Annotated in this window: 47 protein-coding genes and 1 riboswitch (2 of these 48 only partly in view); of the genes, 23 read left to right on the top strand and 24 right to left on the bottom strand. The window is 65.7% G+C overall.

The genetic code is table 11. The annotated features are described in order from the left end of the window. Together LR961_RS05835 and LR961_RS05840 are read right to left on the bottom strand one after the other, a co-directional pair. A protein-coding gene (locus LR961_RS05835) for an acyl-CoA dehydrogenase (protein ID WP_232147481.1) crosses the window boundary here: on the bottom strand, window positions 1–103 show its start. 2372 nt of this gene lie to the left of the window's left edge; only the first 103 of its 2475 coding nucleotides appear in the window; the start codon lies at window positions 101–103; its stop codon lies beyond the left edge, outside the window. Next, window positions 100–1008 (bottom strand): alpha/beta hydrolase, encoded by a 909-nt coding sequence (locus LR961_RS05840; protein WP_232147482.1) that lies wholly within the window; start codon window positions 1006–1008, stop codon window positions 100–102. Before LR961_RS05840 ends, LR961_RS05835 begins: the two co-directional genes overlap by 4 nt. 164 nt (window positions 1009–1172) lie before the next feature. On the opposite strand from LR961_RS05840, the gene LR961_RS05845 reads away from it, so the two are divergent. Next, the gene (locus LR961_RS05845; protein WP_232147483.1) at window positions 1173–1775 is read left to right on the top strand and encodes a TetR/AcrR family transcriptional regulator; all 603 of its coding nucleotides are present in this window, start codon (window positions 1173–1175) and stop codon (window positions 1773–1775) included. A gap of 128 nt (window positions 1776–1903) precedes the next feature. Here LR961_RS05845 and LR961_RS05850 read toward each other — a convergent pair whose 3' ends face one another. From LR961_RS05850 to LR961_RS05860, 3 genes are all read right to left on the bottom strand, one after another. Further along, on the bottom strand, window positions 1904–4657 hold the full coding sequence (locus LR961_RS05850; protein WP_232147484.1) for a TonB-dependent receptor: 2754 nt from the start codon (window positions 4655–4657) through the stop codon (window positions 1904–1906). Window positions 4658–4894: 237 nt separating this feature from the next. Continuing rightward, complete coding sequence (locus tag LR961_RS05855; protein ID WP_232149216.1) at window positions 4895–5719, bottom strand: hypothetical protein; 825 nt, start codon at window positions 5717–5719, stop codon at window positions 4895–4897. Between the two features lie 151 nt (window positions 5720–5870). Next, window positions 5871–6764: an Hsp33 family molecular chaperone HslO gene (locus LR961_RS05860; protein WP_232147485.1), complete on the bottom strand. Its 894-nt coding sequence runs from the start codon at window positions 6762–6764 to the stop codon at window positions 5871–5873. Between the two features lie 73 nt (window positions 6765–6837). On the opposite strand from LR961_RS05860, the gene mtgA reads away from it, so the two are divergent. From mtgA to LR961_RS05875, 3 genes are read left to right on the top strand one after another with little or no spacing between them, the layout of a single operon-like run. Further along, window positions 6838–7587: a monofunctional biosynthetic peptidoglycan transglycosylase gene (mtgA, locus tag LR961_RS05865; RefSeq protein WP_232147486.1), complete on the top strand. Its 750-nt coding sequence runs from the start codon at window positions 6838–6840 to the stop codon at window positions 7585–7587. A 28-nt stretch (window positions 7588–7615) separates the two neighbouring features. After that, a complete protein-coding gene (locus LR961_RS05870) occupies window positions 7616–8635 on the top strand; it encodes a glycosyltransferase family 2 protein (protein ID WP_232147487.1) in 1020 nt (339 codons plus the stop codon). After that, window positions 8595–9026, top strand: a complete 432-nt coding sequence (locus LR961_RS05875; protein WP_232147488.1) for a CBS domain-containing protein — start codon at window positions 8595–8597, stop codon at window positions 9024–9026. Before LR961_RS05870 ends, LR961_RS05875 begins: the two co-directional genes overlap by 41 nt. Before the next feature lie 17 nt (window positions 9027–9043). On the opposite strand, the gene LR961_RS05880 is transcribed toward LR961_RS05875, so the two are convergent. The 4 genes from LR961_RS05880 to LR961_RS05895 form a co-directional block, all read right to left on the bottom strand. Beyond that, window positions 9044–10933 carry an AsmA family protein gene (locus tag LR961_RS05880; protein ID WP_232147489.1) on the bottom strand — a complete coding sequence of 630 codons (1890 nt, stop codon included), beginning with the start codon at window positions 10931–10933 and terminating at the stop codon, window positions 9044–9046. Window positions 10934–11136: 203 nt separating this feature from the next. Beyond that, entirely contained in the window at window positions 11137–11769 is a 633-nt protein-coding gene (locus LR961_RS05885) for a hemolysin III family protein (RefSeq protein ID WP_232147490.1), read from the bottom strand. A 179-nt stretch (window positions 11770–11948) separates the two neighbouring features. After that, window positions 11949–13553 (bottom strand): peptide chain release factor 3, encoded by a 1605-nt coding sequence (locus LR961_RS05890; protein WP_232147491.1) that lies wholly within the window; start codon window positions 13551–13553, stop codon window positions 11949–11951. Window positions 13554–13710: 157 nt separating this feature from the next. After that, on the bottom strand, window positions 13711–14514 hold the full coding sequence (locus LR961_RS05895) for a M23 family metallopeptidase (RefSeq protein ID WP_232147492.1): 804 nt from the start codon (window positions 14512–14514) through the stop codon (window positions 13711–13713). Window positions 14515–14638: 124 nt separating this feature from the next. Next, window positions 14639–14758: riboswitch (SAM riboswitch) on the top strand. 69 nt (window positions 14759–14827) lie between these two features. Between LR961_RS05895 and LR961_RS05900 the strand changes: the two genes are divergently transcribed. The 4 genes from LR961_RS05900 (at window position 14828) to rarD (ending at window position 19388) form a co-directional block, all read left to right on the top strand. Beyond that, window positions 14828–15856: a homoserine O-succinyltransferase gene (locus LR961_RS05900; RefSeq protein WP_232147493.1), complete on the top strand. Its 1029-nt coding sequence runs from the start codon at window positions 14828–14830 to the stop codon at window positions 15854–15856. Further along, window positions 15853–17094 carry an O-succinylhomoserine (thiol)-lyase gene (locus LR961_RS05905; protein ID WP_232147494.1) on the top strand — a complete coding sequence of 414 codons (1242 nt, stop codon included), beginning with the start codon at window positions 15853–15855 and terminating at the stop codon, window positions 17092–17094. Before LR961_RS05900 ends, LR961_RS05905 begins: the two co-directional genes overlap by 4 nt. Then, window positions 17091–18158: a homoserine dehydrogenase gene (locus LR961_RS05910; RefSeq protein ID WP_232147495.1), complete on the top strand. Its 1068-nt coding sequence runs from the start codon at window positions 17091–17093 to the stop codon at window positions 18156–18158. The genes LR961_RS05905 and LR961_RS05910 overlap by 4 nt, the downstream gene beginning before the upstream one ends. Window positions 18159–18500: 342 nt before the next feature. Then, window positions 18501–19388 carry an EamA family transporter RarD gene (gene rarD, locus LR961_RS05915; RefSeq protein WP_232147496.1) on the top strand — a complete coding sequence of 296 codons (888 nt, stop codon included), beginning with the start codon at window positions 18501–18503 and terminating at the stop codon, window positions 19386–19388. 74 nt (window positions 19389–19462) lie between these two features. Here the strand turns inward: rarD and LR961_RS05920 are convergent, their stop codons facing one another. Both LR961_RS05920 and LR961_RS05925 read right to left on the bottom strand, forming a co-directional pair. Next, a complete protein-coding gene (locus LR961_RS05920) occupies window positions 19463–20332 on the bottom strand; it encodes a hypothetical protein (protein WP_232147497.1) in 870 nt (289 codons plus the stop codon). 171 nt (window positions 20333–20503) lie between these two features. After that, entirely contained in the window at window positions 20504–21886 is a 1383-nt protein-coding gene (locus tag LR961_RS05925; protein WP_232147498.1) for an L-serine ammonia-lyase, read from the bottom strand. A 98-nt stretch (window positions 21887–21984) separates the two neighbouring features. On the opposite strand from LR961_RS05925, the gene LR961_RS05930 reads away from it, so the two are divergent. Beyond that, complete coding sequence (locus LR961_RS05930; protein ID WP_232147499.1) at window positions 21985–22212, top strand: glutaredoxin family protein; 228 nt, start codon at window positions 21985–21987, stop codon at window positions 22210–22212. Between the two features lie 5 nt (window positions 22213–22217). Here the strand turns inward: LR961_RS05930 and LR961_RS05935 are convergent, their stop codons facing one another. Genes LR961_RS05935 through LR961_RS05950 form a run of 4 tightly spaced genes read right to left on the bottom strand, consistent with a single transcriptional unit; the run spans window position 22218 to window position 24749 of the window. Continuing rightward, entirely contained in the window at window positions 22218–22808 is a 591-nt protein-coding gene (locus LR961_RS05935; protein ID WP_232147500.1) for a DUF922 domain-containing protein, read from the bottom strand. Window positions 22809–22858: 50 nt separating this feature from the next. Further along, window positions 22859–23431 carry a YceI family protein gene (locus LR961_RS05940; RefSeq protein WP_232147501.1) on the bottom strand — a complete coding sequence of 191 codons (573 nt, stop codon included), beginning with the start codon at window positions 23429–23431 and terminating at the stop codon, window positions 22859–22861. Beyond that, complete coding sequence (locus LR961_RS05945) at window positions 23428–24006, bottom strand: cytochrome b (RefSeq protein WP_232147502.1); 579 nt, start codon at window positions 24004–24006, stop codon at window positions 23428–23430. The genes LR961_RS05940 and LR961_RS05945 overlap by 4 nt, the downstream gene beginning before the upstream one ends. After that, a complete protein-coding gene (locus LR961_RS05950) occupies window positions 24003–24749 on the bottom strand; it encodes a YceI family protein (protein WP_232147503.1) in 747 nt (248 codons plus the stop codon). Before LR961_RS05950 ends, LR961_RS05945 begins: the two co-directional genes overlap by 4 nt. Before the next feature lie 170 nt (window positions 24750–24919). Between LR961_RS05950 and LR961_RS05955 the strand changes: the two genes are divergently transcribed. Both LR961_RS05955 and LR961_RS05960 read left to right on the top strand, forming a co-directional pair. Next, on the top strand, window positions 24920–28498 hold the full coding sequence (locus tag LR961_RS05955) for an ATP-binding protein (RefSeq protein WP_332311017.1): 3579 nt from the start codon (window positions 24920–24922) through the stop codon (window positions 28496–28498). A 2-nt stretch (window positions 28499–28500) separates the two neighbouring features. After that, on the top strand, window positions 28501–32058 hold the full coding sequence (locus tag LR961_RS05960) for a hybrid sensor histidine kinase/response regulator (RefSeq protein ID WP_232149220.1): 3558 nt from the start codon (window positions 28501–28503) through the stop codon (window positions 32056–32058). A 164-nt stretch (window positions 32059–32222) separates the two neighbouring features. On the opposite strand, the gene mdtD is transcribed toward LR961_RS05960, so the two are convergent. The 5 genes from mdtD to LR961_RS05985 all read right to left on the bottom strand — a co-directional run bounded on the left by mdtD (window position 32223) and on the right by LR961_RS05985 (window position 37179). After that, window positions 32223–33641: a multidrug transporter subunit MdtD gene (gene mdtD / locus LR961_RS05965; RefSeq protein ID WP_232149222.1), complete on the bottom strand. Its 1419-nt coding sequence runs from the start codon at window positions 33639–33641 to the stop codon at window positions 32223–32225. Window positions 33642–33971: 330 nt separating this feature from the next. Beyond that, window positions 33972–35048 (bottom strand): uroporphyrinogen decarboxylase, encoded by a 1077-nt coding sequence (gene hemE / locus LR961_RS05970; protein WP_232147504.1) that lies wholly within the window; start codon window positions 35046–35048, stop codon window positions 33972–33974. Window positions 35049–35109: 61 nt separating this feature from the next. Further along, window positions 35110–35352, bottom strand: coding sequence for a WGR domain-containing protein (locus LR961_RS05975; protein WP_232147505.1), 243 nt, complete (start codon window positions 35350–35352; stop codon window positions 35110–35112). A gap of 178 nt (window positions 35353–35530) precedes the next feature. After that, the gene (gene aroB, locus LR961_RS05980; protein ID WP_232147506.1) at window positions 35531–36640 is read right to left on the bottom strand and encodes a 3-dehydroquinate synthase; all 1110 of its coding nucleotides are present in this window, start codon (window positions 36638–36640) and stop codon (window positions 35531–35533) included. Further along, window positions 36637–37179, bottom strand: a complete 543-nt coding sequence (locus LR961_RS05985) for a shikimate kinase (RefSeq protein WP_232147507.1) — start codon at window positions 37177–37179, stop codon at window positions 36637–36639. Before LR961_RS05985 ends, aroB begins: the two co-directional genes overlap by 4 nt. Before the next feature lie 101 nt (window positions 37180–37280). Here LR961_RS05985 and LR961_RS05990 point away from each other — a divergent pair, with 101 nt between their 5' ends. After that, the gene (locus tag LR961_RS05990) at window positions 37281–37484 is read left to right on the top strand and encodes a dodecin family protein (RefSeq protein ID WP_232147508.1); all 204 of its coding nucleotides are present in this window, start codon (window positions 37281–37283) and stop codon (window positions 37482–37484) included. Between the two features lie 136 nt (window positions 37485–37620). On the opposite strand, the gene LR961_RS05995 is transcribed toward LR961_RS05990, so the two are convergent. Then, complete coding sequence (locus tag LR961_RS05995) at window positions 37621–38445, bottom strand: kinase (protein ID WP_232147509.1); 825 nt, start codon at window positions 38443–38445, stop codon at window positions 37621–37623. A 42-nt stretch (window positions 38446–38487) separates the two neighbouring features. On the opposite strand from LR961_RS05995, the gene pdxH reads away from it, so the two are divergent. The 4 genes from pdxH to LR961_RS06015 are packed head-to-tail and all read left to right on the top strand — an operon-like array spanning window position 38488 to window position 40683. Next, the gene (pdxH, locus tag LR961_RS06000) at window positions 38488–39087 is read left to right on the top strand and encodes a pyridoxamine 5'-phosphate oxidase (RefSeq protein WP_232147510.1); all 600 of its coding nucleotides are present in this window, start codon (window positions 38488–38490) and stop codon (window positions 39085–39087) included. After that, complete coding sequence (aac(6'), locus tag LR961_RS06005) at window positions 39084–39548, top strand: aminoglycoside 6'-N-acetyltransferase (RefSeq protein ID WP_232147511.1); 465 nt, start codon at window positions 39084–39086, stop codon at window positions 39546–39548. Before pdxH ends, aac(6') begins: the two co-directional genes overlap by 4 nt. Beyond that, the gene (locus LR961_RS06010; RefSeq protein WP_232147512.1) at window positions 39545–39889 is read left to right on the top strand and encodes a hypothetical protein; all 345 of its coding nucleotides are present in this window, start codon (window positions 39545–39547) and stop codon (window positions 39887–39889) included. The genes aac(6') and LR961_RS06010 overlap by 4 nt, the downstream gene beginning before the upstream one ends. Next, window positions 39889–40683 (top strand): cobalamin-binding protein, encoded by a 795-nt coding sequence (locus LR961_RS06015; RefSeq protein ID WP_232149223.1) that lies wholly within the window; start codon window positions 39889–39891, stop codon window positions 40681–40683. Before LR961_RS06010 ends, LR961_RS06015 begins: the two co-directional genes overlap by 1 nt. Before the next feature lie 178 nt (window positions 40684–40861). Here the strand turns inward: LR961_RS06015 and LR961_RS06020 are convergent, their stop codons facing one another. Then, window positions 40862–42091, bottom strand: a complete 1230-nt coding sequence (locus LR961_RS06020; RefSeq protein ID WP_232147513.1) for a citrate synthase family protein — start codon at window positions 42089–42091, stop codon at window positions 40862–40864. Between the two features lie 114 nt (window positions 42092–42205). Between LR961_RS06020 and prpB the strand changes: the two genes are divergently transcribed. From prpB to pbpC, 7 genes are all read left to right on the top strand, one after another. Beyond that, on the top strand, window positions 42206–43090 hold the full coding sequence (prpB, locus tag LR961_RS06025) for a methylisocitrate lyase (RefSeq protein ID WP_232147514.1): 885 nt from the start codon (window positions 42206–42208) through the stop codon (window positions 43088–43090). Between the two features lie 142 nt (window positions 43091–43232). Beyond that, window positions 43233–44390, top strand: a complete 1158-nt coding sequence (gene prpC, locus LR961_RS06030; RefSeq protein WP_232147515.1) for a 2-methylcitrate synthase — start codon at window positions 43233–43235, stop codon at window positions 44388–44390. Window positions 44391–44639: 249 nt separating this feature from the next. Next, on the top strand, window positions 44640–47255 hold the full coding sequence (acnD, locus tag LR961_RS06035; RefSeq protein WP_232147516.1) for a Fe/S-dependent 2-methylisocitrate dehydratase AcnD: 2616 nt from the start codon (window positions 44640–44642) through the stop codon (window positions 47253–47255). Between the two features lie 227 nt (window positions 47256–47482). Continuing rightward, window positions 47483–47863 carry an endonuclease domain-containing protein gene (locus tag LR961_RS06040; protein WP_232147517.1) on the top strand — a complete coding sequence of 127 codons (381 nt, stop codon included), beginning with the start codon at window positions 47483–47485 and terminating at the stop codon, window positions 47861–47863. 121 nt (window positions 47864–47984) lie between these two features. After that, window positions 47985–49178, top strand: a complete 1194-nt coding sequence (gene prpF, locus LR961_RS06045; RefSeq protein ID WP_232147518.1) for a 2-methylaconitate cis-trans isomerase PrpF — start codon at window positions 47985–47987, stop codon at window positions 49176–49178. Between the two features lie 142 nt (window positions 49179–49320). Continuing rightward, the gene (locus LR961_RS06050; protein WP_232149225.1) at window positions 49321–54228 is read left to right on the top strand and encodes an alpha-2-macroglobulin; all 4908 of its coding nucleotides are present in this window, start codon (window positions 49321–49323) and stop codon (window positions 54226–54228) included. Between the two features lie 294 nt (window positions 54229–54522). Further along, on the top strand, window positions 54523–56865 hold the full coding sequence (gene pbpC, locus LR961_RS06055) for a penicillin-binding protein 1C (protein ID WP_232149231.1): 2343 nt from the start codon (window positions 54523–54525) through the stop codon (window positions 56863–56865). A gap of 116 nt (window positions 56866–56981) precedes the next feature. On the opposite strand, the gene LR961_RS06060 is transcribed toward pbpC, so the two are convergent. Both LR961_RS06060 and LR961_RS06065 read right to left on the bottom strand, forming a co-directional pair. After that, window positions 56982–57179, bottom strand: coding sequence for a hypothetical protein (locus LR961_RS06060; RefSeq protein WP_232147519.1), 198 nt, complete (start codon window positions 57177–57179; stop codon window positions 56982–56984). Window positions 57180–57208: 29 nt separating this feature from the next. Further along, window positions 57209–57671, bottom strand: the 3' portion of a protein-coding gene (locus LR961_RS06065; RefSeq protein WP_232147520.1) for a ferritin-like domain-containing protein. The gene runs 116 nt beyond the window's last position; 463 of the gene's 579 nt are visible here — the last part of the coding sequence; the start codon falls outside the window, past its right edge; it ends in the stop codon at window positions 57209–57211.

A 57671-nucleotide genomic window follows, 5' to 3' on the forward strand; every position in this document is an offset into this window, starting at 1 on the left:
GCAGCAGCACGCTGACCAGCGTCCAGACGACGAGCCGCATGCGGTGGTAGGCAACGAAAGCACCTACCAACAGCAGGGCCAGGAAGGGAACGACAATGCTCATTGACTTGCTCCGGTAACGTGCTCGGTTCGGGCGGACGCGGCGGCCGAAGGCAGGGCGTCCAGGTAGTTCAACACGGCGGTGGTAAACGCGTTGTTGTCATCGCCGGCCACCATGTGGGTGGCATCGGGCAGATGCACATGCTGCGCGTGCGGCACCAGCGTCATGAATTCTTCAACGGTCTGCGGCGAGACCAGGTCACTGCGACCGCCGCTGATCAGCAGCAACGGGCATTGCACACGCCGCGCCGCTTCGGCGATCGCGTCCTGGTGCTGTTCGCTGTCGCGGGCCAGTTCTTCGACCAGACGCGGGTCCCAATGCCAGTTCCAACGACCGTCCTGGGTGGGCCGCAGCAGCGCACGCAGCGAATCCTCGCTCTTGCGTGGGCGGTGCGGCATGTACGCGGCAATGCTGTCGGCGGCAGCTGCCAGCGAGGCAAAGCCCTCCGGATGCGCGCTCATGAAGGCCAGAATGCGCTCCACGCCGGCGGTTTCCCAGCGCGGAGTGATGTCCACCAGCACCATCGCCGAGAACAGGCCCGGCCAGCGGGCTTCGGCCATCAAGCCGAACAAGCCGCCCATCGAAGCGGCGACCAATACCGGCGGGCGGCTCAGTTCGCCGGCAACCACGATCAGGTCATCGGTGAACTGGTCGCCGTGATAGGGCTGGTCGGCCGGATTCCAGGCGGAGTCGCCATGGCCGCGTGCGTCATAGGCCAATGTGGCGTGGCCAGCGGTATTGAGCGCTTCAGCGGTGGTCAACCAGGCACCGCGGGTCTGTCCGAAGCCATGGGCGAACAACACCGGGGCGCGTTTCCCACCGGATCGGGTGGCCGCCAGGGCAGCGCCATGGGCACCTTCCAGCTGGGTGTTTTCACTGCGCATAGAGGAAGAAGGTGTTAATACCATACCCGATGGTATGGATTGCCGGTGAGTGCTGTCAATACTTCCCGGTATGGAAGTGCGGAAGTCCCGTCGCGCGGGCGGCTCGTCCGGTTCGGTGACAATCCCGTGGCAGGTTTTTTGCAGCTTGCATACTGCAACCAGTCCCCGCCGTATGGTTAAATCAGCGCATGAACGACACTTCAGCTTCTCCGGCAGAACCCCGCAGCGCACGACATAGCCGCCTCAGCGCCGATGACTGGGCGCAGGCAGCCTTGGATCTGGTGGCAGAGCAGGGCGTGGGCGCCGTGGCGGTCGAGCCGCTGGCCCGTCGCCTTGGCGTGACCAAGGGCAGTTTCTACTGGCATTTCCCCTCGCGCGATGCGTTGCTGCAGGCAGCACTGGAGCGCTGGGAGGTGGTCGAACAGCAACAGGTGTTCGGCAGCCTGGAGGAAGTGCCTGATCCGCGCACGCGCCTGCGCGCGCTGTTCCAGCTGGTAGCGCACGAAGTGACTCCGCACGTGATCTACAGCGAACTGCTCAAGGCGCTGGACAACCCGATGGTGCGCCCGGTCATCGATCGCGTTTCGCAGCGTCGCATGGAATACCTGATCGCCTCCTTCCGCCAGGCCGGGCTCAGTTCCACCGACGCACGCCACCGTGCGCGTCTGGCCTATGCCGCCTATGTCGGCTTCCTGCAGCTGTCACTGCAGTTGCAGCAGCCCAAGCAGGCACGCGAGGATTTTGAAGCCTATGTCGAGCATGTGATCGAGACGTTGATTCCAAACGGTTGAGATCTGCCGCAAACAGGACGTATCGAGTGAAGGCCGCCGCAAGGCGGTCTTTTTTTCTGTGCTCTTTACCTGCAAAAGACAACGGCCCCTTTCGGGGCCGTTGTTGAAGGACATGATCAGTGGATCGATCAGAACTTCTGCTTGTACTGCATGTACATGAAACGGCCCGGCAGGTCGTACTGCGGGTCGAACATGTTGTACGAGGTGCTGTAGGAAACCGGCGGGTCGCGATCGAACAGGTTGTTCGCACCGACCGACACGATGGCGTTCCACGGGGTGCTGTAGCGAACCTGCAGATCGTTGTAGACCGTGGTGCCCATGTGGTTGCGCAGACGAGCCGCATCCGAGCAGTAGGTGGTGTTCATGTCGTCATCACCGAAGTCGCACGACTCGGTCAGGCCGGACATGTAACGCATACCCCAGGTAGCGCCGAAGTTGCCGTACTCCCAGCCCAGGTACAGGTTGGCGCGGATACGCCAGTACGGGTCCTGATCCAGGTAACGGCCCTGCAGCTGCTCGAACTCGGATTCCTTGGTTGCCTGGCGCTCCCACTTCGACAGGTAGGTGCCGTCGAAGTTGATCGAGAACTGGCCAACCGAAGTTTCCGGCAGACGGTAGCTGGCCGACAGATCCCAGCCTTCCACCTTGTAGGCAGCCAGGTTCATCAGCTGCTGGCGAACGTTGGTGATGTAGTACGCCTGGTCGGCGTAGTTGGGATCACGCGTGATCAGGGAGCAGTAGGTTGCAGCTTCGGCATCCGAACCGGCGTAGCACTTGTCCAGGATGAACTGGGCTTCCGGACGGGTGATGGCATTGTCGATCTTGATCTGCCACCAATCCAGGCTGACGTTCAGGCCTTCGACAAAGCTCGGGCTGTACACGAAGCCCAAGGTCTTGCTCGTGGAGGTTTCCGGCTGCAGGTCCGGGTTCGAAGCCCAAGTCCACGGCTCCAGCGTCTGCTTGGTGCTGGTGCCAGCGCCCGGCTGCGTGAAGTCGGTCGGCACGCCCTGGTCGCCACAGCGCTTGGCAACGGTCGGGTTGCCAAGCTGCAGGGCGCAAGGATCGGCGTAGCTTTCGAACGAGTCACCATCACCGGCATACAAGTTGCTGATGCTCGGTGCGCGGAAGCCTTCGCTGTAATTGCCGCGGACCATCAAGTCATCAATCGGCTTCCAGCGGAAACCAAACTTGTTGTTGATGGTCTCGCCGAAGTTGCTGTAGTCAGACAGGCGGGTTGCCAGACTGAAATCCAGCAGCTTGGCGCCGGGCAGGTCAGCAAGGACCGGGATCGACAGTTCGACGAAGAACTCGTTCAGATCGTACGAGCCCTTGGTCGGCTTGGCGCCGTTGCCGGTGCTCAGGCCCGATGCGATGAAGGCGTCCGGGTCGAACTGGCCGCTCTCTTCGCGGTACTCATAACCGGCAGCGAAGGCCAGTGGGCCGGCCGGCAGCTTGACGATCTCGCCGCTGATGTTGGCGGTGTAACCCTTGGAGACGACCGACGCGGAGTCGTGCGCAGTGAAGGACGTGTAATCCAGTGCTTCCTGCGAGATCGATCCACGGTCACCCAGAGCGTTTACCGGCACGCAGCCCGGGATGACGTCTCCGCCCTTGGAGGTGACGCACACGGGCACGCCGTTGCGCATTTCCGACGGGCCGTAGGCATTCTCGAGGTTGGCGAGGTTGAACAGACCATACGTCAGGTCGTTCTGGTCGGTCTTGTCGTAGCGGTAGCCGGCATCCCAATCGAAGGTGCGGTCGGCAAATTCGAAGAAGCCTTCGAGGCCGCCAAAGAAGTGCCAGTTCTTGACATTCTGGTTGAAGGAACGGCCGCCGGTTTCGATGAAACGACGATTCACGCCGGTGAGATCAACACCGGTCGGGTTGTACATGCTGTCCTTGCTCAGGGCCATGCTGGTCACCGGCATGGCGGCCAGCAGCTGCTCGGACTTGCGCTCGTTGTACATGGCTTCCGTACGGAAGGTCACGTTGTCGGTGACGTTGTACGTGCCCTGTGCAAACAGCGACGTACGCTCGTTCGGAGTCAGCAGGTAGTTGTCCGGGGCGGTGTTGTAGCCGTGCGTGTTGGCAACGTACGGGGTTTCCACGCCGTTGATGATCACGTAGCGCTTGCCGCCACGGAGGTAGGAGCCCGGGAAACCGGTGCCGGACTGGCCGCTGAAGAACGGCGGGCCACCTGCCGAGATCTTGCGATCGCCGGCCATCACTTCCTTTTCGTTCACGTAGGACGCGCCGATGGTCACGCTGGCGCGGTCGGTCGTGGTGCCGATGGTGAAGTCGTAGGCCTGACGGTCGCCGTCGCCATCGGAGTACTGACCCACGTAGGCGTTGGCTTCAGCGCCTTCGAAGTTCTGCTTGGTGATGACGTTGACCACGCCAGCGATGGCATCCGAGCCGTAGATCGTCGAGGCGCCGTCCTTGAGGACTTCGATGCGTTCAACCATCGAAACCGGAATGGTGTTCAGATCGACGCTGCCGTCCAGACCGGTGGTCCAGCGACGGCCGTTGACCAGCACCAGGGTGCGTGAGCTGCCCAGGTTGCGCAGACTGATGCCGGCCGAGCCATCACCGCCGTTGTTGAAGGTGCGGTTGAGGGCGGCGCCATTGGCCGAGATGCGCTGCAGGATGTCGGCGATCGAGGTGACGCCCTGCTTTTCGATGTCCTGGCGCGACAGCGTCAGAACCGGCTGGGACGTTTCGACGTCGGCGCTCTTGATTCGGGAACCGGTGACCTCGATGCGGTCGAGATTGGTGGCGCCGGCTTTCTCGGCTTCCTGCGCAAAAGCGATGCCGCTGGTGCCGGCACTGGCGACGAGCGCCAGTACGACCGCGTCACGCAGTTTGGTGGTCTTGCAATTCATTGGGTCTCTCTCTCTGCCAAGTGGACTTGGGTGTTGCTTGGTGTGGCCCAGGGTGTGGTCGAAAGGCGACCCCAATCCCCCGGGCTGAGACCGATAGTACTTGCGCCTGCAAATAAATTAAAGATTGGTTAATGATTTGCGTGGTGGCCATGAAATTCGGCAAAGTGCTGATTTGACAGGCAGAAACGAAAAACGCCCCGGAAGGGGCGCTTTTGCTGACATATTTTGTAATTCTTATTACAGATCCTGCTCGTAACGGACGTACGGAATTGCCCCGTCGTCATTGCTCTCATTGCGGGGCGAGAATGGATTCTTGCCGCGGGTGATCACGTTTTCGGCGCCGACAGTGAGCTGGCCACTCCAAGGCGTGCGCCAGGTGATGCCCAAGCCCAGGCCTTCCCATTTGCCGCTCTGGCCAGGGGCGTCGACGACGCGGCCGATGACGTTGGCGCTGAACGGGCCGTAGCCGCCGCCCACGCTCAGGGTCTTGCTGTCCCACTGATCGACGACGGCCGGGGCGGCATCGCTGAGCGGTACCAGCCGTGCCTTGGCGTAGGTGCCGCCGATGGAGACAAAGCCTTCACGGCCGATGTTCTTCTGGCCGAATACGGTCAGGTCGTTCTGCTCCATCCGTGCAGAGCCGGCACGGTTGCCGCCCGCCAACCAGGCCGGCAGCGTATCGCGGCCGGTGCCAGCGGTGACGCCGATGCGGCCGCCGGGACGGTTGAAGGCGGTGGTGGCCGAGAGACGACGGCCATCATTGTCATCGTCGTCGTCACCCAGGCTGGCGAGCATGCAGTGGCTGGCCAGCCCGCCGATGCTGGTGCCGCGGCTGCTGTTGCACAGCAGGCCGAGCGAATCGCCCGAGGACAGGCCAAAGGCCGCATCAAGCGAGCTGCGGCCGAAATTCCAGCGTGCACCGGCCCGCTGTTCGCCGGTCGGTTCCAGATACAACAGGGCTTCGACCTTGCCGCTGCCCCGGTTCCAGACCGGAATGACGGTGTCCGTTGCCTTGGGCGTGCTCTGGGCATGCGCACCCGTGACCGCGCCCAGGGCGATCATCAAGGCTAGTGGCAGGCGCAGGAAAGCGTTCATGGACTCAGTCGGACCCGGAAAGCACCGGGAAGTTCCCAGTGCGTGAGCGCTCGATCCTATGTCGTTTATGGTTTCTTAACAAGTCTCCGCCCTCCCCAGAACGCAACTCGCTAGACCGTTACTGCAGCCGCTCAGGAGCCGGCTGGTTGACGGGTGTGGACCTGAACAATACGCCGAATTCGGTCAAAGGGAAGTGATATTCCTGGCCGCAGAACTCGCAGCGCACATCGACCTGGCCGGTGGCCTCGGCGGCGGCGCGGGCCTCCTCCTCGCCCAGCGACTGCAGCATGGCGGCCACCCGCTCACGCGAGCAGGAGCAGCCAAAGCGCAGGATCTTCTCACCCAGCAGTTCTGGATTTTCCTCATGGAACAGGCGGTGCAGCAGTTCGCTGCCGGGCAGGGCCAGCAGTTCTTCGCGGCCGAGGGTGTCGAACAGGGCGCCCGCACGGACCCAGCCGTCCTCGTCGCCCGCATCGCCCGGCAACTTCTGCAGCAGCAGGCCGGCAGCGTGCTCGCCGTCGCAGGCCAGCAGCAGGCGGGTCGGGAGCTGCTCGGAGTGACGGAAATAGTCCTCGAATGCCTCGTCCAGGCTGTCGCCGCTCAGGCTGACCAGGCTCTGGTAACGCTGCGGTTCGCGAGGGTCCAGACCGGGGTTTTCGATGGTGATGGCCAACAGGGCGTCCTCGCCCAGGGCCGACAAGGTGCTGGGAGCGTCCTGGCCTTCGGTCAGCTGCACGATGCCGCGCAGGGTGCCGGCTGAGGTGCATTCGGTGAACAGTGCACGCAGCGCCGAGCTGCTGCGCAGCTGGATGGACAGCCGCCCGTCGACCTTGGTGTGGCCGGTGAACAGCGCTGAGGCCACGCTGGCTTCGCCCAGCAGGCGTTCCGCAGAGGCGGGATAGTCGCCGTGGGACAGGATTTCGCGCCAGCTTTCACCCAGGCGGACATGGACGCCGCGCACGCCGGCGTCGGGCAGGAGGAAGCGGACGAGGAGATCGGAGGTGTCAGTCATGGGCGGCATCTGCGCGAGGTGGGGCCGGTGCCGGATAATGCGCCGGACAGTGGATAGGCAAGGTGGAACTCAGATGGGGGCGGAGCAGGCCGAGCGCAAGGCGCAGGCGGTGGCCGGATCAGGCCGCAGGCGGCGCGGGTGGCGGTTGTTGTTGTGGGTTCCGGTGATGCTGCTGGTAGCCAGCGTGTTGCAGGTGGTGGTGCTGCGCTTCGTGGACCCGCCGTTCTCCACGGTAATGGTGTTCCGCCAGATGGAAGCCTGGGGGCAGGGGGACTGGAAGTTTGGCATCCATTACCAATGGCGCGACCTGGACCAGATGGCGGCCAGCGTGCCGATCTCCCTGGTCGCGGCCGAGGACCAGCGTTTCCCCGAGCATCACGGTTTCGACCTGAAGGCGATCGAGAAGGCGCGCAAGCACAACGCCGATGGCAAGCGCCTGCGCGGTGCCAGCACCATCAGCCAGCAGACCGCCAAGAACATGTTCCTGTGGCAGGGCCGCAGCTGGCTGCGCAAGGGGCTGGAGGCTTGGTACACCGTGTTGATCGAGTTGCTCTGGTCAAAGCAGCGCATCCTGGAGGTGTACGCGAACGTTGCCGAGTTCGGTGACGGCATCTATGGCGTGCAGGCCGCTGCGCAGCAGTACTGGCACAAGGATGCCGCGCGCCTGAGCGCGGCTGAAAGCGCACGTCTGGCAGCGGTGCTTCCGGCGCCACGCCGTTACAACGCGGCCCAGCCCGGTCCTTACGTGCAGCGACGTGCAGCCTGGATCCAGCGCCAGGCCCGCCAGCTCGGCGGTGCCGGCTACATCGAGCAGGCCGATTGACTATGGCGCTCTGCGTAGAATCGGCCGCATGAATTCCCACGCCCGCCTCACCCTGGTCATCACTGCATTCAACGAGCAGGACGCACTGCCGCTGCTGCATCCGCGTCTGTGCGCGCAGCTCGATGCGCTGCCGGATATCGACGGGCGGATTCTCTACGTGGATGACGGCAGCAGTGATGCGACCTGGGCGGTGATGCAGGAGTTGGCTACGACCGATGCACGGGTGGCGACGCTGCGGCTTTCGCGCAACTTCGGCAAGGAGATCGCCCTCACCGCCGGCCTGGATTTCGTCGAGGAGGGCGCGGCCATCATGCTCGACGCCGACGGCCAGGATCCGCCGGAGCTGATCCCGGCATTCGTCGCGCTATGGCAACAGGGGCATGACGATGTCTACGGCGTGCGTCTGGAGCGCGGCGGCGACGGCTGGCTCAAGCGCGCTACCGCCGCAGGTTTCTACCGCTTGATCGGGCGCTTGTCCAAGACGCCGATTCCGGCCGATACCGGTGATTTCAGGCTGCTTTCACCGCGCGCGCTGGACGGGTTGCGGCAGCTGCGTGAGCGTCAACGTTTCATGAAGGGCTTGTTCGGCTGGGTGGGCTTCCGCCGGGTGGCCCTGCCGTACCGCCGCGAGCCACGCATGGCCGGACGCAGCAAGTTCGGTTACTGGAAATTGTGGAATTTCGCGCTGGAGGGCATCACCAGCTTCTCCACCGCGCCGCTGCGCGCGGCAACCTATCTGGGGCTGCTTACCGCTGCCGGCGCATTTGGCTTCGCGGCCTGGGTCGTGGCCAAGGCCGCGTTGTATGGGGACCGGGTGGCGGGCTGGCCGACGATGATGGCGGCAATCCTGTTCCTGGGCGGGGTGCAGCTGATTGCGCTGGGCCTGATCGGCGAGTACCTGGGGCGCCTGTACATGGAGTCCAAGCAGCGCCCGTTGTACCTGGTCGACACCTGGTTGCCAGCGAACGTGGCAGTATCTGCGCCATCCGCCAGCGCAGGAGAACGCAATGCAGACCGTTCGACAGTTGCTAGGGGCCAAGTCCCCTGAGATCCACGCGGTAACGCCGGATGCGGCGGTGATCCAGGCCGTCCGCCTGATGGCCGAAAAAGGCATCGGTGCGGTGCTGGTGATGGATGGCCGACGCCTGGCGGGCATCCTTTCCGAGCGCGATTACGCACGCAAGATCGTGCTGAAGGATCGCTCCTCGGCCAACACGCCGGTACGCGAGATCATGACCTCCGAGCTTGTCACCGTGGCCCCGACCGTCACGGTCGAGCAGTGCCTGGAGCTGGTGACCAACCGTCGCATCCGTCACCTGCCGGTGGTGGAGGGCGATGAAGTCGTCGGGGTGATTTCCATCGGCGACCTGGTCAAGTCGGTGATCGAGCAGCAGCGGCAGGAGCTGGGCCAGTTGCAGCAGTACATCACCGGAACCTGATTCCCCGCGCGGCGGCACTACCTGGCGTAGCGGCCGCCGCAGTCGACATCCTTGCCCGGGCCGGTCTCCAGGGTGGCCAGCAGTGCCGCCGGTGGGGTGATGCTGCCCAGCGTGAGCGCGATCGCGCCACGGATGCCCAGCGCCTTGAAGTCGGGGCGGAACGAGGGGTCCTTGAAACTGCCTCCGATGCGCAGCGGTGAACGCAGGGCAAGAATGCTGATGTCCTTGGGGCGTGGCCGCAGCAGCAGGTCCAGCTTCTCCTGTTTGAGGCTGATGCTGCCTTCGCCCAGCACCAGCGTGTCGGTGGTGTCGAAGGCCATCGTGCGGGTGCGCATCAGGCCATCGTCCACGGCGAAATCGGCGAAGGCACAACGCAACGGAATCTGCCGGTCGCCGGTGAACAGGAACTTCACCGATTCGGCCACATCCAATCCGGCCAGCTCCATCAGCAGGTTGCCGATGTGGCCGCGTCCCATGCCGATGGCCACCTCGCCGTCGCTGCTGCCGAGCATGGCCGCGATGGAGTTGCCATGGCCGCTCAGCTGTATCTGGCCGCTGATTCCGCCGGATGCCTGCTCGACCAGTTTTGAATCAGGAAACAGCTGGCCCAGCTGCACCTTGCGCAGGCTGGCGTTCAATGCGGTGGCGATCTGCGGGCGCCGTGCATCCATGCGGATGGTGCTACGGATGTTGCCGCCGGCCACGCCGAAATCCAGCGGTTCCAACCGCAGCAGGCCGTTATCGAGCTTGAGATGCGCGTCCATGTCATCCAGTGGCAGCGATGGGGAATTGATGCGCTGCGCTTTCCAGCGCACGTCGGCATCCATGGCGCGCAGCTTGGTCAGGTTGTAAGCCTTGTCCGGTAGTACGGTCGGACGCGCGGCCAGACGCGCGGCCTGGGCCTTCTGTTCGGCGTTGGCCGATTCACTGCCGCCGGTGGTGGGCGGTGCGCCGATGAAGCCGGCCAGGTCATCGAAATCCAGACGCCGTGAGAGCAGGTTGGCGGTCAGGCGTGGGCGTTCGCCGGCCACGTCGATCTGCACGTCGCCGGCCAGATCGCTGTCACCGACGCGGCCGCTGAACTTTTCGTAGTGCCACCGCTGGTGATCGCGGCGGAGCCGGCCGTTCAAGCGATAGGGCGGCGATGACGGAATGGCGATACCGATCAGTGGATACAGATCTTCCAGATCCTGCCCGCTGAGCTGGAACTGCAGGTCGAACACCTGCAGCTGGAAGGGATTTGTTAGCGTACCGCTGGCGATGGCGCGGGTGGCGCCGGCGCGTGCATCGGCATGAATCTGGAAGGGCGACTGGCTGTTGGCCAGTTCCAATGGAGATTCGGTGGTGCCGCGCAGGGTGAAGTCCGCCCCGCGCCAGCGGCCCTTGCCCTGCACCTGCAACGGCGGCGCGGCGATGGCCTGTTTCGGTGGGCCGCTCTGTACGGTGAGCTGGACGTCGGTGCGTCCGGCTTCGTCGAGGAAGCGCAGCGTGCCCTGATCGATGTGCAGGCGCTTGAGTTGCGGTGGTTCGCCACTTCCGCTGCCGAGGAAGTCCCAGTTGCCGGGTTGGCCTTTGCGAGGGGAGGTCTGCAACAGCACCTCCGGTCGATCCAGGCGTATCTCAGGCAACTGCACGCTGCCGCGCAGCAACGGCCACAGGCGGACGTCGATTTCCACGCGCTCGGCGCTGGCCATGTGTGGTTCCCTGGCCCAGCGCGCATTGGCAAAGCGGATCGCATCGGCACGCACGATGGTGGTACGACCAAGGTCGACGTCGAGGTTGCCGATCTGCAATGCGCGCCCGGTACGCGCCAGCACTGCGCGTTCGATCGGGCCTTTGAACCAGTTCCAGTCCCACAGCAGGATCAGCGCGACGGTCGCGGCGGCCAGTACAGCCAGGACGGTCATTCCACGCTTGCCGGGGCGTTTGAGGCGCCAGCGCAACCGGCGCGGCGTATCGGGAGTGGCAGGAATGTTCACGCACCCATGGTTGCCCGCCCGTGGTGCAGGGCGCGCGAAGCGTTCATTGGCGTGGTGTGCACGTTCCGTTGTCGGAGCGTGTTGTCGCAGATGCGTGGTTGGCGGCAGTTCGCCGCCAATGCATCAGCAGCTCAAAGGATCTGCGCCGTTACCGAGACGAAATGACAGACGCTGCCGGCGATCACGAACAGGTGCCAGATCGCATGCGAGTACGGCAACTGTTCACGGTGGTAGAACACCGTGCCCAGCGTGTAGAAGATGCCGCCAGCGAACAACCAGCCGATGGTCCAGCCATCCAGCGAGGCCCACATCGGTTTGATCGCGACCACCACCAGCCAGCCCATCGCGATGTAGATGGCGGTGGAGAGCTTCTTGAAGCGACCTGTGTAGAACAATTTGAAGATCACCCCGAACAAGGCCAGCACCCAGATCGCAGTGAACAGGCCCCAACCCCAGGTGCCGCGCAGGCCGATCAGGGTGAATGGCGTGTAGGTGCCGGCGATGAGCAGGTAGATCGCGCAGTGGTCGAAGATCTTCAGCCGACCTTTTGCCACCGGATGCTGGATGGCGTGGTACAGCGTGGATGCGGTGTACAGCAGCAGCAGCGCCACGCCAAAGACGATGGCGCTGGCCAGTTGCCAGCCATCGCCGTAGATCGCTGCGAGTGTGATGAGCACCGCGCCAGCGGCCAGTGCGGTGACGGCGCCCAGGCCGTGGGTGAGGGCGCTGGCGATTTCTTCCCGGATCGATGCCGCAGTGGTCATGTGAAAGATGCCGCGGGCTGGGGGGAGGCCCGATGCCAGCCATTAAAGCAGGGACGGGGAAGGGGGAACAGGGAGTTAGGCGCCAGCTTTGACTTTTGCCGCTCCCGTCCCACTCCATTCGAGGCAGAAGCGGTGCCGCAGCCTCCGCTTTCACCAATCCCTGTTTCCTGTTCCGCGCGTCAGGCCACCGACACCGTATGCGCGGCCTCGCGCGTGGCGGAGAAGCGCACGTCCGGCGCGCGTTCCTGTGCCAGCTGCAGGTTGACCCGGGTCGGCGCCAGATACACCAGGTGGCCGGCCGCATCGATGCTGAGGTTGCTGGCGTTCTTTTCGCGGAACTCTTCCAGCTTCTTGGCGTTGTCGCAGTGGATCCAGCGGGCGGTATTGACCGACACCGGCTCGAACACCGCTTCCACGCCGTACTCATCCTTCAAGCGGTAGGCGGCCACGTCGAACTGCAGCACGCCGACCGCGCCCAGGATCAGGTCGTTGCTCATCAGCGGGCGGAAGAACTGGGTGGCGCCTTCCTCGGACAGCTGGGCCAGGCCCTTCTGCAGCTGCTTGAGCTTGAGCGGGTCCTTCAGGCGGGCGCGGCGGAACAGTTCCGGGGCGAAGTTGGGAATGCCGGTGAAGGTGAGCGCTTCGCCTTCGGTGAAGGTGTCGCCGATGGAGATGGTGCCGTGGTTGTGGATGCCGATCACATCACCCGGCCACGCTTCGGCGGCGATCTCGCGGTCGCTGGCCATGAAGGTCAGCGCGTTGGCCAGCTTCATCTCCTTGCCGGTACGCACATGGAAGGTCTTCATGCCGGCGGTGAACTTGCCCGAGCACACGCGCATGAAAGCCACGCGGTCGCGATGCTGCGGGTCCATGTTGGCCTGGATCTTGAAGACGAAGCCGCTGAGCTTGTCTTCCTGCGGGGCGATGTCGCGGCCGGTGGTGGCCCGCGTCTGCGGCGGCGGCGCGTGCTCGACGAAGAAGTCCAGCAGCGGCTGCACGCCGAAGTTGTTCACGCCCGAGCCGAAGAACACCGGGGTCTGTTCACCACGCAGGTAGGCCGCCTTGTCGAACGGATGGCTGGCGCCCTGCACCAGTTCCAGTTCATCGCGCAGGTCGGCCAGCATTTTCTCGCCGATCTTCTCGGCTAGGCCGGGAGCGTCGATGGACGGGAAGATGGTGGAGTCCTGGCGGGTGAAGTTGCGACCCGGCTCGTACAGGTGCACTTCGCCGCTGAGCAGGTGGACCACGCCCTTCAGGCGCTGGCCCATGCCGATCGGCCAGGTGACCGGCGCGCACTGGATGCCGAGCACGGTTTCCACTTCATCCAGCAGATCGATCGGGTCCTTGCCCTCGCGGTCGAGCTTGTTGATGAAGGTCATGATCGGGGTGTCGCGCAGGCGGCAGACTTCCATCAGCTTGATGGTGCGTTCTTCCACGCCCTTGGCCACGTCGATGACCATCAGCGCCGAGTCCACCGCGGTAAGCACGCGGTAGGTGTCCTCGCCGAAGTCGGCGTGGCCGGGGGTGTCGAGCAGGTTGATGATCTTGTCTTCGTACGGGAACTGCATCACCGACGAAGTGACCGAGATGCCACGCTCCTTTTCCAGCGCCATCCAGTCGGAAGTGGCGTGCCGGCTGGTCTTGCGCGACTTCACCGAGCCGGCCATCTGGATCGCACCGCCGAACAGCAACAGCTTTTCGGTCAGCGTGGTCTTGCCGGCGTCAGGGTGGGAAATGATGGCGAAGGTGCGGCGGCGCGCGGCTTCGGAAGCGACTTCGGACATGGCAGGCGCGCCCGCCCGGGCGCATCAGTAAACGAATGAACCGGCGATTATACCTGCCGGCAGGCGATCTGCTCCGGTAGTGCTGGGCTCTGCTCGGCAGTGGCATGCGGGGAAGGCTCCCGCGCAGCGTGGCTGCGCTCTACCTGGGCGGGGCTGTTCAGGGAATCTGCCGAGGGAAATGCAGCTCGCCGCGCGCGCTGTTCATGCGGAATGGGAGCGAGGTCAATGCCAACCCGGTGTTGGCCTGCACCGCGAAGTGTAGATGTGGGCCGTTGCTGCGGCCGGTGTTGCCGGAGGCGGCCAGCAACTGGCCGGCTTCGACCCGCTGCCCGGGGCGTACCCGCAGCCCGCCCGACTGCAGGTGCGCGTACAGGCCCATGCTGCCGTCGCTGTGCAGGACCCGGATCAGGCAACCCTGTTCAGGCGAATCCTCGATCACCTGCATCACCCGCCCGGCGCGGGCGGCAAGGACCGGCGTGCCTTCGGCCAGCGGGAAGTCCACGGCGTGCCGGTTCTGCGCGTCGGTGTGGCTGAAACGCCCCTCGAAGGCCTGGCTGACGCGGATGTGATCGCCTTGGAAAGGTAGTTGGTAAAGCGTGTCGTCCGGTCGTGCGGCTGGGTCACCGGGGACGGCGTCCAACAGCAGGCGTGCGCTGGCGCCAGCAGCGGGTAGCCAGGCCAGGGTGCGCTCCTCTCCGCCGGCCAGCAGTTGCGTGGCCTGTGGTGTGTCCAGACCGCGCAGCTGTACCTGCACCGGCCCGGCGAGCAGATTGCGGACGATGACCGCATGGCCGCCTTCGCGGGCTTGCAGGCGCAGGCTGGCGAAATGGGTGACTGATGTGCTGGCCGGGAGGGCAGCGCTGCCATTCAAGTCCCAGCCCTGGCGCCAGCGTGCGCCGGGGCTCGCTGCGCAGGGGGCGGACAGCAGCAGGGACAGGAACAGCAGTGTGATCGGTCGCACGGGCGGGGGGGGGGCGTTTCGGGTTCGGGGGCTGATTGTGCCCGTTTGGTTGCCCCGGAAACCTATTCATCGCTTCATGCGAATAAAGCGATTGACATGGCGTCGTGGCGCTGGCATCGTAGCGCCACCATCGAGACCGGCAGAGGGACAGGCCCTTTGAAGCCGGGGCAACCAGCGGACGCGCAAGCGGCTGCGTTTGGTGCCAAATCCTGCGGTGACCACTGTGTCCGCCGAAAGATGGTTCGATCCGTACCTTGCGTACGGCGAACACGGGCCCGCGAAGCTCGATGGCTGCTCCTAACCGGATATCGCCATGAGTTTCGCCACTGCCATCGCTGATCAGGAATTCCCCGCCGCTTCCGTGGACGCCGCTGAGCGTTCCATTCCCGCCGTGCGCGGTGAGGTTGAAGTGCGGCTGGCGATGCGCCACGCAGGACAGCGACAGCTGCGCCTGCGCTATGAGCTGGTTGGCCTGGCCGATGCACCGGTGGTGCTGGTGGCCGGCGGTATTTCCGCGCATCGGCATATCGCTTCGAATACGGGCTTTGGCGAGAAAGGCTGGGCCGAAGGGCTGGCTGGCCTTGGCCGCGCGCTGGATCCGAGCCGACGTCGCCTGCTGGGCGTGGATTTCATCGGTGCCGATGGTGACCTGGATGCGCCGATCGATACCGCCGACCAGGCCGATGCCGTTGCCGCGTTGCTGGACGCGCTGAAGATCACGCAGCTGCATGGCTTTGTCGGCTACTCCTACGGCGCCTTGGTCGGCCAGCAGCTGGCGGTGCGCCATCCGCAGCGCCTGGCCAAGCTGATCGCGGTCAGCGGCGCACACCGCCCGCATCCTTACGCCTCGGCCTGGCGTGCGTTGCAGCGTCGCGCGGTGGCATTGGGCCAGCTGCAATGCGCCGAAACGCATGGGCTGGCACTGGCACGCCAGTTCGCGATGCTCAGCTACCGCACGCCGGAAGAATTCGGCGAGCGCTTCGATGCCGAGCCCGAAGTGGTCAATGGCCGCGTGCGCGTGGCCGCCGAGGATTATCTCGATGCGGCCGGTGCGCAGTACGTCGCCCGTACCCGCGTCAACGCTTACCTGCGGCTGTCCGAATCCATCGACCTGCACCGCGTCGATCCGGCCGCCATCAGCGTGCCGACGCTGGTGGTTGCGGTCGAAGGTGACCGCCTGGTGCCGCTGTCGGACCTGGTCACGCTGGTCGAAGGCCTGGGCCCGCGCGGCAGTCTGCGCGTGCTGCGCTCGCCTTACGGCCACGACGCCTTCCTCAAAGAAACCGATCGCATCGACGCGATCCTCGCCAACGCCCTTCGCCTGCCTGGAGAAACCGCATGAGCCTGTCCCACACTTCCGATGTGTCCTGTAGCCGTGCCACAGCAGCGGTGCGTGCCGGCATTGATCGCGATACCGCCTACGGCGCGGTGACTCCGCCGATCGTGCTGTCGTCCAACTTCAGCTTCGATGGTTTCGGCAACAAGCGTCAGTACGACTACACCCGCAGCGGCAATCCGACCCGCGACCTGCTGGGCGAGGCGCTGGCGGAGTTGGAAGGCGGCGCGGGCGGCGTGATCACCTCCACCGGAATGGGCGCGATCAACCTGGTGCTCAATGCACTGCTGCAGCCGGGCGACCGCCTGGTGGTGCCGCACGACGCGTACGGCGGCAGCTGGCGCCTGTTCAACGCATTGGCGACCAAGGGTCACTTCGAGCTGATCACCGCCGACCTGACCGATCCGCGCTCGCTGGCCGATGCGCTGGCGCAGGGCCCGAAGCTGGTGCTGATCGAAACCCCGTCCAATCCGCTGCTGCGCATCACCGACCTGCGTTTCGTCATCGAAGCCGCGCACAAGGCCGGCGCCAAGGTGGTGGTGGACAACACTTTCCTGTCGCCGGCGTTGCAGACCCCGATCGCCTTCGGTGCCGATCTGGTGCTGCATTCGACCACCAAGTACGTCAACGGCCACAGCGACGTGGTCGGCGGTGCAGTCATCGCGGCCGATGCCGAGGTGCACCAGCAACTGGTGTGGTGGGCCAACGCACTGGGCCTGACCGGTTCGCCGTTCGACGCATTCCTGACCCTGCGCGGCCTACGCACGCTGGATGCACGCCTGCGCGCGCACCAGGAGAACACCCAGGCACTGGTCGAACTGCTGGCCGGCAGCGAACTGGTCACCAACGTCTACTACCCCGGTCTGGCATCGCATCCGGGCCATGCGGTGGCCGCGCGCCAGCAGAAGGGTTTCGGCGCGATGCTGTCCTTCGAGCTGGTGCAGAGCGAAGGCGAGGACGCGCATGCGGTGGTGCGTGCGTTCCTGGATGGCCTGCGTTACTTCACCCTGGCCGAATCGCTCGGTGGCGTGGAAAGCCTGGTGGCGCACCCGGCAACCATGACCCACGCGGCGATGACGCCGGAAGCACGCGCCAAGGCCGGCATCAGCGATGGCCTGCTGCGTCTGTCGGTGGGTATCGAATCCAGCGACGACCTGCTGGCTGACCTGCAGGCCGGTCTGGCGCGGGCTGCCGAAGTGGTCGCGCAGGAAGCCGGCAAACGCAAACAGCTGGTGGATGCATGAGCGCACAGCTGCGTCCGCAGGAAGTGCCGCAGGCCCGGTTGGTATTGCTGGGCACCGGCACGGTCGGTTCGGCGTTTGTCAGCCGCTACCAGGCCCTGCAGCAGCGGCAGCTGGCGCTGCCGTCGCTGCACGTGGTGGCAAATTCGCGCATCGCATTGGCCTGCGGTGACGCACCGGATGCGGTGCTGTCGCAGGCGCGCAACGCACAGCGCAGCGCCGGCGAGCCGGTGCACCGCCAGGAAGTGGGGCGCTTGAGCGCCGGCGACATCGTGGTCGATGCCACCGCCAGCGAGGAGGTGGCCGCCGATCACGCGCACTGGCTGGGGCTGGGGATTCATGTGGTCACCGCCAACAAGCTCGGCAACGGCACCGCCTTGTCGCGTGCGCGCGGCATCGGTGATGCGTCGGCTTCAGGCAATGCGCGCTATGGCGATGCGGCCACCGTGGGTGCTGGCCTGCCGTTGTTGCGCAGCATCCGTGCGCTGGTGGCCGGTGGCGACCATGTGCATGCCATCGAAGGCGTGCTGTCCGGTTCGCTGGCGTGGTTGTTTGATCGTTTCGATGGCAGCACGCCGTTCTCTGCCTGCGTGCGCGAAGCGGCTGCGGCCGGTTACACCGAACCGGACCCGCGCATTGATCTGTCCGGTGAGGACGTGCGCCGCAAGCTGCTGATTCTGGCGCGTGCCGCCGGCGTGGCGCTGGAGGCCGACCAGGTGAAGGTGGAATCGCTGGTGCCGGCCCAGCTGGCTGCATTGCCGGCGGACAAGGTGGACGCGGCGTTGGAACTGCTGGATGCGCCGTTGCAGGAGCAGCTGCGCGTGGCGCGCGAACAGGGATTGAAGCTGTGCTTCGTTGGCCGCCTTGATGCGCACGGCGCCAGCGTCGGGCTGCGTGCCTTGCCTGCCAACCATCCGCTGGCCGGTGGCAGCGGTACCGACAACCGCGTGGCGATCCACAGCGATCGCTACAACGCGCAACCCTTGTTGATCCAGGGGCCGGGTGCCGGTGCGGAAGTCACTGCCGCCGCACTGCTGGACGACGTGCTGGGGATTGTTCGCAGCTGAAGCGGGATGCGCTGTGGGAGTGGCTTCAGCCGCGAAGCCACTGCTGGTCCCGGGGCGTACCGTCGGCAGTTGCAGCTGTTCCGGCGGGCGGGGCCTTCATCAGCTTCGCGGCTGAAGCCGCTCCTGCGGAGCTGCGCATGGCTTGGCTGGGCATAGTTCGGCAGGCACCGCGTGGGTCGATTGCCGGTGGGCCGGGATTTCATTCGCGGCTGCGGTGTCTGATCGTGCCGTGTGGGTGTCTGTTTTCGTAGCGGGCCGGTAATCTGCGCGGGCGACGTCGTAATCGATTCGATGCCGCGAGTTTCGCGGCGGATGCCGCTCCTACCGTCATCGGGTGAATGCGTGTCCAAGGGTGTACTGGTTTCGTTGGCCGCTTCGTTGTTGTTCGGCCTGATGTATTACGGCACGCCCTGGCTGGCGCCCTTGCAGGGCGGGGACATCTTCGGCTGGCGTGTGCTGTTCGCCGTGCCGCTGGTGGCACTGATGCTGCACGTCAGCGGCGAACCCCGTCTGATCCTGGACACCGCGCAGCGTTTTCGCCGTGACCGACGACTCTGGTTGGCGGTGCCGGCATGCGCGGCGATGGTCGGCGTGCAGTTGTGGCTGTTCCTGTGGGCGCCGCTGCACGGGCGCGCGCTGCAGGTGTCGATGGGCTATTTCCTGCTGCCGCTGACGATGGTGATCGTTGGGCGGATCTTCTTCGGTGAACGCCTTTCTTCCTTGCAGAAGTTGGCGGTGGTCAGCGCAGCGCTCGGCGTGGGCTGGGCATTGCTGCGCAATCACGGCCTGTCGTGGGAGATGCTGCTGGTCGCGCTGGGTTATCCGGCCTACTTCCTGGTGCGACGCCACCTGGGCATCGCGCATCTGGGTGGCTTCTGGCTCGAACTGGTGTTCCTGCTGCCGGTCGCCGTGTGGGCTGCCATCGGCGATGGTCAGGTGCTGGCGCAGATGCTCGACAACAAGCCGGCGTTGTATGTGCTGATTCCGGCGCTGGGCGTGGTCAGTGCGGTGGCGCTGATGTGTTACATGCTGGCAGCGAAGATGCTGTCCTTCAGCCTGTTCGGCCTGCTGACCTACGTCGAACCGGTGCTGTTGATGCTGGCCGCGCTGCTGCTGGGCGAGAGCGTTGGTCACGGCCAGTGGCCGACCTACATCGCGATCTGGATCGCGGTGGGATTGCTGGCGCTGGAAGGCGTGTTGCGGTTGCGGTCAAAGCAGGGCCCGACATAGCCGCGCTGGCCGGAACGAACTCCGCGTCTGCGCTCATCCCGGATCGTGGTTGATGCGGGAAGACCTGCGCCGGTTCAACGGCGCGTTGTCTTTTCGGCCAGATAACGCTGCACCTCGTCACGGCTCATGCGGGTCCCGTCGCGACCCACCACGCTGAAGTCGACGCCGCCTTCCCAGAGTTGCAGGGGCGTCAGGATAGCGATGTCTTCCGATGCGGTGCTTGATTGCAGTTCCAGCAGCTTCTGGCTGAAGCCGGCGCCGCGCAGCCAGGCGTCATAGCTGGCGTCGTAGTCGGTGGCGAACTGCATCTGGTAGTGGCACTCCTCGCGTTCGGGTGAGGGGCGTGCATCACATTGCGCGTTCCATGCATGCAGGCCGATCATCGCATCCGGCTCCATCTGTCGCTGCGCGCCGGCTGCCCACAACGCCACGCACATGCTTGCGCAATGGGATTGCACGCGGACGATGAGGTTGCGGCGGCGGATCATCCGCGCCGCGTCCAGTCCGGGGCCGCCGTAGCCGCCACCGCTGGTGATGTCGATGCGCTGCAGGGACGGACTGGCTTCCAGTGCCGCCTGCAGATCCTTGGCGAAGTTCCTGCCCACGTTGCCTGTGATGCGCAGCACCTGTCCCCGGGGATCGACCGACATGCGCGCATCGTCGATGGTGGCAAGCGTGGTGGATTTCTCGCCCTGCAGGACGACGGCACCGGACGGGGCGGCGCTGGCCGGCGAGTCCTGGCCAACCTCGGCGGGTGGGATTGCGGCCTCTTCGGAACCGGGTGTCTTCGATGGCCGGTTGCCGATGAACCAGGCCAGCAGCAGCAACACGATCGCTGCAAGCACGACCTTGGTTACGCTGAGGCCACCGCTACGCGGAGCGGGACGTGCAGCGGTGACACGTCGAGCCGGTGATGGCGCACCGGGTTCCTGTTCGTTCTGCATCCGTTGCCCCTGACGTCCCTTGTGTGGCGGGATTCTGGTATGCCGGCCGAGGGGATGCAATATGCGCTTGCGGCGCTGATCACACATGCCGCCGCGTGTGGTACCGAGCCATGCCCGGCAGGGGCTTGAGCGCGAACGCCAAGCGCAGCATGGCTGCGCTCTACAGGGAGGTCAGCACTCGATGACGTTGACCGCCAGGCCGCCGCGGCTGGTTTCCTTGTACTTGTCCTGCATGTCGCGGCCGGTGTCGCGCATGGTCTTGATGACCTTGTCCAGCGAGACCTTGTGCTTGCCATCGCCGCGCATGGCCATGCGGCTGGCGTTGATCGCCTTGACCGCGCCCATCGCGTTGCGCTCGATGCACGGGATCTGCACCAGTCCGCCGATCGGGTCGCAGGTCAGCCCGAGGTTGTGCTCCATGCCGATCTCGGCGGCGTTCTCGATCTGGCCCGGGTTGCCGCCCAGCGCGGCCATCAGCCCGCCGGCCGCCATCGAGCAGGCCACGCCCACTTCGCCCTGGCAGCCGACCTCGGCGCCGGAGATGGAGGCGTTTTCCTTGTAGAGGATGCCGATCGCCGCGGCGGTGAGCAGGAAGTCGAACACGCCCTGCTCGGTGCTGCCGGGGCAGAAGCGGTCGTAGTAATGCAGCACCGAGGGGATGATGCCGGCCGCGCCGTTGGTGGGCGCGGTGACCACGCGGCCGCCGGCGGCGTTTTCCTCGTTGACCGCCAGCGCGTACAGGTTGACCCAGTCCAGCGTGGTCAGCGGGTCGCGCATGGCCGCTTCCGGGCGCGCGGACAGCTCGCGGTACAGGGTGGGCGCGCGGCGGCTGACGTGCAGGCCGCCGGGCAGGGTGCCCTCGGAACGGATGCCGCGGGTCACGCAGGACTGCATGGCGTCCCAGATCTCGCGCAGGCCGGCGCGGATCTCGTCCTCGCTGCGCCAGCACTTCTCGTTCTCGAACATCATCCGGGCGATGCTCAGGCCGCTGCGCGCGGCCTGGGCGAGCAGCTCGTCGCCGCTCTTGAACGGGTAGGGCACGGGCGTCTGGTCCGGCACGATGCGGTCATCGGCGGCATCGTCTTCGTTGACCACGAAACCGCCGCCCACCGAGTAGTAGTCACGGGTGGCGATGATCTGGTCGTCGGCGTCATAGGCGGTGAAACGCATGCCGTTGGTGTGGTACGGCAGCTTCTGGCGCTTGTTCATGGCCAGGTCGCGCTTCTCGTCGAAGGCGATTTCGCGCTGGCCCATCAGGTTGATGCGCTTGCTGCTGCGGATGCGCTCCAGCGCAGCCGGAATGATGTCCGGGTCGATCGCGTTCGGGCGGTGGCCTTCCAGGCCCAGCAGCACGGCCTTGTCGGTGCCGTGGCCCTTGCCGGTCAGCGCCAGCGAGCCAAATACCTCGGCACGGATGCGCACGGTGTCCTGCAGGCGGCCCGGATCGAGCAGCCAGTGGTGCACGAAGCGTTCGGCTGCGCGCATCGGGCCGACGGTGTGTGACGAACTCGGGCCGATGCCGATCTTGAACAGGTCGAACGTACTGACGGACATGCGTGCTTCTGCGTACTGCGTGGAGAGGGCCGCTATTCTACGTGCTTGCCGTTGCCGGCCATGCCTGCAGCGCAGCATTCCTTACGATGGAGCAGAGGATGACCGGATTGATCCTGTATCAGCGCGATGATTGCCACCTGTGCGACCTGGCGCTGGCGGTGCTGGCCGATGCCCGCGTGCCGGAGTTCGACAGCGTGTTCATCGACGAGGATGCCGCGCTGGAGGCCAGTTATGGCGAGCGTGTGCCGGTGTTGCGTGATGGCAGCGGGCGCGAACTGGACTGGCCGTTTGACGCCGCAGCGCTGCAGCGCTGGCTGCAGCGCTGACGCGGTCAGAGTTCCAGGCCGTCCCGGCGCCCGTGCTGGGTATCGCGGTCGTAGGCGATTTCGCGTTGGCGCTGTAGGTCGATCAACGATTTTCCCAGCGCGTTGACCTGTTTGCCGAGGGCGTCGCAGCCGGCGTCGGAGGACAGTGAGCCCAGTTCGCGGCGGATGTCCGCGCCTGCCTGGAGGGCAAACTGGTAATGGCCTTCCTCGTGCTCGCGCAGGATCCGGCTGTAGCGCTGCCAGCGGCTGCGCAGGTCTTCGCCGGCATCCTGTTGGTCACTCCATTGCGGAAGGGTGATCTCGCCGGTGACCTGGGTGTCGATGGACTGTATTCGGCAGCGCCTGCCCTGCGAGGTCGTGCGGTACTGCCAACGCACGTTCCAGCGGGTGTAACCATGGAAGCGGGTGCCGTCATCGCCCGAGGGGCCATTTTCCTGCATCGCCATCAACAGCTGCTGCGAGGTTTGGCCGCTGATCGGGTAGTAGTGGATGTCCAGCTGTTCGGAGGCGGCGGCGTTTGCCGATGCCAGCAACAGGCTGGCCGCCAGTAGAGGAAGTGCGCGCAGGGCAGTGATTCCGTTCGGGTGAATGACCACCAGCGTGGCTGCTCGCCGCGCTGGTGGTCAATCGTTGCACGGGCGCCGGATTACTTGGCGTTGAACTTGACGATGGTGCTGATCGCCGTTTCGTTGGGAATGGTCTTGGTGTCGGCCCAGTCGCCGCCGCCAACGCCGAAGTCCAGACGCTTGACCGTGGCCTTGCCGGTCAACACCGGCTGCGCACCCGGTGCCCAGGTGAAGGTGAAGCTGACCGGCTTGCTGACGCCACGCAGTTCCAGCGTGCCGTCGGCGGCGAACTGGTTGTTGCCAAGCGCGCGGAAGCCGTTGGCGGTGTAGCGCGCCTGGGCGAAGGCGGCGACGTTGAAAAAGTCCGCGCCCTGCAGGGTGGAATCGCGGTCGGTATTGCCACTCTTGGCGCCGGCCAACGGGATGCTGACGTCGAGCTTGGCGGCGGCCGGGTTGGCCGGGTCGAAGCTGAGCTGGGTCTGGAAGCCGGGGAAGGTGCCGGTGAACGTCTCGCCGTCGTACTTGGTGGCGAACACCAGGATCGAACCGCTGCCCGGTGCCTGCACGTAGTCGGCGGCCATGGCCGGGGCGGTGGCCAGCATGCCGGCCAGGGCGGCGGCCACGGCCGACGGGGTGGTGAGCTTGATGTTCATGCGGATTCCTTCTGTGGGGTGGTCAACCAGCCTTGCGGCAACATGCGTGCAAGCGTGGCATCGCGCTGGAAAAGGTGGTGGTAGAACGCGGCGCCGGCATGCGCCAGCACCAGCAGGATCAGGGCCCAGAAGCCGTATTCGTGGATGGCATGGGACACCTGGCTGGCCAGGTCACTGGGAGCGACCAGCTTGGGCATCGGGAACAGCCCGAACAGATTGAACGGGCGCAAACCGCTGGCCGAGTCGTAAATCCAGCCGGACAGCGGGATGGCGAACATCAGCACGTACAGCAGCCAATGCGTGAGCGAGGCAATGCGCTCCTGCCAGCCGGGCGTGCCGGGGATCGCTTCCGGGGCGCCGGCATACAGGCGCCAGCCCAGCCGCAGCACCACCAGCACCAGCACGGTGATGCCGATGGACTTGTGCATCGTGTAGATCCAGAAATAGCTCGGCGTCTTGGGGAACTCGCCCATGGTCAGGCCGACGATACCCAGCGCGAGGATCAGCACGGCGATCAGCCAATGCAGGGTTTTGCTGACGCCGCCCCAGCGGTCGATGGTGTTCTTCAGGCTCATGGGTGGGTTTCCGTCTCTCGTTTGAGGGCAGCGTCGGCCGCGTTCTGCAGCGTTTCGTCAGGAGGTGTGGGAGCAGCTTCGGGGGTGATCAGCGGGGCCTCGGCCGACTCATCGCGTACGGCTTCGGCTTCGATGCGCAGTTCGACACGGTCGCCGATGACCGAGTTCCAGGCGGTGATGCCGAATTCGGCGCGACTCAGCGTTGCAGTGGCGGAAAAGCCCGCGGTGCGGCGGAATGGTGGCAGCGGGTAGCGCTTGAGTGCGTTGAGGGTGACGTCCAATGCCACTTCGCGGGTGACACCGCGCAGGGTCAGCTGGCCGAACAGGCGTGCATGGTGCTCGTCTATCGGCTCGACCCGGCTGGAGACGAAGTGCGCCTGGGGGAAGCGCTCGCCATCAAGCAGGTTGCGCGCCAGCGTGGCCTGGTTCCATTTGTCATTGCCAAGGTCCAGGCGGGTGATCGGCACGACCACGTCCAGTTGTGCGGTGCTCCAGTCGGTCGGGTCGAACTCAAGCACGCCCTCGCTGCCGGACACGGTGCCCAGCGCCTGCGAGAACCCGGCATGTTCGATGGCGAACAGCACCCGCGTATGCACCGGGTCCAGCCGATAGCGCGCATTTTCGGCATGGGCGGTCAATGGGAGTAGTCCGCAGGCCAACAACAGGATCAGTCGCAGCAAGGGGTAGTCACCAGTAAGGAGTGGGGGGATTCTAGGCGGAGCCGTGCATCGGTTTGTCGCCATATTGCGCAACGGTTTGTTACGTGGCTGCCGAGAGCGCCATGTGCCCGCCGACCCAGCGGTTTTTGCTCCACCTTCCTGCCGGCGCTAAAGTCGTGCCCTGATGGAGGGGCCGCCGCGCTTGGCGCAGGGGCTCCTGGAGGCCCCGACGACAGTGCAAGGAGTGCCGGAAGTTGATCAAGTGGGTTCTGCAGGGCGTCTGCCTGGTCATGGCGATGCTGCTGGCTGGCAGTGCAGTGGCGTCGGATCTGGCCGAGACACCCCGTTTGCGCCGGTTGGGGGTGGCTGAAGGGCTGCCTTCACGGACGGTGCTGGCGCTGGCCCAGGATCGCGATGGCTTTGTATGGGCTGCCACCGACGACGGCCTGGCCCGTTACGACGGCAAGCAACTGCGCGTGTGGCGTCATGATCCGCAGCAGGCGGGTTCGCTGCCGGGCAACACGCTGGAAACCATGGCCATTGACGGCCAGAACCGCATCTGGGTGGGCAGCAATGGCGCCGGACTGAGCATGCTCGGTGCCGACCGGCAGACGTTTACCCGCTTCGAACAGGTGGAAGCGCTGTGCCAGACCCCGGTATGGGCGCTGGCAGCCAGTGGCACGGACATGCTGGTCGGTACCAGCGGCAGCGGCATCTGCCGGCTGGGGGCCGATGGCAAGGTCAGCCATTACCAGCACCGGCCAGACGATCCGAACAGCCTGCCTGACGACATCATCTACGCGCTGCTGGCTGGCAAGGACGGCCGGGTGTGGGTGGGTACCGCGCATGGATTGGCGCGTTGGAACCCGGCTGACGGCCGCTTCAGCCGGGTCGCCTCGCCGCTGCTGGACGGCAAGGACGTGATCCGCATCAGCGGCGACCGCGACGGCGGCGTCTGGGCCGGAACGAATGAAGGCCTTTACCGGGTGCTGGAGGATGGTTCGGTAGCACTGGCGCCGTGGTCGCAGGCGGCGCAACTGGGCTCGGCGGTGGTGCTGCACGATCGCAACGGTGGCTACTGGGTGGGCAGTGCCAATGGCTTCTATCGGGGCGATGCCCGGCGGCTGCAGTTGCTTGAAGGCGACCGTGGCAGCAATTTCCTGACCGCAAGCAGTGGTGTGCTCGACATCTTGCAGGACCACGAAGGCGGCGTGTGGATGGCCATGCTTACGCAGGGCATCGCCTACCTGAGACCGGACTGGCGTCGCTTTTCCACCCATTTCCAGCTTGACGGACAGTCGCTGGAAAGCCTGTACCTGCTGAACTCGGCTGTTGACGGTGATGGTTTCCTGGTGGCCGGTGCGCATGGCATCTACCGGCTCGACCGGGCCGGTGAGTTGTCCGTCCTGGTCAGCGAGGCGCAGACGGGCAAGGGCAGCAACTGGTCGGTGTTGCGCGGTGGCGACGGCCAGCTGTGGATGGGACGAGCCGGCAGCGTCGGCCTGTACCGGCCCAGCGACGGACGCTTCCAGCGCATCGATCTGGGTGTGGGTGACGACCCGGCACGGCGCGCCGACCTGATGCGCCTGGCCGGCGATGGCAGCGTGTGGCTGTCGATCATCAACTACGGCCTGCAGCATCGCGATGCCGAGGGTCGCTTGATTGCCGATTACCCGGCGGGGCAGACCCCGGGCTTGCCGGAGAAGCTGGTCGAACAGCTGCGGATCGATGCCTCGGGCCAACTCTGGCTGGCCGGTGGCGCAGGCGTTCTGCGGTTGGTGGATGGACGCTTCGTGCCGGTGCCGGGCATCGACGCGGGCATGGTCTACGACATCGCCTTCGCCGACGACGGCAGCCTGTGGCTGGCGCGCGAGGGTCTGATCGAGCATTACCAGCGACAGGGTGACGGTTTTGCGCGGGTGCGCAGCATCGGCGCGGGGCAGGGCATGCCGGCGGTGGCGGTCGGTGGCCTGGTGCTGGGTTGTTCGGGCCAGGTGTGGGCGACCACGCAGCGGGGACTGGTGCGCTGGCAACCGCAACCGGGTGTGCTGCACGTACTCAATGAAAACGACGGCCTGCCGGATGCGGAATTCACCGCGCGCCCGCCAGCACACCTCGGCTGTGGCAATGCGCTGGCGGTGTCGACCACCGGGCTGGTGGCGTTCGACCCGGATGCGGCAGGTACCACGCCAGTGACGTCGAAGCTGGCGATCGATGCGGTGCACGTGCGTCGTGACGACGCCACACGGGAGCAGATGCTGAGCGGTGATGTGATCCAGCTGGGGCCGGCTGACCGCGACCTGCGGGTGACCGCACGCCTGCTTTCCTATGTCGATCCGCTGCGCCATCGCTTCCGCTTCCGCATCCATGGCTACGACCAGAACTGGGTGGAGCAGGGCAATGACGGCGAGCGGATGCTGTCGCGCCTGCCGGCCGGCAGCTATCGGCTGGAGATGCAGGGTGCGGTGGCCGAAGGCGCCTGGTCACCGAGCCGTACATTGACGATTGAAGTGGCGCCGCCGTGGTGGCGCAGTGCATGGGCGATCGCTGGTTACGCGCTGTTGTTGCTGCTGCTGGTCAGTGGCGGGGTGCTGGCTTACCGGCGCCGCGTGCAGCGTCGCAGTCAATGGCAGCTGGCCATGCACAAGCGCGAGGTGGCCGAGCAGGCTTCCATGGCCAAGAGCCGCTTCCTGGCCACGCTCGGCCACGAGGTACGCACGCCGATGACCGGTGTGCTGGGCATGAGCGAGCTGCTGCTGGATACCGAGCTTGATCCGCGTCAGCGGCGTTATGCCGGGGCCATCCAGCAGGCCGGCACGCACCTGTTGCGCCTGGTCAACGATGCGCTGGACCTGGCGCGCATCGAGTCGGGCAAGCTGGAACTGGAAAGCCACCCGTTCGACCTGGGCCGGTTGCTCGAAGACGTGGTGACGCTGATGGCACCCATGGCCGAACGGCGCGGATTGCTGTTCGAACGCGACATTGCCTTCGACACGCCGATCAGGGTGACCGGTGATGCGATGCGCCTGCGTCAGATTTTGATGAACCTGCTGGGCAATGCCATCAAGTTCACCGAGCAGGGCAAAGTGGCGATGTCGGTGGAACTTGCACCGGACCACAGTGGCATCGTGCTGACCGTGAGCGACACCGGGCCGGGCATCAGCGACGAGCAGCTGCAACGGCTGTTCCATCGCTTCGAGCAGGGTGATGGTCCGCGCACCACTTCGCGTTACGGAGGCAGCGGCCTGGGTCTGGCCATCTGCCAGGAGCTGACCTCGGTGATGGGCGGCAGCATCGTGGTGCAGAGTCGGCTCGGTGCCGGCGCCAGCTTCCGCGTTGAACTGCCGTTGCGCTGGGCACAGGCGGCAACCGGCGATGAGATGGTCGCGGCAGAGGAGTTGCCGATCAGCCGCGCGCTGAAAATCCTGTTGGTGGAAGACGAGGTCACCGTGGCACAGGTCATCAGCGGCCTGCTGGTGGCGCGTGGCCATGAGGTGGTGCATGCCGCGCACGGCCTGGCCGCGCTGGCTGAAGTGTCCTCGCGTGATTTCGACGTCGGCCTGCTCGACCTGGACCTGCCCGCGCTCGACGGCCTGGCACTGGCCCGGCAGCTGCGCGGCTCCGGCTACCGGTTCCCGCTGATCGCGGTGACCGCACGTTCCGATGGCCAGGCCGAGCAGGCGGCCCAGGAGGCGGGCATGAACGGCTTCCTGCGCAAGCCGGTGACCGGGCAGATGCTCATCAACGCCATTGCGCAGGCCTTGGCCCAGGCACGCGCGCTGCAGAGCCGGCAGGTTTACGATGGGTTGCCGGAAGGGGAGAACGTAGTTTGATCATGTGGTTCAGGGCGGTGTTGGCCTGCGCGTTGCTGGGCTGGGTGTCATTGGCTGCGGGCGAAGTACCCGCGACCCCGCAACCACGTCAGCTGACCGTGGCCGATGGCCTGCCTTCCAGCGCCATCAACGCCTTCGCGGAAGATCACACCGGCTACCTGTGGCTGGCCAGCCGCGACGGCCTGGCCCGTTATGACGGCCGCAATTTCCGCATCTGGCGTGCCGAGGACGGCCTGCGCGACAACCAGCTGTGGAGTCTGCACGTGGATGCGGCCAACCGGTTGTGGATCGGCACGCAGAACGGCGGGCTGGCGATGCTGTCGGCGGACCGGCGCAGTTTCAGTTTCTTCGACAAGCAGCGCTACCCGCAGATTGGCAGCAACACGGTCTGGGCCATCACCTCCACGCCCGACGGCAACATCTGGTTCGGTACCGCCACCGGCGGTCTGCATCGGCTGACTCCCAATGGCGATGTGCAGCGGTTCATGCCGGTGGAAGGCGACCGGCGAAGCCTGCCGGCGACCGCCGTGACCTATCTGGAAACCACTCCCGACGGAAGCCTGTGGGTGGGAACCAAGGGCGGACTGGCGCGTTGGACCGGCGTGGATTTCGAGCGTGTTGACGATGCCCTGCTGCCATCGGCGCGCATCAACGGCCTCAAGGGTGGGCGCGATGGTCGGTTGTGGGTGGCCACCAACGCCGGGCTGGTGGTGCGCGAGCCGGATGGACACTTCACCCGCGCGGCCTGGCCGGGCGTGGCCGAAGAGGATGTGTTCAACATGCTGCAGTACTCGGTGGATGGCACCTACTGGCTGGACACCCGTTCCGGCCTGGGCCGCTACCGCACCGGCAAGGTAAGCAACGTGCCGCTGTACAGCATGCAGGAGCGTGGCCTGGTCAAGCCCAATTGGACCAGTGCCTACGAAGACCGCGAGGGGGGGCTGTGGTTTGCCAGCACCAATGCCGGTCTGTGGCACCTGCCACCGAGCTGGCGGCAGTTCTCGGTGATGTCGCGGCACCTGGATGATCCGGCTTCGTTGCGCAACCCCTATCCCTTGGCGCTGGCGTCGTCGGCATCGGGAGGGCTCTGGGTGGTGGGTACGCGCGGTGCGCTGGACTGGTTGAACCCGGCCACCGGCGAGGTCCGTCATCACCTGACCCGGGTGAACGGCAACAACTGGCCGCAATCACTGGCCGAGGATGCCCACGGGCGGGTTTGGATCGGCAGCCTGGACGAACTGGTGCGCTACGACCCGCGCGACCAGCAGGTACGGCGTTGGCAGCGCGATGACCCGCACGATCCGGCAATGGTGGGTGATGCGGACATCATCCGCATCTGCGACGGCAGCCGGGTCTGGGTGTATTCGGAAGAAGGCGGCATGCAGCAGCGCGATGACCAGGGACGGGTGCTGCTGCACCTGCCGCCCGGGCGCAACGGTCTGCCCAGCACGCTGGTGGAGGACATGCATTGCGGGCCGCTGGACAAGCTGTGGCTGGCCAGCGGCTCAGGCCTGCTGGTGTGGGAGCCGGGGCAGGGCAGGTTCGTGCCGGTGCCCGGAGCGCCGGTCGGGCGCGTTTCCACCTTCCACCTTACCGACAGCGGCGTGGCCTGGGTTGCCACCCTGGGGCGGGTGGAGCGTCATCTCTGGGACGGTCAGCGCATGACCCTGCTGGACAGCATCGGCAGCGAACGTGGCTTTCCGATGTTGGCGCCGAGCAGCGTGGTGGTCGACGCGCAAGGCGTTGCCTGGGCGATCAGTGCGCGTGGCCTGATCCGGATCGATTCGGCCAATCGTTCGGTGCGTCTGTATGGCGTCCACGATGGCCTGCCGGGGCAGGAGTTCCGCCGCCGTACGCTGGTACAGGCCCGCAGCGGGCAGCTGGCCGGCGGTACGCCGGATGGGGTGGTGTTGTTCGATCCGGCCCTGGTTACCCCGTCCAACCGCCAGCCGCCGCTGGTCATCGAGCGGGTCAGCGTTCGGCGCGGCGACCAGGAACACGATCTGAGCCAGGAACCACAACTGGTGATCCACGACGGTGATCGCGACCTGCGTATCGTCGCGCGGCTGCTTTCCTTTGCCGACTCGGCGACCAACACCTATCGCTTCCGGCTGGCCGGCTACGACCCGGACTGGGTGGAAGTCGGCGCGGCCGGCGAGCGCGTGTTCTCGCGTCTGCCAGCCGGGCGCTATCAATTGGAGATCCAGGCGGCCACTTCCGACAACGTGTGGTCACGCCGGCAGACCCTGGACTTCCGCGTGCAGCCACCGTGGTGGCGCAGCACCAGCGGGCTGGTCGGGTTCGTTCTGCTGGGCGCGATGTTCCTGTTGTGGCTGGGCTGGCTGTATCGGCGCCGGTTGCGGCGGCGCAACGAATGGCAGCTGGCGCGGCACAAGCAGGAACTGGCCGAGCAGGCATCGTTGGCCAAGACCCGTTTCCTGGCCACGCTCGGCCATGAAGTGCGCACGCCGATGACCGGCGTGCTGGGCATGAGCGAACTGCTGCTGGCCACCGACCTGGACGAGCGGCAACGCAGCTACACCCAGTCCATCCGCCGTGCCGGTGAGCACTTGCTGCGGTTAGTCAACGATGCACTGGACCTGGCCCGCATCGAAGCCGGGCGCCTGGAGCTGCAGGTACAACCGCTGGATCTGCAACAGCTGCTCGACGACGTACGCGGCCTGTTGGAGCCGCTGGCGTTGCGCCGCGGCCTGGTCTTCGAACTGGACAATACCGCGCCGCCGCGCACGCGCGTGACCGGCGATGTGCTGCGGCTGCGGCAGATCCTGCTCAACCTGCTGGGCAACGCCATCAAATTCACCCACCAGGGTTCGGTCCGGCTCAAGGTCAGCGTGGGCGAGGACGGCAAGGGCCTTGCCTTTGCGGTCTGTGATACCGGGCCGGGCATCAGCCAGGAGCAGCGCAAGCGCCTGTTCCGCCGGTTTGAACAGGCCGATGGCGCGCGTACCGCCGCGCGCTACGGCGGCAGCGGTCTGGGGCTGGCGATCTGCCATGAACTGACCGGAGCGATGGGCGGCAGCATCGACGTGGACAGCACGCTCGGCAGCGGCACCTGCTTCAACGTCAACCTGCCGTTGGCCTGGGACGTGATGCCCGACCCGGCAGCCGGTGGCGCCGGGCATACACCGTGGGCTTCGTTGCCTGCGCTGGAGGTGCTGCTGGTCGAGGATGACGCCACCATCGCCGCGGTGATCCGGGGCCTGCTGGAAGTGCACGGGCACCGAGTGGTGCATGCCGCGCATGGGTTGGCGGCGCTGGCTGAGGTTTCCGGCACCTCGTTCGATGTGGCGCTGCTGGACCTGGACCTGCCGGGCCTGGATGGCTTCGGCCTGGCATTGCAGCTCAAGACGATGGGGTACGAAATGCCCCTGATCGCGGTGACCGCGCGTTCGGACAGCGATGCCGAACCGCAGGCGCGACAGGCCGGCTTCGACTACTTCCTGCGCAAGCCGGTCACCGCGCAGATGCTGCTGGAAGCCATCGCCGGAGTGATGGACGCACAGCGACGCAGGGTGCAGGGGCTGGTGCCGCAGGTGTAGCACCGGCCGGCATGCATGCAAACAAAGGGTGTTGTAGGAGCGACTTCAGCCGCGAAGCTGGTGTTGCATCCGTCGAACCGCAGTCTGCAATCGCATGCTTCTGCACGACGGAAAGACTCCCTGCTTCGCGGCTGAAGTCGCTCCTGCGACGCCCGGTTGGCCGCTTACTCGACCACTTCCTCCACCGCGCGCGGATGCGGGCGGTTCTCGGGCAGCTGCCAGAAGACCAGGGTCGAACTCAGGGTGATCGCACCGACGCAGACGAAGGTGGCATGCAGCGCGGTGGTGACATCGTGGCCGCCGAAATGGGTGCCGAACGCAGCCAGCAGGCTGCCGGCGGTGGCCGCGCCAAAACCGGTGGCCAGCATCATCACCATCGACAGCAGGCTGTTGCCGCTGCTGGCCTGATCGGTATCCAGGTCGCGCAGGGTGACGGTGTTCATCACGGTGAACTGCATTGAGTTCACCGCGCCGAACAGGGTGAACTGCAACAGCCGCAGCCACAGTGGCTGCTGTGCGTCGACCAGCATGAAGCTGGCCATGGCCAGGCCCACGCAGACGGTGTTGATCATCAGGATGCGGCGGTAGCCAAAGCGCCCGACCAGGCTCACCGATGCCCGCTTGGCGGCCATGCCTGCCAATGCCACCGGGATCATCATCATGCCGGCGGCCATCGGGCTCATGCCCATGCCGACCTGCAGCAACAGCGGAATCAGCAGCGGCATCGCACCGCTGCCGATGCGCGAAAACAGATTGCCGAGGATGCCGATGCGGAAGCTGGTGATCCGGAACAGGCTCAACGCGAACAGCGGATCACGCGTGTTGGCCGCGTGCAGCCAGTAGCCGACCAGCGCGGCCAGCCCGATCACCGCCAGCAGGATCACCACCGCATGCCCCGAGCCCAAGCCGGAGACACCATCCAGCGCCAGCGACAGCGCCACCATGCCGAATGCCAGCATCAGGTAGCCGGCCATGTCGAAGCGGCGTTTCTGCTGGCCGTAGTGGTCGGGCATGATCCGTGTGGCAGCAATGAAGCCGGCCACGCCGATGGGCAGGTTGATCAGGAAGATCCAGTGCCAGGAGGCGACCTGCACCAGCCAGCCGCCCAGCGTTGGCCCCAGCAGCGGGCCGACCAGCGCGGGAATGGCGATGAAACTCATCGCCGAGAGGAACTGTTCGCGCGGCACCGAGCGCATCACCGCCAGTCGCCCGACCGGCAACAGCAACGCACCGCCGACGCCCTGCAGCACGCGCGAGGCCACCAGCCATTGCAGCGTGGGCGACAGCGCGCAGGCCAACGAGCCCAGGGTGAACAGGATGATCGCCGCCAGGAACGTGCGCCGGGTGCCGAAGCGGTCGGCAATCCAGCCGGACGCGGGAATGAAGGTGGCGACTGCCAGTGCGTAACTGAACACCACCGACTGCATCTGCAACGGGCTTTCGCCCAGGCTGCGCGCCATTGCCGGCAGCGCGGTGTTGACGATGGTCGAATCCAGCATCTGCATGAAGATCGCCAGCGACACCAGCCACAACAGGGCTTTGGGTGCGGCGTTGGCGCCGTGCGCGGATACCGGTGGAGTCATCGACATCTCGGTTGCATATCAGGCGGTGATTATCCGCCATGCGGGGCGCACGCCCAGGTGAAACCCGGCGGATGTGCAGGCTAATGTGCGCAATGTCCGCTGGTAGCGCCGAGCGGTGCTCGGCGGGGCTTTACCGGTAATGCCTGAGCGGAGCATGGCTCCGCTCTACAGGTAGATGGACGCAATGCTCACCGGTAGCGCCGAGCCATGCTCGGCGGAGGCGTTACCGGGGATGCCCAAGCGGAGCATGGCTCCGCTCTACCGTGGGTAAGGTGCTTCGTGGCCGGGATCAGGCGCAGCACAGTTCCGGCGGCGCCAGCCAATCCCCAATCAGCCGCGCCGGCTCAGACGATGCACGGCATCCACCAGCACCGCGACGTGCTCGGGATTCATGTCCGGTGCCATGCCATGGCCCAGGTTGAACACATGGCCTTCGCGCGAGCCATCGTTGCCGGCCGCATAGCTTTCCAGCACCTTGCCGACTTCGCGGGTGATCGCATCGGGCGAGCCATACAGCGTGGTCGGGTCGAGATTGCCCTGCAGCGCGACCTTGCCACCGGCAGCGCGAACGGCGTCTTCCAGGGTGATGGTCCAGTCCACGCCGACGCCTTCAGCACCGCTGGCGGCCAGCTCGGCCACGTACTGGCCAGTGCCCTTGCCGAACAGGATCAGCGGCGTGCGCTCGGCACCTTCGCCACGCTTCAGTTCGGCGGCGATGCGGTTGAGGTAGCGCAGCGAGAACTCGCGGTACATCGCCGGGCCAAGCACGCCGCCCCAGGTGTCAAACACCTGCAGGGCCTGCGCACCGGCCGCGCGCTGTGCCGACAGATAGGCGATGACCGCATCGGTCACCACGCTCAGCAGCTGGTGCAGCGCCTTGGGTTCGTTCAGCGCCATCGCCTTGATGCGCGCGAAATCCTTGCTGCCGCCGCCTTCGATCATGTAGCAGGCCAGCGTCCACGGGCTGCCGGAGAAGCCGATCAGCGGCACCTTGCCATCCAGCTCGCGGCGGATCAGGCGCACGGCATCCATCACGTAGCCCAGCTCGGTTTCCATGTCCGGCACCGCCAGTTTGGCGATGGCCGCGGCATCACGCACCGGGTCCTTGAACTTGGGGCCTTCGCCTTCGACGAAGTACAGGCCCAGGCCCATCGCGTCGGGCACGGTGAGGATGTCGGAGAACAAGATGGCCGCATCCAGGTCGAAACGCTCCAGCGGCTGCAGGGTCACTTCGCAGGCGACGTCCGGGTTCTTGGCCATGCCCAGGAAGCTGCCGGCGCGGGCGCGGGTGGCGCGGTATTCCGGCAGGTAGCGGCCGGCCTGGCGCATCAGCCAGACGGGCGTGCAGTCCACCGGTTCGCGGCGCAGGGCGCGCAGGAAACGATCGTTGCGAAGTGGGCTGGTCACGGTGGAACTCCTTGGCATTGCGCCGGGCGGACGGGGGCGTGCGGCACCCGGCAAAGGGTTGTTACAGGCCGCTGGTGAACATCACCTGGTAGCCGCGTTTGATCTGGGCGTCGCGGGCCTTCTCGAAGGCCTGCTGGGCTTGTTCCTGTTGCAGGAACAGCTCCCGGCGCAATTGCACGCGGCCACCGATCTGGCCGCTCTCACGCAGCAGCTCCCAGCCGCCGAGCAGATCCGGCACCAGGGAAAACTGTACGTATCGGGGGGCTTCAGAGCCGCTGGGCGGCAATTGCAATAGGACGCGCATGGCGGCGATTGTAGCCGTTACACGGAATTTAGGCCGCTTTGCGGGTGCGGAGAGCGGAAGGCTCACCCCTCCCCAGCCCTCCCCTTCGCCGATGGCGAAAGGGAGGGTTGGGGAGGGGTAGGGTGTTCGCCCCCTTCCTTGCAAAGCAGGGTTGGGGGAGGCGAAGCGCTGTATCGCCTTATCCCTGCCGCAGTACTTCCAGCACCGCCGCTTCATCCACATCCGGCACCACTTCGGCCTTGCCGATGCCACGCCACAGCACCAGGCGCAGGCGGCCGGCGATGTTCTTCTTGTCCAGGCGCATGTGCGCAAGCAGCGCCTCTGCTTCCAGCCCGGCCGGAATGGTCACCGGCAGGCCGTAGGCGGCCAGCAGGTCGCGCAGCGCGTCGGTGTCGGCGGCCTCGGCCATGCCCAGCGCCGCCGACAACCGCGCGGCCAGCACCATGCCGACTGCAACGGCTTCGCCATGATTGAGGTTGTCATTGCCGGGCGCGCCGTAGCCCTGCGCGGTCTCGATGGCATGCCCGAACGTATGTCCGAGGTTGAGCAGGGCGCGTTCGCCCTTTTCCAGCGGGTCGCGTTCGACGATCTCGGCCTTGTGCTCGCAGCTTCGGGCGATGGCCTGGGCCAGCGCGGTGTCGTCGGCGGCCAGCAGTGCTTCGCGTTCGGCCTGCAGCCACTGGAAGAACAGCGGGTCGCGGATGGCGCCGTACTTGATCACTTCGGCCAGCCCGGCGCGTAGTTCGCGTACCGGCAGGCTGCGCAGTGCGGCGGTATCGGCGATGACCGCGCGCGGCGGGTGGAAGGCGCCGACCAGGTTCTTGCCCTGCGGGATGTCCACCGCAGTCTTGCCGCCGACCGAGGAATCCACCATCGCCAGCAGCGAGGTAGGCAACTGCACGCAATCCACGCCACGCATCCAGCAGGCAGCGGCAAAGCCGCCCAGGTCGCCGACCACGCCGCCACCCAGCGCCAGCACGCAGGCGTCGCGGGTGGCACCGAGCGCTGCCAGTGCGGTGATGGTGGCGCTGAAGTTGTCCAGGGTCTTGGAGGCTTCGCCGGCCGGGATGATGTGCTGGCTCGTTTTCAGGTCCGGCCGGGCCGCTAGCAATGCGGCGCGTACGCCTTCCAGGTACAGCGGCGCCACGGTGTCGTCGCTGACCAGCAGCACGTGGCGGCCACGGATGGCCTGCGCCAGCAGTTCGCCCTGGGCCAGCAGGCCTGGGCCGATGTGGATCTGGTACGGATGGTCGCCGCCAACGGCGACGGTGCGGGAGGAAGCGGTCATGCGGGAAGTTCCGAGTATTGCCATTGCGTGGCAAGCCGGATCACCAACTGGGCGGTGGCTTCGGCGGGGGAATAAAGATCGGTGTCGATGGTCAGGTCGGCCACTTCGCGGTACAGCGGATCACGCAGCGTGGCCATCTGTTCCAGGACCTGCTCGCGGTCTTCGCGTTGCAGCAGCGGCCGGGTCTTGTCGCGGTGCAGGCGTTGCAGTTGCGAGCCGACGCTGACCCGCAGGTACACCACGAAACCGCGCTGCGCGATGCGCTGGCGGTTGTTGGCATCAAGCACGGCGCCACCACCGGTGGAGATGAGCTGACCGGTCTGGGCCAGCAGGCCGGCCAGCACCCGCTTTTCATGGGCACGGAAGCCGGCTTCGCCGACGTTCTCGAAAACCTCGGGGATGCTCGAACCCACGTCATCAACGATGGCCTGGTCAGCATCAACGAACACCAGCCCGAAGCGCTCGGCCAGGCGCTTACCGATGCAGGTTTTGCCGGCGCCCATGGGGCCGACCAGGATGAGATTGGGGGCGGGGTTCATCGTGGGGAAATGCTAGCACCTCGTGTCAGTGCCTTAACACGGTAGCAGCCAAGCTCCAACGTTCCACGAAATGGTTCGTGGTGCAACCGAAGGAGTCGGACATGAGCGTGGCAAAGATCATTGAAGTCAGTGCATCGTCCAAGACCAGCGTCGAGGATGCGGTGCGCAGCGGGTTGAAGAAAGTGGCGGAAACCGTGAAGGGCATCCAGGGAGCCTGGGTCAGCGAAACCAAGGCGGTGACCGACGACCAGGGCAACATCACCGAATGGCGGGTCAACCTGCGCATCACCTTCCTGGTGCAGTAACCGCGTCATCTGGCCCTGTAGGAGCGGCCTTGGCCGCCAAACCACGGTTGCGACCGGTCAACGGTGCTGCGCTGGCATGCCTTGCGCCGGCTGAGGCGATGCAGACCTCGCGGCCAAGGCCGCTCCTACAGCGGTTTCAATCCAGTAGCGGTTGCCGTTGTGCATCCAGCGCGATGACGCGGTCGGCGATGCCCGGCAGGCTGCGCAGCGCCTGCCGGCTCACCCGTTCATAGAACTGCACGAAGCGCTCCACCTGTGCGCGGCTCATGCTGGTGCGCCCGGGCGAGGCCTGCTGCAGGGCCTGTTCCTGCTGCCAACGCCAATGCGGCACCACCGAGAAACCGGGCGGCTGCAGGAACCACAGCCGATCGAACCGTTGCCACAGCGCGGGGTAATCGTCTGCCAGCGACTGGTTGCACCAGCGCCGCCAGCTGCCATCGGCATCAGCGTCGCGCTCCAGTGCGTTCAATGGCGTCAGCAGGGCGTCCTCGTCCTCGGCTGGCGTGCCCAGGAACCAGCCTTCGAACACCAGCAGGTCCAGTGGGCCGTCGATCTGGTTCCACTGCATTTCCGGCACCCGCTCATCGGCCAGCTTGTCAAAGCGTGGCATGGCGAACGCGTTGCCGCTCCTGGCGGCATCCAGCGTGGACAGTGCAAGGGGGAGGTCGTGCGTGCCGGGCGGGCCACGGGTGGCCAGCAGGGGATGGATACGGTCGGCCAAGCGCTGGCGCTGGGCGCGGGTGAGGTAGGTGTCGTCGATGGACAGCGCTGCCGCGCGCAGGCCCCGCGTGCGGGCCAGGTCGACCACCTGTGCAGCCAGCGTGGATTTGCCGCTGCCCTGCAAGCCACTGATGGCCAGCACCGGTGTTGAGGCGCCGGTGGCCAATGCGTCATCCAGCGCCTGCGCGACCAGTGCCTGGTCGAAGCGACGGGCGGAAAAACTGTGCGGAACGGAAGACATGCGGCCACAATAGCCCAAACCCGTGCCGTACGAAGCAGAGCCATGACTGATCTTTACGCAGAAGCGATTACGACTTTCGCCGCATTGTTTGAAGAGGCAAAAGCCAGCACCGAAATCGATGCCACCGCGATGACCGTGGCCACCGCCGATGCCGATGGCCGGCCTTCGGTGCGCACGGTGCTGCTCAAGGCCTTCGATGAGCGCGGGTTCGTGTTCTACACGCATCTGGACAGCCGCAAGGGCCGCGAGCTGCAGGCCAATCGCCACGCCGCATTGCTGTTCCTGTGGCGCAGCCTGCGCGAGGCCGGCATCCAGGTGCGTGTGGAAGGTGAGGCACAACAGGTTTCCGACGCCGAGGCCGATGTGTACTTCGCCTCGCGTCCGCGCATGAGCCAGATCGGTGCATGGGCATCGATGCAATCCCAGCCGCTGGCCTCGCGTGAGGAGTTCGAGCAGCGTCTGGCCGGTTTCGAGGCACAGTTCGAAGGCCGTGATGTGCCGCGCCCGGAAGGTTGGAGCGGCATCCGCATCGTCCCGCAGCGCATCGAGTTCTGGTACGGCGTTGATTTCCGCCTGCATGAGCGCTGGTGCTACGAGGCCGACGCGGGCGGCGTGTGGAGCAAGCGGCTGTTGTATCCGTGAGTGCTGGCCGCTTCCAGGTGCGGCCGGCGCAGGTCGGTGATTGGCCGGCCTGGGCCGGGTTGCGCGTGGAACTCTGGCCGGATTGCGAGAGGGAAATGGCGGATCTACGTGAGCTGATCGATGCCGACGACAGCACCTGCCTGTTGGCCTTCGATGCTGATGGAAAGCCCGTGGGGCTGGCGGAAGCCAGCTTGCGGCATGACTACGTCAATGGGACATCGAGCTCGCCGGTGGGGTTTCTGGAGGGCTGGTTCGTGCATGAGCCACTGCGCGGTACCGGCATCGGCCGGCAACTGATCGACGCGGTGGCGCAGTGGGCACGGAATCGCGGCTGCAGCGAGCTGGCCTCCGATACCGGGCTGGACAACCACCCGGCGCAAGCCGCGCACGCGGCTTGTGGCTTCACTGAAGCCGAGCGGGTCGTGTACTACCGGATGCCGCTGGTCGACGCGCGCTCATGAAACTGCATCCGGTCTATCGCATCACAGTGTTTGTGCCGCCGACCCATCTGCAGGCGCTGAAAGCGGGCATCCTGGCCGTGGACGATCTGGCCGCCGGCGGTTACTCGCATGGCATGTGGGAATCGGCGCCCGGATATGAACAGTTCCGCGCACAGGCCGGCACGCTGAGTGCATCCGGTGAAGCCGGCGAACTGGTACGCGAACCCAGCGTCCGCCTGGAGTTCTGTATTCCGCGCGACGCGGTGCGCCTGCAACGTCTGCTGGACGAAGGCATCGCCGCGCACCACCCTTGGAACACCCCGGCGGTGTTCGTCGACGCAACCGAGTTCGCAAGCCCATGATTGGACCACGCCGCATTGTCTGCCTGACCGAAGAGCCGACCGAAACGCTGTACGCACTGGGCGAGCAGGACCGCATCGTCGGCATCAGTGGTTTCACCGTGCGACCGCCGCAGGCGCGGCGCGACAAGCCCAAGGTCAGCGCGTTCACCAGCGCCAAGGTGGGCGAGATTCTCAAGCTCAAGCCGGATCTGGCCATTGGCTTCTCCGATATCCAGGCCGACATCGCCGCCGAGCTGATCCGCAATGGTGTGGAAGTTTGGATTGCCAACCATCGCAGCGTGGCCGGCATTCTGGATTACATCCGCCGTCTGGGCGGATTGGTGGGCATTTCCGAGCGTGCCAACGCCTATGCCGACGAACTGCAACGGGGGCTGGATGCGATCGCCGCGCGGGCGGCCTTGCTGCCGCAGCGTCCGCGTGTGTACGTGGAGGAATGGGACGAACCGATCATCACCGGTATCCAGTGGGGCGCGGAGCTGGTGGAGATTGCCGGTGGCGTGGATGTGTTTCCGGAGCTGTCGTGCGAGCCTTTGGCCAAAGCACGCATTCTTGCCAATGGCGATCCGGTGATCGCGCGAAATCCGGACATCATCATCGGCTCGTGGTGCGGCAAGAAGTTCCGCCCGGAGCGGGTGGCGGCGCGTCCCGGTTGGGAGGCGATCAACGCAGTGCGCGATGGCGAACTGCACGAGATCAAGTCGCCGCTGATCCTGCAGCCTGGCCCGGCGGCACTGACCGATGGCGTGCAGGCGATTGCCGCGATCATCCAGGCCTGGAGCCGGAAACAGCAGTAACGCAGTGGCTTGCGTAGGAGCGGCCTCGGCCGCGAAGCCGGTAACAACGGAATCGTCAGATTGCGTGCGATTGCAGGTGGCAGGTTGTTGCTTCATTGCATCGCGAACCTGCCAACGCCGGCGCGTCATTGATGTCAGCTTCGCGGCTTACGCCGCTCCTACGGGAGAGACGCTGCTCCTACGCGGTCTTGCCCGGCACCAGGCCGGTGTAACGCGCACGTGGCCGGATCAGCGTGCCCAGCGCCTGCTGTTCCAGCGCATGCGCCAGCCAGCCGGTGAGGCGGGCGGTGGCGAAGATCACCAGCGCGTGTGATGCAGGCAATTCGTATGCGTAGCAGATCGCCGCCAGCAGGCCGTCGATGTTCGGATGCTGGCCGCTGTTGTCGGCTGCCGCCGCCAGCACCGTTTCGATGTGCAGCATCTGCGGCGTATCGCCGCGTAGTTCGCGCAACAGCCGCAGGACTTCGGCGCCGCGCGGGTCGCCGTCCGGGTACAGGACGTGATTGAAGCCGGGCAGGTCGTCGCCGCGCCGCCAGCGCTCGGCAATGAAGTTGGCCGGCGCGCCGCTGGCCTTGGCGTCCAGCAGCAGCGCATGTGCACGCGCGGTGGCGCCGCCGTGGCGCGGCCCGGACATCGCCGCCAGGCCGGCACAGACGGTGGCGTGCAGATGCGCGCCGGTCGATGCCACCACACGCGCTGCGAAAGCGGACACGTTGAGTTCGTGATCGGCGCAGACGACCAATGCCGCGCGCAGCACTTCGGCAAAGTCTTCGTCGCCGGGACGCCAGCTGTCGGCCAGCAGGCGGTGCACCGGGCGCGCGTCGGGCTGCACGCCGACCAGCAGCGCGGCGTTCTGACGCAGCAGCATCGCGGCCACTTCGCGGCGGACTGGTGCAGCGGCGTTGAGCGATTGGCGTTGCTCGAGGGCGAGCAGGGGCAGGCAGGCCATGGCCCGTTCCAGTGGCGGCAGCGAGCTGTCCAGCGCCAGGCCGGTGATGCGCTCGGGCCAGGCTTGTGGGGCGGTGGCAGCGAACGGGTCCTGTTCTTCGCAATCCCACAGCAGGCGCGCGATGTCTTCCAGGGTGGCACCGCTGCGCGCGGCGGCGACCGCCGAGCGGCCGCGGTAGTAAGGGGAGTCCGGCTGGATCAGCGAGATACTGGTTTCCAGCACCGGCAGGCCACGGTCCAGGCTCTGCGCGGCGCCGCGCGCTGCCCCGCGTCCGGCCCGCTTGCGTTGTGCCAGCCGCTCGACCTCGGCCCGGAGGTACACCCGGCTGCGCTGGTCTGCGCCCGGTCGCGAGCTGAGCTGACCACGGCTGACGTAGGCGTACAGCGTGGCCGGGCTGATGCCGAGCAGGGCACAGGCCTCGTTGGCAGGCATCAGTTCGGGATCGGCGTTATCGGACATGTGCATTCAATATGTTGATTAATTGAATCAAGATTGATCAATGTTTGCGATAGTGACAGATTGTTTGTCACAGCGGAATGGCATCGTCGCCACCGCCAAGTCAGGAGCCATGCCATGAGTCTTTCTTCCGCCGGCGCTGCTTTCCGCGCCGCACTGGCTGCCGAATCGCCGCTGCAGGTGATCGGTGCGATCAACGCCAACCACGCATTGCTGGCCAAGCGCGCCGGTTATCGCGCCATCTATCTGTCCGGTGGCGGTGTTGCGGCCGGCTCGCTCGGCCTGCCGGACCTGGGCATCAATACGCTGGAAGACGTGCTGATCGACGTGCGCCGCATCAGCGACGTGTGCGACCTGCCGTTGCTGGTGGACATCGACACCGGTTTTGGCCCGAGCGCGTTCAACATCGCCCGTACCGTGAAATCGCTGATCAAGGCCGGTGCCGGCGCCTGCCATATCGAAGACCAGGTGGGCGCCAAGCGCTGTGGCCATCGCCCGGGCAAGGAGATCGTGACCCAGGGCGAGATGGTGGACCGCGTGAAGGCAGCGGCCGATGCCAAGACCGATCCGGATTTCTTCCTGATCGCGCGTACAGACGCGATCCAGATGGAGGGCGTGGATGCGGCCATCGAGCGTGCCATCGCCTGCGTCGAGGCCGGCGCCGACGGTATCTTTGCCGAGGCCGCCTACGATCTGGAAACCTACAAGCGCTTCGCCGATGCGGTGAAAGTGCCGCTGCTGGCCAACATCACTGAATTCGGCGCCACGCCGCTGTTCAGCCGTGATGAGCTGGCCGCTTCGGGCGTTGCGATCCAGTTGTTCCCCCTGTCGGCCTTCCGTGCCGCCAACAAGGCGGCAGAGAACGTCTACGAAGCCATCCGCCGTGACGGCCACCAGCGTAATGTGGTGGATACGATGCAGACCCGCGAGGAGCTGTACGACCGGATCGGCTATCACGAGTTCGAGCGCAGCCTGGACAAGACGTTTGCTGCGAAGAAGTAGTCCCTGCCCCCTTCTCCCGTTGGGAGAAGGTGGCGCGTAGCGCCGGAAGAGGGTGCGATTCCACGCATTCGTACCCTCTCCCCAACCCCTCTCCCGGTGGGAGAGGGGCTTCCACATCCTGCATCTGATCGAGGTTCACACCATGTCTGAATCCACCGCCGCACCGGCGTTCAAGCCGAAGAAGTCCGTCGCCCTGTCCGGCACCGCCGCAGGCAACACCGCGCTGTGTACCGTCGGCCGTAGCGGCAACGACCTGCACTATCGCGGCTACGACATCCTGGACCTGGCCAACACCAGCGAGTTCGAGGAAATCGCTCACCTGCTGGTGCATGGCAAGCTGCCGAACAAGGCTGAACTGCGTGCCTACAAGGCCAAGTTGAAGGCGCTGCGTGGCATCCCGGCGGCGGTCAAGGCCGCGCTGGAAGAGCTGCCGCCGTCGGCGCACCCGATGGACGTGATGCGCACCGGCGTGTCGGTGATGGGCTGCGTGTCGCCGGAGAAGGACGACCACAACCACCCGGGCGCGCGCGACATCGCCGACAAGCTGATGGCTTCGCTCGGCTCGATGCTGCTGTACTGGTACCACTGGAGCCACAACGGCAAGGTCATCGACGTGGAAACCGACGATGACTCCATCGGCGGTCACTTCCTGCACCTGCTGCACGGCGAGCAGCCGCGCGAGTCGTGGGTCAAGGCGATGCACACCAGCCTGATCCTGTACGCAGAGCACGAGTTCAACGCTTCGACCTTTGCCTGCCGCGTCATCGCCGGCACCGGCAGCGACATGTACAGCGCCATCACCGGCGGCATCGGCGCACTGCGCGGGCCCAAGCACGGTGGTGCCAACGAAGTCGCCTTCGAAGTGCAGAAGCGTTACGAAACGCCGGATGAGGCCGAGGCCGACATCAAGGCACGCGTGGAGCGCAAGGAAGTGGTCATCGGCTTCGGTCACCCGGTCTACACCGTGTCCGATCCGCGCAACAAGGTGATCAAGGACGTCTCGCGCGAGCTGTCGGCCGAGCAGGAAAACATGAAGATGTACGACATCGCCGAGCGTCTGGAGACGGTGATGTGGGACATCAAGAAGATGTTCCCGAACCTGGATTGGTTCAGTGCCGTCAGCTACCACATGATGGGCGTGCCGACCGCGATGTTCACCCCGCTGTTCGTGATCGCACGTACCGCCGGTTGGAGCGCGCACATCATCGAGCAGCGCATCGACGGCAAGATCATCCGCCCGAGCGCGAACTACACCGGCCCGGAAGACCAGACCTTCGTGCCGTTGGACAAGCGCGCGTAAGGCGCGAGTGCAAGATCGATCCTGAGCCCCTCTCCCGCCTGCGGGAGAGGGGTTGGGGTGAGGGGAAGCTTCTGACAGGCGATGCCCGCTGCCAGACGCTTCCCACATCCGCCCTTCGGGCACCTTCCCCCGCAGGCGGGAGAAGGGAGCCTCCAGATTCCAAGTGTTGCTGTGGGATTGCTGAGATCGCGTGCATCCGCGAGCAATCCACCGCAAACACCAGCAAGCCCAGACCCTCACAGGCCAGCCATGAACACCGATTACCGCAAGCATCTTCCCGGCAGCAAGCTGGACTATTTCGACGCGCAGGCCGCTGTCGAGGCGATCGCGCCCGGCGCCTACGCCACGCTGCCGTACACCTCGCGCGTGCTGGCCGAAAACCTGGTGCGCCGCTGCAACCCGGCCACGCTGACCGATTCGCTCAAGCAGCTGATCGAACGCAAGCGCGACCTCGATTTCCCGTGGTTCCCGGCCCGCGTGGTGTGCCACGACATCCTCGGCCAGACCGCGTTGGTCGATCTGGCCGGTTTGCGTGATGCCATCGCCGACAAGGGCGGTGATCCGGCCAAGGTCAATCCGGTGGTGCCGGTGCAGTTGATCGTGGATCACTCGCTGGCGGTGGAGTGCGGTGGCTACGATCCGGATGCGTTCGCCAAGAACCGCGCCATCGAAGACCGTCGCAACGAAGACCGCTTCCACTTCATCGACTGGACCAAGCTGGCCTTCGAGAACGTGGACGTGATCCCGCCGGGCAACGGCATCATGCACCAGATCAATCTGGAGAAAATGTCGCCGGTGATCTACCAGCAGGGCGGCGTGGCATTCCCGGATACCTGCGTGGGCACCGACAGCCATACCCCGCATGTCGATGCGCTGGGCGTGATCGCCATCGGCGTGGGTGGCCTGGAAGCAGAGAACGTGATGCTCGGCCGTGCGTCGTGGATGCGCCTGCCCGACATCATCGGCGTCAAGCTGACCGGCAAGCCGCAGCCCAACATCACTGCCACCGACGTGGTGCTGGCGCTCACCGAATTCCTGCGCAAGGAACGCGTGGTGGGTGCGTGGCTGGAGTTCTTCGGTGAAGGTGCGGCGGCGCTGACCATCGGCGACCGCGCCACCATTTCCAACATGTGCCCGGAGTACGGCGCGACGGCGGCGATGTTCTACATCGACCAGCAGACCATCGACTACCTGCGCCTGACCGGCCGCGAGGAAGCACAGCTGGAGCTGGTCGAGAGCTACGCAAAGACCACCGGCCTGTGGGCCGACGCGTTGGTCACTGCAGAGTACGAGCGGGTGCTGGAGTTCGATCTGTCCAGCGTCGTGCGCAACATGGCCGGCCCCAGCAATCCGCACAAGCGTCTGCCGGTGTCGGACCTGGCTGAGCGGGGCATCGCTGACGAAGCCAAGCTCGAATCGGGCAAGGCTGAGGAAGCGCAGGGGCTGATGCCCGATGGCGCGGTGATCATTGCTGCCATCACCAGCTGCACCAATACCTCCAATCCGCGAAACGTGATTGCTGCCGCACTGCTGGCGCGCAATGCCAATGCGCGTGGTTTGATCCGCAAGCCGTGGGTGAAGTCGTCGCTGGCGCCGGGCTCCAAGGCGGTGCAGCTGTACCTGGAGGAATCCGGCCTGCTGCCGGACCTGGAAAAACTGGGCTTCGGCATCGTCGCCTTCGCCTGCACCACGTGCAACGGCATGAGCGGTGCGTTGGACCCGAAGATCCAGCAGGAAATCATTGATCGCGATCTGTACTCGACTGCGGTGTTGTCGGGCAACCGCAACTTCGATGGCCGTATCCATCCGTATGCCAAGCAGGCCTTCCTGGCATCGCCGCCATTGGTGATCGCCTATGCCATTGCCGGCACCGTGCGTTTCGACATCGAGAAGGACGTGCTGGGCATCGATGCCGAGGGCAACGAAGTGCGCCTGAAGGACATCTGGCCGAGCGATGCGGAAATTGATGCGGTGGTGAAGGCCTCGGTCAAGCCGGAGCAGTTCCGCAGCGTCTACAACCCGATGTTCAACGTGCGCGTCGAGCATGGCGAGAAGGTCAGCCCGTTGTACGACTGGCGCCCGCAGAGCACCTATATCCGCCGTCCGCCGTATTGGGAGGGTGCATTGGCCGGTGAGCGTACGTTGCGTGGCATGCGCCCGCTGGCGGTGCTGCCGGACAACATCACCACCGACCACCTGTCGCCGTCGAACGCGATCCTGCTGTCCAGCGCGGCCGGTGAATACCTGGCCAAGATGGGCCTGCCGGAAGAAGACTTCAATTCCTACGCCACCCATCGCGGCGATCACCTCACCGCGCAGCGCGCCACGTTTGCCAACCCGAAGCTGTTCAACGAAATGGTGCGCAACGAAGACGGCAGCGTGAAGCAGGGCTCGCTGGCGCGCGTGGAGCCGGAAGGCAAGGTCATGCGCATGTGGGAGGCGATCGAGACCTACATGGAGCGCAAGCAGCCGCTGATCATCATTGCCGGCGCCGACTACGGCCAGGGCAGCTCGCGCGACTGGGCGGCCAAGGGTGTGCGTCTGGCGGGTGTGGAGGCGATTGCGGCCGAAGGCTTCGAACGCATCCATCGCACCAACCTGATCGGCATGGGCGTGTTGCCGCTGGAGTTCAAGCCGGGCACCGACCGCAATACGCTGGGCATCGACGGCACCGAAACCTACGACGTGCAGGGCCTGCGTACGCCGCGCGCCGAGCTGTCGCTGGTGATCAACCGCCGTGACGGCACGGTGCTGAAAGTGCCGGTGACCTGCCGTTTGGATTCGGACGAAGAAGTTGCGATCTACGAAGCTGGCGGCGTGTTGCAGCGGTTTGCGCAGGATTTTCTGGAGGGTTCGGTTGCGTGAAGTAAAGCCTCACCCTCTCCCCCAACCCCTCTCCCGTGAAGGGAGAGGGGAGTAGCGATCAAGCTGCTGCGCGAGAACTGTAAGGCTGCATGAATCCAAAGCCCCTCTCCCCTTGTGGGGTGAGAGGGGCAGCCTACGAACCACCGGTTCGTTGCCCATCGAACGCCCTTGCGCAAGGGCCGGGGCGCGGAGCGGGGGTTGGGGAGGGGGCAAAGGAGGCCCCGGTCATGCAGAAACTAAAGTTCGCAAAACAGCTGCGCAGGAACATGACCGACGCCGAACAACTGCTCTGGCGTCACCTTCGAGCCCACCGGCTGCTCGGGCAGAAGTTTCGCCGCCAGCAGCCGTTGGGCCCATACATCGTGGACTTCGTGCATTTCGGTGTACGGGTGATCGTGGAAGCGGATGGAGGGCAGCACAACCAGAGCTCGCGTGATGCTGTACGCGATGCTTGGTTGAAATCGCAGGGCTTCAAGGTGCTGCGATTCTGGAACAACGAGATTCTGGGAGAGTGTGAAGCGGTGCTAGAGGTGATTCTCAAGACGGTGAGCACCCTCTCCCCCAGCCCCTCTCCCGTGAAGGGAGAGGGGGGCAAGAGTGGTTCATGACGTCGGTAGAAATGCCGGCACTCGCTGTAAACAAAAAGCCCCTCTCCCCTCGCGGGAGAGGGGTTGGGGAGAGGGGGCTGATCCCATGCCCACAACCCAACAACCCAAGGAAACCGACTCAATGTCCCGCGCCCCCCAGATCAAGATCCCCGCCACCTACATGCGCGGCGGCACTTCCAAAGGCGTGTTCTTCCGCCTGGAAGACCTGCCGACCAGCGCGCAGGTGCCGGGCGCGGCACGTGACCATCTGCTGCAGCGGGTGATCGGGTCGCCCGATCCCTATGCCAAGCAAACCGATGGCATGGGCGGTGCGACATCCAGCACCAGCAAATGCGTGATCGTCTCGCCCAGCAGCAAGCCCGATCACGATATCGACTATCTGTACGGCCAAGTGTCCATCGATACCGATTTCGTCGACTGGTCCGGCAACTGCGGCAATCTGTCCACCGGTGCGGGTGCGTTCGCACTGCATGCCGGCTATGTCGATGCGTCGCGCGTGCCGGAGAACGGCATCTGCGCGGTGCGTATCTGGCAGGCCAACATCAACAAGACCATCATCGCGCACGTGCCGGTCAGCAATGGCCAGGTACAGGAAACCGGTGACTTCGAACTGGATGGGGTGACCTTCCCGGCGGCGGAGATCGTGCTGGAGTTCATCGATCCGGCCGACGAGGGTGAAGGCGAGGGTGGCGGTGCGATGTTCCCGACCGGCAACCTCGTGGACGCACTGGAGGTGCCGGGCGTCGGTACGTTGCAGGCAACCATGATCACTGCCGGCATCCCGACCGTGTTCGTCAACGCCGAAGAAATTGGCTACCAGGGCACCGAACTGCAGCCGGCAATCAATGAGGACAAGGTCGCATTGGCGAAGCTTGAAGCCATCCGCGTGGCCGGTGCGCTGCGCATGGGCCTGATCAAGGCGCCGGAAGAAGCACTCAAGCGCCAGCACACGCCGAAGGTGGTGTTCGTCAACCGTGCCCTGGATTACACCAGCTCGGCAGGAAAGGGCGTCCTCGCCGGTGAGATCGACCTCAACGCACGTGCGATGTCGATGGGTAAATTGCACCACGCGATGATGGGTACCGCTTCGGTGGCCATTGCCACGGCGGCCGCGGTGCCGGGCACGCTGGTGAACCAGGCAGCCGGCGGCGGCCAGCGCAACGCGGTGCGCTTCGGCCATCCGTCCGGCACGCTGCGCGTCGGTGCCGAGGTGTCGCTGGTGGATGGTCAATGGACCGTGACCAAGGCAGTGATGAGCCGCAGCGCACGCATTCTCATGGAAGGCTGGGTTCGCGTGCCGGGCGACGCATTCTGAAATTTCCGGCCCGCTGCTCCGGTGGCGGGCAGAACCTGGGTGCCGCGTTTTTGATCTCAGAACATCCGACGCGCACACAAGGGCATTACTGACGGCTGGTTATACTCGGCGCCATCTGCTGGAGAACGCCATGGGTAACAGGATGTCGGTGCGTATGCGGTGGGCGGCGGTCGCTTTGGCGGCGCTGGCCCTGGTTGCAGGATGCAAGAGGAACGAAACCGGCCAGCTGCCCGGTGCGACCGGCGAGGCCATCGTCGCCAAGCAGGAAGAGGTCAAGGGCTTCGCGATGTTGCGGGCCTGGCCGGACCAGCAGCGCGGTGACGGGCTGGCCCTGGCGGTGGAGTTCTCGCGCCCGCTGGTCGGCACCCAGGACTTCGACAAGCTGCTGCGTTTCGAGGAAAAGGTCGGCACCGAGGAGAGCAGCTGGTCGCTGTCCGATGACGGCAAGACCCTGCGCTATCCCTACGTGGAAGCGGCCAAGGAATACACCCTGATCATTTCGCCGGACCTGCTGGCTGCCGACGGCAGCCGGCTGGGTACGGAAGTGAAGCAGAAGGTCTTCACCGGCGAGCTGGATCCGGCGGTGGGCTTTGCCTCGCAGGGCAGCGTGCTGCCGGCCAAGGACAGCCGCGGCCTGCCGGTGGTATCGGTGAACGTGCCGGAGGTGGACGTCGAGTTCCTGCGCGTGCGCGAGAAAGACCTGCCAACCTTCTTCAGCCAGTACCAGCGCGGCGGCCGGCGTGGCAGCTGGGAGCTGGACAGCGAGTACAGCGAACGCACCCCCTTGTCCAAGCTGGCCGAGCCGGTCTACGTGAACCGTTTTGTGCTCGGCGGCAAGCAGAACGAACGCGTGCTGACCTACCTGCCGATCCAGGAAGTGAAGGAGCTGCAGCAGCCCGGCCTGTACTTCGCGGTGATGAAGCGCACCGGCAGTTTCGACAGCGAGTACGACACCGCATTCTTTACCGTCAGCGACATCGGCCTGCACACGCGCGCCTACAAGGACACGCTGTTCGTGCACACCGCCTCGCTGGCCAATGGCGCCGCAGCGAAGAAGGTGGAGCTGAAGGTCATCGATGCCAAGGGCGAGGTGGTGCTCAAGGGCCAGACCGACGCCAACGGCAACGCGCTGCTCAACTACACGCTGGACGCGGCGCACGTGCTGGTCGCCTCCAGTGGCAGCGACACCACGATGCTGCCGTTCAACCAGCCGGCGCTGGACCTGAGCGAGTTCGCCGTGGCTGGCCGCCAGAACGCCAATTTCGACGTGTTCGCCTGGTCCGGCCGGGATCTGTACCGCCCCGGCGAGACCGTGCGCGTGTCGGCATTGCTGCGCGACAACGATGGCAAGCCGCTTGCCGGCCCGGCCAAGGGCGGGCATCCGGTATTCCTGCGGCTCAAGCAGCCTGACGGCAAGACTTTCCGCGAAACCCGCCTGCAGGCTGGTGAGCAGGGTTACTTCTCGTTCGAGCAGACCATTCCCGTGGAAGCACCGACCGGTCGCTGGCAGGTGGAATTCCGTACCGACCCGGGCAGCAAGGAGGCGGTGCAGGGCATGACCCTGCGCATCGAGGAATTCCTGCCCGAGCGCATGAAGCTGGATCTGAACAGCGCGCAGAAGACGCTCAAGCCCGGCGAGCCACTCAAGCTGCAGGCCGACGCGGCGTATCTGTACGGCGCGCCCGCCGACGGCAACCGCTTCACTGCGCGTTTGGCGGTGGCGGTGGAGCAGCATCCGCTCGAATCGATGCCGGGCTGGTTCTTCGGTGACCCGACAGTGCAGCTGCCGCGCGAAGCCAACGACGTGATCGACACCACGCTGCCGGCCGACGGCAAGCTGCGCCAGGATGTCGCCCTCCCGGCCGAGGCGGGCAAGGGCACCACGGTTTCGGCATTGCTGTCCGGCAGCGTCTATGAAACCGGTGGCCGCACCGTGACCCGCACGCTCAAGCGCGTGTTGTGGCCTGCGCCGGCGCTGGTGGCGGTGCGTCCGTTGTTCAACGACGCCGATGGTGCCGATGCCAACGCCAATGCCGGCTTTGAACTGACGCGCGTGGATGCCGACGGCAAGCCGCAGCCGGGCAAGGGGCTGAAGGTCACGCTGGTGCGCGAGCTGCGCGATTACCACTGGACCTACACCGACAGCCGTTGGGATTACGACTTCACCCGTCGTTTCGAGAACAAGGAAACCCGCACGCTCGACGCCGGTGCTACCTCGGCCAGATTCGACTTCCCGGTGGAGTGGGGCGAGTACCGGGTGGATGTGTTCGACCCGGCTACCGGCCTGACCATGCGCTATCCGTTCCGCGCCGGCTGGAGCTGGGACGACGACAACCGGGGCCTGGACGCGCGTCCTGACAAGGTCAAGCTGGCGCTGGACAAGACCGCTTACCGGGCCGGTGACACGCTCAAGGTGACGGTGACACCGCCGCATGCCGGCCGTGGCCTGCTGATGGTCGAGAGCGACCACATGCTGTACGTGCAGGACATCGACGCCAAGCCCGGCAGTACCTTTGAAATTCCGGTCACCAAGGACTGGGAGCGGCATGACGTCTACGTCACCGCGCTGGTGTTCCGTGGCGGCAGCGCACCGAGCAGGATCACCCCGGCGCGTGCGGTCGGCGTGGTGCATGTGGCGATGGATCGCGGCAATCGTCGTGTGGCGGTAGGCGTGGTCGCACCGAAGCAGATGCGTCCCGAGCAACCGATGACGGTGACGGTCAGCGCACCGGAACTGGCCGGCAAGCCGGCGCATGTCACTGTGTCGGCCGTGGACGTGGGCATTCTCAACATCACCCGCTTCGCGGTGCCGGATGCGCCGGCGCACTTCTTCGCGCAGCGGCGCCTGGGCGTGGATGCGTATGACATCTACGGGCGGGTGATCGAAAGCTTCGAGGGCAACAACGGCAAGCTCAAGTTCGGCGGCGACATGGCGTTGGCGGCATTGCCGCAGGCCAAGCGCCCCACCGCGCGCGTGCAGACCGTGGACCTGTTCTCCGGGCCGGTGGCGCTGGATGCCAAGGGCAATGCGCGTATCCGCCTGCCGGTGCCGGATTTCAACGGCACGCTGCGGGTTTCGGCGCTGGTCTATGCCGACGACCGTTACGGCAACCGCGATGTGGAGACGCTGGTGCGAGCGCCGATCCTGGCCGAAGCCAGCATGCCGCGGGTAATGGCGCCGGGCGACCGCAGCACCGTCACGCTGGACGTGCAGAACTTCACCGGCAAGCCGGGCGAGTTCTCGGTGCGGGTGGACGGCGAAGGCCCGCTGGGCATCGGCGAATCCGCGCGCAAGGTGCAGCTGGCCGCGGATGCCAAGAGCACGCTGAGCTTTCCGCTGAGCGCGCAGGAAGGCTACAGCGTGGCCAAGGTGCGGGTGCGGGTGGATGGCAACGGTTTCAAGGTGGACCGCCGCTACGACCTGCCGGTGCGCGCGGCGTGGCCGCAGGTGCTGCGTTCGCAGACGCGCACGCTGGACCCATTGGCGGCGATCACGCTGGACAGTGATTTCGCCAGCGGCCTGATGGCCGGTTCGGTCAATGCGCGCATGCTGGTCAGCGCCTTGCCGCCGATCCCGTTCGCATCGGCGTTGCAGGGCGCATTGAACTATCCGTACGGTTGCGCGGAACAGACCACCAGCAAAGGCTACGCAGCGCTGATGCTGGACCAGGCCACGTCGGCCATGCTCGGTGCCGATGGGCTGGATGCCAAGGCACGTCGCGAGCGCATGGAAGGCGCGTTCGGGCGGCTGGCCTCGATGCAGGTGGCCAACGGCAACTTCTCGATGTGGGGTGACGATGACTACATCAATCCGGCGCTGACGCCCTACATCGCCGAGTTCCTGCTCGACGCCAAGGACGCCGGTTTCGCCGTGCCGGAGAACGTGCTGCAGAAGGCGCTCAACCGGATCAGCGAGGACCTGCTCAGTGGTGGCAACCAGTTCTACGGGCAGGACCGCCGCGATGCATTGAAGTTCGCCAACCAGGCCTATTCGGGCTACGTGCTGGCACGGGTCAACCGGGCACCGTTGGGCACGCTGCGCACGTTGTGGGACAACGAACGCAGCAAGGCGGTGTCGGGCCTGTCGCTGGTGCATCTGGGCGTGGCGCTGTCGCTGCAGGGCGATGGCAAGCGCGGCCAGGCGGCGATCGCGGCCGGGTTCGCCAAGCCCACGGCGGACCGCCCCTCGTACTTCGGCGACTACGGCAGCCCGTTGCGGGATGACGCGCTGATGATCGCGCTGCTGCACGAGCGTGGCCTGTCCAAGCCGGAATACGATGCGCGCGCGGTGAGCCTCGGCCGCGAGCTGGATGCACGTCGCAACAGCGGCTGGCTGTGGCTGAGCACCCAGGAGCAGGTGGCACTGGCGCGGCTGGGCAAGGCGTTGATGGTCAACCAGAAGAAGCTGGTGTCCGGTGAACTGGCCGTCGGCGGCAATGTCGAGAGCATCGATGCACGCAAGGTGTTCGCGCGTGTGTTCGATACGGCCCAGCTGGCGCAGGGGGTGCGTTTCTCGCCGCAGGGCGAGGCGCCGATGTTCGCCAGCCTGGAAGTTGCGGGCATCCCGCGCCAGGCACCGGCACCGGACAACACCCACATCGGCATCGAACGCAGCTGGTACGGCACCGACGGCAAGCCGTGGACGCCGCGCTCGTTGAAGGAAGGCGAGGCCTTGATCGTGCGACTGTCCATCACCGCGAACACGGCAATGCCCGACGCGCTGGTGACCGATCTGCTGCCCGCTGGCCTGGAGATCGAGAACTTCAACCTAGGCGATGCCAAGCAGTGGGCCGACGTGGTGGTGGACGGCGTGGATATCAGCGACCGCTCGCGCGCGGCCGACGTCAAGCACGAAGAGTTCCGTGATGACCGCTACGTGGCCGCGCTGAATCTCTCGCGTGGCAGCACCGCACACGTGTTCTACCTGGTGCGCGCGGTCACCCCCGGCACCTACACAGTGCCGCCGCCGCTGGCCGAGGACATGTACCGTCCTGACCTGCGCGGTGTGGGTCGCTCCAATCCGACCACGATCACGGTGGTGCAGCCGTAAGCGGGATGCTCCAGCTTTTCCCCCTCCCTTTGCCAAAGGCAAGGGGAGGGCCGGGGAGGGGTAAGCTCTCCCGTTACTTGTCTCCGGCAACGGCATCACGACAGCGCAGAGGCAATTCCAAGCGCGCCTCCGGCATTGCGTTCGCAGGCAGGATGGATTTGGCGATGCATCTCCTCCTTGCGATGGCCCCCGCCGCCATGCGACCCAGTCCGCTCCCACAACCACCCGGTCACGATTGAAGAACAGGTACGAGTGAACACGCGCGTCCAATGGCTGAAGAACGTTGGCACCCGCTTGCGCGCGGCTCTCACGCTCCGCAATCTGCGCTGGGGATTGGCAGGGCTGCTGGCCCTGCTGCTGGTGCTGGACCTGTCCTTCCCGCCGCCGCTGCCAAAATCGCGTGACACCAGCACCTTGGTGGTGGCCGCCGACGGCACGCCGCTGCGCGCCTTCGCCGATGCCGAAGGCGTGTGGCGTTACCCGGCCGACGCCAAATCCATCTCACCGCTGTATCTGCAGGCCTTGCTGACCTACGAGGACCGCTGGTTCTGGCGGCATCCGGGCATCAATCCGTGGGCGTTGCTGCGTGCCGGCAAGCAGATGCTGCTGGAGCGGCGCATTGTTTCCGGCGGCTCCACGCTGACCATGCAGGTGGCGCGCATCCTTGATCCGCATACGCGCACGCCGTGGGGCAAGCTCAAGCAGCTGCTGCGTGCGTTGCAGCTGGAAGCGCACCTGAGCAAGGCCGAAATTCTCAACCTGTACCTGCAACGCGCGCCTTACGGCGGTACCATCGAAGGCGTGGAGGCGGCCAGCTGGGCATATCTGGGCAAGTCCGCGGCACATCTGTCGCAGGCCGAGGCGGCGCTGCTGGCGGTGCTGCCGCAGTCACCGAGCCGGCTGCGGCCGGATCGTCACCCGGAAGCGGCCCAGCGTGCCCGCGACAAGGTCCTTTCGCGCATGAGCGAGCTGGGTGTGTGGTCGGCCGAGGACGTGGCCGACGCCCGCATCGAGCCGGTGGTGGCGCGCTCGCTGAAGCAACCGCTGCATGCCGCATTGCTCGCGCAGCGCCTGCACGGGCAACAGCCACGCGCGGCACATATCCGCACCACGCTGGACAGCGGCTTGCAGCGCACGCTGGAAGAGCGCGTGGCGGCCTACTTCTCGCAGCTGCCCGAACGTACCTCCGCCGCGCTGCTGGTGATGGACAACAACACTCTGGAAGCGCGGGCCTACGTCGGCTCGGTGGCGTTCGGTGACAAGCCGCGTCTGGGCCATGTGGACATGGTGCAGGCGTGGCGTTCGCCCGGTTCCACGCTCAAACCGTTCCTGTACGGCATGGCGCTGGACGATGGCCTGATCCATTCCGAAAGCCTGTTGGTCGATGCGCCGCAGAGTTTTGGCGGATACCGCCCGGGCAACTTCGACGCGGCATTCAACGGACCGATTGGGGTGGCCAGCGCGTTGCGGCTGTCCTTGAACGTGCCGTCGGTGGACCTGCTGGATCGCGTTGGGCCTGCGCGCTTCTCCGCGCGCCTGGCCAATGGCGGGGTGAGCCTGAAATTCCCGCACGGCGCCAAGCCGAATCTGGCGGTCATCCTCGGCGGCACCGGCGCACAGCTGGAAGGATTGGTGGGCGCGTTTTCTTCGTTCAATCGTGGCGGCATCGCCGGACGCGTGCGTTACACCGCGCAGGAGCCGAAGATCGAACGCAGGATGATGTCCGAAGGCGCGGCCTGGATCGTGCGTGACATCCTTGAATCCAATCCGCGTCCCGGTTACGGCGTGGGCACCTTCGACACCGGCAGCCGTCCGCGCGTGGCCTGGAAGACCGGCACCAGCTACGGCTACCGCGACGCCTGGGCGATCGGCAGCACGCGTCAATACACGGTGGGCGTGTGGGTGGGACGGCCGGACGGCACACCGTTGCCGGGCCAGTACGGCGCGGTCACCGCGTTGCCGCTGATGTTCGAGGTCATCGACAGCCTGCCGCGCCAGCCCGGCGACAACGCCACGCGCACGCCGCCGGCCAGCGTCAGCGAAGTGGAAATCTGCTGGCCGTTGGGCATTGCCGCCGAACAGACGCCAGCGGCGATGTGCCAGCGGCGTTTCCCGGCGATGGTGCTCGACGGCGTGGTGCCACCGACCTTCGCCGAACGCGATGCACGCTTGTGGCAATCGGGCAGGGTGCGTTTGCAGGTGGATGCGGATACCGGCAAGCGTGTCTCGGCCGGTTGCGAAGGGCATGACCGATTGGAAGATCGCGAAATCGCCCGCTGGCCGGCATTGGCGTCGCCGTGGTTGTCGGTGTCACAACGGCAGGCGCAGCAGTTGCCGCCGTTGGCCGACGGCTGCCCGGATGATGGGCGCCAGTCCGACGCGGTGCTGCATATCGACGGGCTCAACGACAAGGCAACGCTGGCGCGGCCGCCGGGTGCCACGCACGGCCCGCGTCTGCAACTGCGGGCGCTGGGCAGCGAGTCGTCGATCGAGTGGTTGCTGGACGGGCGGTGGATCGTGCAGACCCAGGGTGCCCGCGTGTTCGTGCGTGATTTTGATGAGCCCGGCGATCACACATTGACCGCACTGGCCGCGGACGGAACCTGGACGCGCGTTCGGTTCCGGGTGGTTCGGTAATAAGAACGCGGAGAGTGGCGAATGATCGTGCGCGGCCACGCGATCAGCGTACGAGCGGCTTCAGCCGCGAAGCTGGCATTTCTTCCGTTGTCAACGAAACCCGTAATCGCACATTGTCAGCGGACGCGCTTGGCAATGACTGATGCCGCATGAGCTTCGCGGCTGAAGCCGCTCCTACGGGAGGTGTCGGAATCTGTAGGAGCGGCGTGAGCCGCGAAGCTGATGTCCTTTCCGCCGTCAAAGAGGATCGCCACCACGCAATGTGAGCAGTCGGGCTTCGTATCGTCCGATAACGCATGAGCTTCGCGGCTCACGCCGCTCCTGCAGGAACAATGCGCGTGGTCTATTCGCCGATCCACCCGTCCAGCATGTCGGCGAAATCATCGGCGTGCTCTTCCTCCTGTGCCAGTATCTGCTCGAGGATGCGCTTGGTCGTGGTGTCCTTGTCGCCGATGAAATTGATCATCTCGCGATAGCTGTCGATGGCGATGCGCTCGGCGATCAGGTTCTCGCGGACCATATCGCGCAGGTTGCCGCCTTCGCGGTATTCGGCATGCGAGCGGGCGGTGAGGGTGTCCGGATCGAGATCCGGCTCACCGCCCAGCTGCACGATGCGTTCGGCAAGCAGGCCTGCGTGGGCCTGCTCCTGTTGCGCGTGCTCCAGGAATTCGGCCTTCACTGCATCGGCAAGCATGCCTCTGGCCATGTAGTAGTGCCGGTAGTAGCGCAGCACGCACACCCACTCGGTGGCCAACGCGTCGTTGAGCAGCTTGATCACCGCCTTGCGATCGGCGAGGTAGGTCGGG

The sequence above is a fragment of the Stenotrophomonas sp. SY1 genome (assembly GCF_021202945.1).
Lineage (GTDB): Bacteria > Pseudomonadota > Gammaproteobacteria > Xanthomonadales > Xanthomonadaceae > Stenotrophomonas.

Bases quoted from the DNA above. Each gene is read 5' to 3' on its own strand.
- LR961_RS05840 (WP_232147482.1), bottom strand. From the start codon at position 1,008: ATGGTATTAACACCTTCTTCCTCTATGCGCAGTGAAAACACCCAGCTG.
- LR961_RS05845 (WP_232147483.1), top strand. From the start codon at position 1,173: ATGAACGACACTTCAGCTTCTCCGGCAGAACCCCGCAGCGCACGACAT.
- LR961_RS05850 (WP_232147484.1), bottom strand. From the start codon at position 4,657: ATGAATTGCAAGACCACCAAACTGCGTGACGCGGTCGTACTGGCGCTC.
- LR961_RS05855 (WP_232149216.1), bottom strand. From the start codon at position 5,719: ATGATCGCCCTGGGCGCGGTCACGGGTGCGCATGCCCAGAGCACGCCC.
- LR961_RS05860 (WP_232147485.1), bottom strand. From the start codon at position 6,764: ATGACTGACACCTCCGATCTCCTCGTCCGCTTCCTCCTGCCCGACGCC.
- mtgA (WP_232147486.1), top strand. From the start codon at position 6,838: ATGGGGGCGGAGCAGGCCGAGCGCAAGGCGCAGGCGGTGGCCGGATCA.
- LR961_RS05870 (WP_232147487.1), top strand. From the start codon at position 7,616: ATGAATTCCCACGCCCGCCTCACCCTGGTCATCACTGCATTCAACGAG.
- LR961_RS05875 (WP_232147488.1), top strand. From the start codon at position 8,595: ATGCAGACCGTTCGACAGTTGCTAGGGGCCAAGTCCCCTGAGATCCAC.
- LR961_RS05880 (WP_232147489.1), bottom strand. From the start codon at position 10,933: ATGACCGTCCTGGCTGTACTGGCCGCCGCGACCGTCGCGCTGATCCTG.
- LR961_RS05885 (WP_232147490.1), bottom strand. From the start codon at position 11,769: ATGACCACTGCGGCATCGATCCGGGAAGAAATCGCCAGCGCCCTCACC.
- LR961_RS05890 (WP_232147491.1), bottom strand. From the start codon at position 13,553: ATGTCCGAAGTCGCTTCCGAAGCCGCGCGCCGCCGCACCTTCGCCATC.
- LR961_RS05900 (WP_232147493.1), top strand. From the start codon at position 14,828: ATGAGTTTCGCCACTGCCATCGCTGATCAGGAATTCCCCGCCGCTTCC.
- LR961_RS05905 (WP_232147494.1), top strand. From the start codon at position 15,853: ATGAGCCTGTCCCACACTTCCGATGTGTCCTGTAGCCGTGCCACAGCA.
- LR961_RS05910 (WP_232147495.1), top strand. From the start codon at position 17,091: ATGAGCGCACAGCTGCGTCCGCAGGAAGTGCCGCAGGCCCGGTTGGTA.
- LR961_RS05920 (WP_232147497.1), bottom strand. From the start codon at position 20,332: ATGCAGAACGAACAGGAACCCGGTGCGCCATCACCGGCTCGACGTGTC.
- LR961_RS05925 (WP_232147498.1), bottom strand. From the start codon at position 21,886: ATGTCCGTCAGTACGTTCGACCTGTTCAAGATCGGCATCGGCCCGAGT.
- LR961_RS05930 (WP_232147499.1), top strand. From the start codon at position 21,985: ATGACCGGATTGATCCTGTATCAGCGCGATGATTGCCACCTGTGCGAC.
- LR961_RS05940 (WP_232147501.1), bottom strand. From the start codon at position 23,431: ATGAACATCAAGCTCACCACCCCGTCGGCCGTGGCCGCCGCCCTGGCC.
- LR961_RS05945 (WP_232147502.1), bottom strand. From the start codon at position 24,006: ATGAGCCTGAAGAACACCATCGACCGCTGGGGCGGCGTCAGCAAAACC.
- LR961_RS05950 (WP_232147503.1), bottom strand. From the start codon at position 24,749: ATGGCGACAAACCGATGCACGGCTCCGCCTAGAATCCCCCCACTCCTT.
- LR961_RS05960 (WP_232149220.1), top strand. From the start codon at position 28,501: ATGTGGTTCAGGGCGGTGTTGGCCTGCGCGTTGCTGGGCTGGGTGTCA.
- mdtD (WP_232149222.1), bottom strand. From the start codon at position 33,641: ATGACTCCACCGGTATCCGCGCACGGCGCCAACGCCGCACCCAAAGCC.
- LR961_RS05975 (WP_232147505.1), bottom strand. From the start codon at position 35,352: ATGCGCGTCCTATTGCAATTGCCGCCCAGCGGCTCTGAAGCCCCCCGA.
- aroB (WP_232147506.1), bottom strand. From the start codon at position 36,640: ATGACCGCTTCCTCCCGCACCGTCGCCGTTGGCGGCGACCATCCGTAC.
- LR961_RS05985 (WP_232147507.1), bottom strand. From the start codon at position 37,179: ATGAACCCCGCCCCCAATCTCATCCTGGTCGGCCCCATGGGCGCCGGC.
- LR961_RS05990 (WP_232147508.1), top strand. From the start codon at position 37,281: ATGAGCGTGGCAAAGATCATTGAAGTCAGTGCATCGTCCAAGACCAGC.
- LR961_RS05995 (WP_232147509.1), bottom strand. From the start codon at position 38,445: ATGTCTTCCGTTCCGCACAGTTTTTCCGCCCGTCGCTTCGACCAGGCA.
- pdxH (WP_232147510.1), top strand. From the start codon at position 38,488: ATGACTGATCTTTACGCAGAAGCGATTACGACTTTCGCCGCATTGTTT.
- LR961_RS06010 (WP_232147512.1), top strand. From the start codon at position 39,545: ATGAAACTGCATCCGGTCTATCGCATCACAGTGTTTGTGCCGCCGACC.
- LR961_RS06020 (WP_232147513.1), bottom strand. From the start codon at position 42,091: ATGTCCGATAACGCCGATCCCGAACTGATGCCTGCCAACGAGGCCTGT.
- prpB (WP_232147514.1), top strand. From the start codon at position 42,206: ATGAGTCTTTCTTCCGCCGGCGCTGCTTTCCGCGCCGCACTGGCTGCC.
- prpC (WP_232147515.1), top strand. From the start codon at position 43,233: ATGTCTGAATCCACCGCCGCACCGGCGTTCAAGCCGAAGAAGTCCGTC.
- acnD (WP_232147516.1), top strand. From the start codon at position 44,640: ATGAACACCGATTACCGCAAGCATCTTCCCGGCAGCAAGCTGGACTAT.
- LR961_RS06040 (WP_232147517.1), top strand. From the start codon at position 47,483: ATGCAGAAACTAAAGTTCGCAAAACAGCTGCGCAGGAACATGACCGAC.
- prpF (WP_232147518.1), top strand. From the start codon at position 47,985: ATGTCCCGCGCCCCCCAGATCAAGATCCCCGCCACCTACATGCGCGGC.
- LR961_RS06050 (WP_232149225.1), top strand. From the start codon at position 49,321: ATGTCGGTGCGTATGCGGTGGGCGGCGGTCGCTTTGGCGGCGCTGGCC.